Genomic DNA, 55,663 nt, shown 5'->3' with positions numbered 1-55,663 from the left:
CATGACACGTTCACCGTATATGGAAGCCACAGAGATCACTCTGCGTTCGGGTGAACGGAAAACCCGGGAGGCTTACAGATCTCGCCTGACAAATTGCTTGAGTGAATAGTGAGTGGACTATAAGAAAAAACCTCAAGGGTGAGTAAATAAAAGAACCTAATTTAAAGAAGGAAATCTGTATGAAATTATTAATTCTTGGCAACCACACCTGCGGCAACCGCGGTGACAGCGCCATTTTGCGCGGGCTGATTGATGCCATCACCACGATTGATCAATCCGTGGAAGTTGATGTGATGAGCCGTTACCCGGTGAGTTCCGCCTGGCTGCTGGGCCGCCCGGTGATGGGCGACGGCCTGTATAAGCAGATGAAGCAGCATAATAACGCGGTTGGGCTGATGGGGCGGGTTAAGAAGGTGCTGCGCCGTAAATATCAGCACCAGGTTTTGCTGGCAAAAGCCACGGACAACGGGCGGCTGCGCAATATTTCCATCCCGCAGGGCTTTATTGATTTTGTGAAATCGCTGCAAAAATATGATGCGATTATTCAGGTTGGCGGCTCGTTCTTTGTCGATTTATACGGCGTTTCGCAGTTCGAGCATGCGCTGTGCAGCTTTATGGCGAAAAAGCCGGTGTACATGATTGGCCACAGCGTTGGCCCGTTCCAGGACCCGCAGTTTAACCAACTGGCAAGCTACGTGTTTGGCCATGCCGAGTCGCTGATTTTGCGTGAATCCGTCAGCCTCGATTTGATGAAGCAAAGCAATATTGACAGCAGCAAAGTGGAGCAGGGCGTCGACACCGCCTGGCTTGTCGATCATCACAATGACAGCTTTGTGCCGAGCTACGCGGTGCAGCACTGGTTTGACACTATCAAACGCCAGAAAACCGTCGCCATTACGCTGCGTGAGCTGGCACCGTTCGACAAACGCCTCGGCACCACGCAGCAGGCCTATGAACAGGCGTTTGCGGCGGTGGTGAATCGGGTTATTGAACAGGGCTACCAGGTGCTGGCGCTATCCACCTGTACCGGGATCGACAGCTACAACAAAGATGACCGCATGGTGGCGCTTAACCTGCGCCAGTACATCAATAAGCCGGAGCAATATCACGTGGTCATGGATGAACTTAACGACCTGGAGATGGGCAAGATCCTCAGCGAATGCGAGCTGACCATTGGCACGCGCCTGCACTCCGCCATTATCTCTATGAACTTTGGCACGCCTGCGATTGCCATTAACTACGAACACAAATCCGCGGGCATTATGCAGCAGCTGGGGATGCCGGAAATGGCGATAGAAATCCGCCAGTTGCTTAATGGTTCACTTATGGGCGTAGTGGCGGATGTTTTAGGGCAATTGCCTGCCATTAATCAGCGCCTGGCTCATGCGGTGCGCGCCGAACGCGAAGATGGCCTGCGCATGGTGGAATCGGTATTAAAGCGTGTGAAGGGGGAACAATGAAAGTTGGTTTCTTCCTGCTGAAATTCCCCGTGGCGTCGGAAACTTTTGTGCTCAACCAGATAACCGCGTTTATCGATATGGGCTATGAGGTGGAGATTGTTGCCATCCAGAAGGGAGATTTGGCCAATACCCACGCCGCATTCAAAGAGTACCGGCTGGCTGAAAAGACCACCTGGCTGATGGATGAACCGGCGGGTAAAGCGGCGAAGCTGCAATCCAGAGCGTTGAATACCCTGCGTGGTGCACTTCGCCCGCGCACCTGGCGTGCGTTAAATTCGGCCCGTTATGGCGCAGAGGCGCGCAATCTGATCCTTTCTGCTATTTGCGGGCGTCACTCGCAGCCCCTGTGCGCCGATGTGTTTATCGCTCATTTCGGCCCGGCTGGCGTAACGGCGGCAAAGCTGCGTGAGCTGGGGCTGCTTAAAGGTAAAATCGCTACCGTTTTCCACGGCATTGATATTTCAGGGCGCGAGGCGCTGGCGCACTACACGCCTGAATACCAGAAGCTGTTTACGCGTGGTGATTTAATGCTGCCAATAAGCAATTTGTGGGCGGGGCGTTTGCAAAATATGGGCTGCCCGACGGAGAAAATCAGCGTGTCGCGTATGGGTGTTGATATGGAGCGCTTCTCGCTGCGCGCCGTGAAAGCGCCCGCCAAAACGCTGGAAATTATCTCGGTGGCGCGTCTGACCGAGAAGAAAGGGCTGCACGTCGCTATCGACGCCTGTCTGTTGCTCAAAGAGCGCGGCGTGAAATTTCACTACCACATCCTGGGAATTGGCCCGTGGGAAACGCGCCTGCGCACGCTGATCGAACAGTATCAGCTCGATGATGTGGTGTTGATGCCGGGTTTTAAGCCAAACCATGAAGTTAAAGCGATGCTTGATAAAGCCGATCTATTTTTGCTGCCGTCCGTTACCGGCGAAGACGGCGATATGGAAGGCATTCCCGTGGCGCTGATGGAGGCGATGGCGGTGGGCATTCCGGTGCTTTCTACCGTACACAGCGGCATTCCTGAACTGATTGACGCAGGGCGTTCCGGCTGGCTGGTGCCGGAGAACGATGCGGCCGCGCTTGCCGATAGCCTGGAGACGTTTGGCAACATTGACGCAAGCGAGCTGAAACCCATGCTTATGCACGCGCGTGAAAAAGTTGAAAGGGAGTTTAATCAGCAGGTTATCTACCGAGAGCTGGCCCGCAAACTACAGACGCTATAAACCCCGCGAGGACGTATGCGCAAAAGATTTCAATCTACTCTCTCCTTTTCATCCTCCCGCCGCAAATTGCTAAAAGCCAGCTCCGTGCTGGCTGCGGCGCCATTCCTTTTCCCTCGTTACGCGTTAGCCGCAGCTGGCAGCAGCGAGGTCAACGTGCAGACATTCTATCGCGGCGACTGGATTGCCGCTTTCAAACAGGCTTTCTCAGCCGCCGATACCGTGACCGTTCCCGCCGATTTAGTCTGTGACAACATCAACACCGCTATCTTTATGCCCGCAGGCAAAACGTTGCATGTCCTGGGCGGCTTAAAAGGCAACGGCAAAGGGCGTTTTGTGATGCAGGACGGCTGCCAGATTGTGGGCGAAAAGGGCGGGCGCTTTCACAATATCACCCTGGATGTGCGCGGCTCTGACTGCGCCATCAAAGGGATTGATATGAGCGGCTTTGCGCCGGTGACGCAGATTTACATCGGTGGCAAACAGAAGCGCAGCATGCGTAACCTGGTGATAGACCAGATAACGGTGCACGATGCGAACTACGGCATTTTGCGCCAGGGGTTCCATAACCGCATGGAAAACGTGAAGATCACCAACGGCCATTTTAACCGCCTGCAGGGGGATGCCATTGAATGGAACGTGGCGATAAACGACCACGACTTGCTGATCTCCGACCATGTGATTGAGAACATAGACTGCACCAACGGGAAGATAAACTGGGGCATTGGGATTGGGCTTGCGGGCAGCACTTACGACAACGAATATCCCGAAGACCAGGCGGTGAAGAACTTTGTGGTGGCGAATATTACCGGCAGCAACTGCCGCCAGCTGGTTCATGTGGAAAACGGCAAACACTTTATTATCCGTAATATAAAGGCGCACAATATTAACCATACCTTTAGTAAGAAAGCGGGCATTGATAACGCCACCATAGCCATTTATGGCTGTGATAATTTCATTATTGATAATATCAGCATGAAAGATAGTGCAGGCTTTCTGATTGGTTATGGGGTGATCAAAGGTAAATATTTATCTATTCCGCAAAATTTTAAATTGAACAATATTGAACTTGATAATACCCATATGCAGTATAAATCCCGGGGGATTCAGATCTCTTCGGGCAATGCGACCTCGTTTGTTGCCATCACCAATGTGAAAATGAAGCGCGCCACGCTTGAGCTGCATAACAAACCGCAACACTTGTTTCTGCGGAACGTGGATGTGATGCAGTACGCTTACAGCGGCCCGGCATTAAAGCTAAACTTTGACCTGCGCAACGACGTGCGCGGCCGCTTTATGGCAAAAGATGACACGCTGCTCTCGCTCGCCAACGTGCGAGCGGTGAACGAGAAAGGGCGCAGTTCCGTGGATATCGACCGGGTTGACCACCTGCATGTGAACACCAGCAGGTTGAATTTTGCGCTGCCGGAAGGGGTAAAGTAGTTTGTCAAACCAGATTGCGACTTTTCTGAGGGGGCGGGAAGGTTGAATCAATGTTTTTGGTTTTGCGTACTTTATTGTAAACGTTAAGATGAAGGATTAATTCCGGGGATCAATTCATGCTGGCATCAGGGCTTGAATTGACTATAATCCCCCAACCATTTCGAGGTGGGTTTGAATATGATTAATTTGAAAGCAGTTATTCCGGTAGCCGGTTTAGGTATGCACATGTTGCCCGCAACAAAAGCGATTCCTAAAGAGATGCTGCCGATCGTTGACAAGCCGATGATTCAATACATTGTTGACGAAATCGTAGCTGCCGGTATCAAAGAAATCGTGCTGGTGACGCATTCATCAAAAAATGCAGTAGAAAACCACTTCGACACCTCTTACGAACTTGAGGCTCTGCTTGAGCAGCGCGTGAAGCGCCAGTTGCTCGCTGAGGTTCAGTCAATCTGCCCTCCGGGCGTGACGATTATGAACGTACGCCAGGCGCAGCCGCTGGGCCTGGGCCACTCCATCCTGTGCGCGCGCCCGATTGTGGGTGATAATCCTTTTGTGGTTGTGCTTCCTGACGTGATCCTTGATGGTGCCAGCGCCGATCCATTGCGCTACAATCTGGCGGCTATTGTTGAGCGTTTCAAAGAGACCGGGCGCAGCCAGGTACTGGCAAAACGCATGCCAAACGTAGATCTTTCTGAGTACTCGGTGATTACCACCGAGGAACCACTGCGCAATGACGGGCAGATTGGCCGTATTGTTGATTTTGTGGAAAAACCGGACCAGCCGCAAACGCTGGATTCTGACGTTGCGGCAGTAGGGCGCTATGTGTTGTCTGCCGATATCTGGCCAGAGCTTGAGAAAACCGAACCGGGCGCCTGGGGCCGCATTCAGCTGACAGACGCCATTGCGGCACTTAACCAAAAGCAAGCGGTAGAAGCGGCATTGATGACCGGTGAAAGCTACGACTGCGGCAAGAAGATGGGCTATATGCAGGCCTTTGTGCAGTATGGCCTGCGTAACCATAAGGAAGGGCAGAAGTTCAGGGAAGGTATTCAGAAGTTGCTGGCACGCTGAGCGTTGCGGGAATGATGATGGCGAGTATTTGATGCGAAGAACGGCAATCAATAGGAGCGGAAAGGTTGCATTGTTAAGACCTTGCCGAGACTGATTGCCGTTTTTTTTGAGTGGCATGTTACAAAGTGTGTTTGTTAGTTGAATGTATGGCATTCGAATGAGCAAAACAAAGGATGATTATTTAAGTTGCTATTTGCGCAGTAATCTCTTGTTCATTCGCATGCTTTACAAAATTTAGCCAGACATAGAGCAGGGAGTTCGTTCTATGCATAAGCGTTTAGTGTTCTGGTAGCTGTTAAGCCAGGGGCGGTAGCATGGCTGAAATAGATTATCCCCTTATTATCCCGAGTTAATTCAATCATCCGATATTCGTTTATCGTTGAAATCATTACAAGATTAAAGAGAGATTGCTTCCGTGAAAATTCTTGTTACTGGTGGTGCCGGTTTTATTGGCTCTGCGGTCGTTCGTCATATCATTAATAATACTCAAGACAGTGTCGTTAACGTCGATAAATTAACCTATGCAGGCAACCTTGAATCACTGGCTGAGGTCTCTGGCAATGAACGCTACGCTTTTGTGCAGGCAGATATTTGCGACAGAAACGCCATGGATAAAATTTTTGCCGCGCATCAACCCGATGCGGTGATGCACCTGGCGGCGGAAAGCCATGTAGACCGTTCAATTACCGGACCTGCTGAGTTTATCGAAACTAACATTGTGGGTACTTATACACTGCTGGAAGCCACTCGTGCTTATTGGTCACAGTTAAGTGAAGAGCACAAAGCAGGTTTCCGTTTTCACCATATTTCTACAGATGAAGTATACGGTGATTTGCCGCATCTGGATGAATACCCAGAAGGAACGGCTCTACCTTTATTCACTGAAACAACGTCTTACGCACCAAGCAGCCCTTATTCCGCTTCGAAAGCTTCCAGCGATCATTTAGTGCGCGCATGGCAGCGTACATACGGCCTGCCTTGCATCGTAACTAACTGTTCTAACAACTATGGCCCGTATCACTTCCCTGAGAAATTGATTCCGTTAGTGATTCTTAATGCTCTGGAAGGGAAGAACTTGCCGGTATATGGCAAAGGCGACCAGATTCGTGATTGGCTATATGTTGAAGACCATGCGCGTGCTTTATACACAGTAGTGACTCAAGGTTCACTTGGCGAAACCTATAATATCGGTGGTCACAACGAGAAGAAAAACCTTGATGTGGTTCTTACCATCTGCGATTTGCTTGACGAAATGGTGCCAAAGAATACTTCATATCGCGAACAAATTACCTATGTTGCTGACCGTCCTGGCCACGATCGCCGCTATGCGATTGATGCCGCGAAAATTAACCGAGACCTGAACTGGAAACCACAAGAAACATTTGAAAGTGGTATTCGTAAAACGGTTGAATGGTATTTAGCTAATCAGCAGTGGGTCGATAATATTAAAAGCGGTGCTTATAAATCCTGGATTGAGCAAAATTACGGTGAACGTAAATGAATATTTTACTCTTCGGTAAAACAGGGCAGGTAGGCTGGGAACTGCAGCGTTCACTGGCTCTGCTGGGTAATATTATTGCTGTTGATGTGCATTCGGCGGAATATTGCGGTGATTTTAGTAACCCAGAAGGCGTTGCCGAAACAGTTCGCCGGGTAAAACCAGACGTTATCGTTAATGCTGCCGCCCATACTGCGGTGGACAAGGCTGAGAGTGAACGCGATTTTGCACAATTGCTAAATGCAACAAGCGTTGAGGCGATTGCAAAAGAAGCCGAAAAAATCAAAGCTTGGCTTATCCATTATTCCACGGATTATGTTTTTCCTGGTGACGGTGACAAACCTTGGCTTGAGACGGATGCAACAGCACCGTTAAACACTTATGGAGAAACCAAACTTGCCGGAGAAATTGCAGTGCAACAGTATTGCACTCGGCATCTGATTTTCCGCACAAGCTGGGTGTTTGCAGGCAAAGGTAATAACTTTGCGAAGACTATGTTGCGTCTTGCAAAAGATCGCGAAGAGCTTTCCATAATTAACGATCAGTTTGGTGCGCCTACGGGGGCTGAACTTCTTGCAGATTGTACGGCTCACGCAATAAAAACGGCTTTGGGCAAACCTGAAGTTGCCGGTTTATATCACCTCGTTGCGTCCGGTACCACCACCTGGTTTGATTATGCCAACCTGGTATTTGCAGAAGCTAAAAAAGCAGGTTTGGGGCTGGCTGTAAGCAAAACAATTCCAGTTCCTACTAGTGCTTACCCTACGCCTGCACGCCGCCCTCAGAATTCACGTTTGAATACACAGAAATTCCAGGATTCATTTGGACTGATACTCCCTGACTGGGATGTTGGAGTTAAACGTATGTTGGCTGAAATTTTTGCGGCGACTAAAGCATAAAAAAAGATTAATAAGTGATTTGATCACACGGCACTTTGAAAAATGGAAAATTGAAATGACTTCACGTAAAGGTATTATTCTTGCTGGTGGCTCTGGTACGCGTTTATATCCTGTGACAATGGCAGTGAGTAAACAACTGCTGCCAATCTATGACAAGCCAATGATTTATTACCCGCTTAGCACGTTAATGCTGGCTGGTATTCGCGATATATTGATTATCAGTACTCCGCAAGATACACCTCGTTTCGAACAACTACTCGGCGACGGTTCGCAATGGGGCTTGAATCTGCAATATAAAGTTCAGGAAAGCCCTGATGGCTTGGCGCAAGCATTTATCATCGGTGAAGAATTCATTGGTGAAGATGATTGTGCACTGGTTCTTGGCGACAATATTTTCTACGGCCATGACCTTCAGAAACAACTTGAAAATGCCGTTGCCAAAGAATCAGGTGCAACCGTATTTGCATATCACGTTCATGACCCTGAGCGTTACGGTGTGGTTGAGTTTGATAAAGAAGGACAGGCTATATCTCTTGAAGAGAAACCCCTTGAGCCAAAAAGCAATTATGCAGTAACAGGACTTTATTTTTACGATAACAATGTTGTGGAAATGGCAAAAACCTTGAAGCCATCACCTCGTGGTGAATTAGAAATTACTGATATTAACCGCATTTATATGGAACAGGGACGTATGTCAGTCGCCATGATGGGGCGCGGCTATGCTTGGCTAGATACAGGGACCCACCAGAGCTTAATTGAAGCCAGCAACTTTATTCAGACTATTGAATTGCGTCAGGGATTGAAGGTGGCATGTCCAGAAGAGATAGCATTCCGTAAAGGGTTTATAGATGCTGAGCAAGTTAAGAAATTAGCTGCACCTCTTGTGAAGAATGATTATGGCCAGTATTTACTGAAGATGGTTAAGGGTTATTAAAGATGAATGTTATTAAAACCAAAATTCCGGATGTGTTAATTTTTGAACCTAAAGTCTTTGGCGATGACCGCGGCTTCTTCATGGAAAGTTTCAACCAGAAAGTATTTGAAGAAGCCGTAGGACGTAAGGTTGATTTTGTACAAGATAATCATTCAAAGTCGACCAAAGGTGTTTTAAGAGGACTTCATTATCAGCTTCCACCTTTTGCACAAGCAAAGTTGGTGCGTTGTGTTGTAGGTGAAGTTTTTGATGTCGCGGTAGATATTCGTAAAAGCTCAGCCACATTTGGCAAGTGGGTAGGTGTAAATCTTTCAGCAGAAAATAAACAACAGTTATGGATTCCTGAAGGTTTTGCGCATGGTTTTGTGGCGTTAAGTAATGTTGTGGAATTTCTCTATAAAACAACAAATTATTATGATAAAGGATGCGAGCGATCTATTTTATGGAATGATCCAAATATTTCAATTGATTGGCCTGTAGTGCCTGATGTTATTTCATTGAAAGATCTACAAGCGCCATTATTTGATAACATTCAACCGATTGAGTATGAAAATGGAAATTAACTTTATTCCTTTACAAATCCACGGAGATGAAAGAGGCTCTTTAATTGCATTGGAAGAAAGTAACAACATCCCTTTTGCAATCAAAAGAGTATATTATATTTTTAATACAGGGAAGAATATACGAAGAGGTTTGCATGCACATAAAAATTTAAAACAAATTGCTATTGCGATATGTGGGTCTTGTGATTTCCTCTTAGATAATGGGAGCGAGCGTGTGGAAATAAAATTGGATGACCCAACAAAAGGTTTATTAATTGATTCATGTATTTGGCGTGAAATGTATAACTTCTCCGAAGATTGTATTTTAATGGTATTGGCAAATGCAATATATGAGGAGGCCGATTACATTCGAGATTATAATACTTTTCTAAATGAGGTCAAAAATGTCTAATTTTTTAACTGGGAAAACAATAAACTTGAAATTGGTGGGGGAGTCTGATGCGGAATTTATTTATTCATTGCGAAATAATAATAAACTCAATCAATATTTAACTCCAAGCATTGGGACGGTTGAAGATCAAAAGAAATGGATTAAAAAATATAAAAAAAGGGAGAGCGATGGAAAAGAGTATTATTTTTTAATTGCAAAAAATGAACGCAATGAAAATATAGGAACTGTCAGGTTATATGATTTCCGTGATGAAGAAAAGTCTTTTTGCTGGGGAAGTTGGATTTTAACTGAAAATAAAACTGTATCATCGGCACTTGAAACGGCACTATTAGTTTATAATTATGCATTTAATCAGTTAGGCTTTGAAAAGTCACATTTTGATGTAAGGAAAGAAAATAAAAAAGTTGTAGATTTCCATCTAAAGCTTGGTTCTCGTATCATTCAACAAAATGATAGTGATTATTTTTTTGTGTACGAAAAAGAAGTTTTTTTTAGTAAAATGAATACATATAATAAATTCTTGGTGAAATAATGATTAATTTTCTAAATCTTAAAAAAATAAATGAACGGTTTGAAACAGAATTAATGGAGGCTTGCTCTCGTGTTATAAATTCTGGCTGGTTTATAATGGGGGAAGAAGTTAAAGCTTTCGAAAAATGCTTTTCGGAATATTGTGGTGTAAAATATACTATTGGTGTTGCAAATGGATTAGACGCCCTAAATTTGACAATAAGAGCTTGGAAGGAATTAGGCAAGCTAAAGTCTGGGGATGAAGTGATTGTACAAGCAAATACATATATTGCTTCTATTCTTGCCATTACTGAAAATGATTTAGTCCCGGTATTGGTTGAACCAGATGAGATAACATACAATTTATCAATCGAGAACGTATTAAAGGCTATTACAAGCAAAACAAAGATTATTTTACCTGTTCATCTTTATGGACAGATTTCTCCAATGCCAGAACTAGTGAAAATAGCGAAAGAATATGGATTGTTATTACTTGAAGACTCCGCTCAGGCTCATGGAGCAATTATTAAGGGAAAAAAATCTGGTAGTTGGGGAGATGCCGCCGCCTTCAGTTTTTATCCGGGTAAAAATCTCGGCGCAATTGGTGATGCAGGGGCTGTAACAACAAATGATTATGAATTAGCTACGACAATTCGGGCTCTATCAAATTATGGTTCGCTTGAGAAATATAAAAATATCTATCAAGGTGTAAATAGCCGTCTTGATGAAATCCAGGCAGCGATGCTTAATGTTAAATTAAAATATTTAAACATCGACACCCAAAGGCGACAATATATTGCAGATAGATATAATCGTGAAATTAATAATCCACTAGTGCAACGTCCTTATACGAGAAAGGAGGAATACCATGTATGGCACCTTTATGTTCTCCGAACACAGTATAGAGCTGAGTTCCAAAGGTTCTTATCGGAAAGGAATATACAGAGCTTAGTCCATTATCCAATCCCTCCACATAAACAGCTAGCATACAAAAAATGGAATAGTTTGATCTTGCCAGTGACCGAGAGAATACATAATGAAGTTATTTCCATTCCAATTGACCCAACTATGACCGAGTGTAATATTCAGGATGTTATAAATGCAGTAAATGGATTTGAATTATGAGAAGGATCTTGACAGTCACGGGCTTCAGTGCAATGTTGACTGTATTAAGAATGTTACTTGCAATTATTATAGCAAAAGCAATAGCTGTATATACGGGACCTACTGGATTGGCAATGCTTGGTCAATTTCAAAATGTCATCACTAGCTTGAACGGATTAGTAAATGCATCTTCGAGTAATGGAGTCATTAAATTTACTGCTGAATATAGCGCCGAAGGAATAATTAATTGCACTCCTTGGTGGAAGGCTTCAGTTAAGTGGTCATTAGGTATTTTTTTCCTGATCTTTTCATTATTACTATTTTTCGCAGGGGATTTTTCTTATTGGCTGTTTAATGATTTAAGCTATTCTTGGTTAATTATAATCACTGGATGTTCCTTGCCATTTGTAACTATAGGCACGCTGATAACCTCGATCCTAAATGGTAGGCAGCAATATCGAGAGTATATTAAAGCAGGGGTACTATCAACCCTCATTACTGCTACTATAATGATATATATGATTGTTGCCCATGGATTAAAGGGGGCATTAATAGCAGCTGCAATTCAAAATGCAATTGTAGGTGCTGTCATACTCGTTTTTTGTTTCAAACAATCATGGTTTAAATTTGGCAATTTTTTTGGCAGAGTTGAAATAAAACATATTTTAGGTTTAGGGGGGTTTATCTTAATGGCCGTAACCTCAGCATTAACTGTGCCAATTTCATTCATTTTTGTCCGCAATATTATTATTGAGAATGCTGGTTGGGGGAGCGCTGGTGAGTGGCAAGCTGTTTGGCGGATTTCAGAAACTTATCTAGCAGTAATCACTATAGCGCTAAGTAGTTATTATCTACCAAGGTTGTCAGAATTAAAACTACCTGCTGAAATTCAGAGTGAAATGCTGTTCACGTTAAAATTTGTTGTACCTTTCTCTATACTCGCAGCATTAGGGATCTTTGTATTTCGAGATTTTATTATTGCTATATTATTTACCCCTGAATTTAGAGCTGCAAGAGATCTTTTTCTTCTACAACTTTGCGGTGATGTAATTAAAGTTGTTAGCTGGGTTGTTGCATATCCTATGATTTCAGGCGGAAAGATTAAACTTTATGTTTTTTCAGAAATATTTTTTTCATTAACATTTGTTTTACTCACAAGTTTTTTTGTTGAAAAAATGGGAGTTCAAGGTGCGAACCTAGCTTTCCTTGTTAATTATTTAATATACTTGATAGTGATGTTATATTTATTTTTTTATTCAAAAGGGTTCTTGAGTAAAGCAAATTATGGATAAGAAGAGAGTAGTCACAAAAATAAATAAATTTATTTTCAAACAATCAAAATTACAAAACAGTCTCAATAATGCGCAAGCAATAGGTACGTTATTGTGGGTCAATAATATTGGTATCTATAGCCTTTGTGAAATTGAGAAAGATTTATCAAATAAATGCTATGAAATGTATTCAAAAAAAAATGTTGCGTTTGACATACATTTAAATAAAAAACTTTTTGTTGTTAGCGAACCATATTTATCTGGTGGTCATACTCGGTTAATGGAGAAGCTTTCAAGCTTTTATGAAGTTAAACCGGACCTACTAATAACAAGGAATACTGATTCGGTAGTGCTCAAAAGAATGAGTGATTACTTTGATACTATCCTTAGTTTCCCTGATGCCTCGAAGGATGAATTAGATTTTATTTATCAACTTACAGAGAAAATTCAAGGGTATAATAAAGTTATTTTAAATATTCATCCTGATGACATACATACTGTTGTAGCTTGCTTTATTGCAAAGAAAAATAATCCAGAATTAAAGATATTTTTTGTCAACCATGCTGATCATGTTTTCACGTATGGTCAAACTGTAGCAGATGTGTGGTTTGAAATTAGTGAATTTGGCCGAAGAATAGATGTATTGAGGGGCTTAAAAGCAGCTAAATCATTTTTAGGTATTCCACTTGACACATCACATCAGAAGGAAATGCTGGGTTTAGAAAAAAAAATAATCAGAGCTGGTGATATTTTTATTACGGCAGGAGCAGGTTTCAAATACAGGCCAATACGCTCTTTGTCGTTAAATACATTAATTTACCCATTGCTTAATGAAATACCTAAGTCAAAAGTATATGTAATAGGGGCTAGAAAATATTTAGATTATTGGTGGTGGATTAATAAGTTGAAGTTTGGTAGCAGATTGATTTTAATGCCGACGTTAGAATATGACGATTATATAAAATTGACTTCCCAGGCTAAAGGCTATATAGACAGCCATCCATTACCAGGTGGCTCTGCTTTTGCCGAACAGTTTTTTCGAGGGAAAATATGTATTGGATTAACTAGTCCAGTACAAGGTTATAGCCCCGTAGAGATGCTTAAGGTGCATAAGTTTGATTCAAAATCTCTATTTTCTGGAGAGGAGCAAGAAAAAATATACAATGAGAGTTTACTTGTTCATTCTTATTGTAATGTAAAGAAACGTTTATTATTGGCTACTGAATATGGTATATATAGCGAAAATTTATGCGAAAAAATCATGTGCTGGACTGGGAATGAACATTGTTTAGAAAGTAATGTAATTTCAAACATACCATGTTGTTTAGCATTAAAAAATATACCGTATAGAATAATATTCAGTCATGGTGGTATTTTGGGTATTATTAAGTTTTTTTTACTAAAAATGGCACGTAAATTACGTAGAATCAAAATCGCAAAGGCTGTTAAGCTAAAGTGAAATATTAATGTTTATGAAAAATGAAAAATGAAAAATGAAAAATGAAAAATGAAAAATAGAGAAGCTTTGTACTTGTAATTTAGATATGGTTTTGGTTGAGAATTATATGTGTGGAGGAGTGTCTGAAATAAATTAAACATATTTGAGGGAGTCGTAGCATGCTTACTGATATTAAAATTATTGGTGGTTTGCAGCATGAATATTACTTCATTGTGTCCAATCGCTAAATTGCCCGAATCAAATTATGCTATGATGATGAAATTTGCACCACTTAAGTTTTTAATTATCACTAATATACTTGTCTTTATGTCATTTCCTTTAGGGTTTGGGGGGGGGTGAAGTATGTTATCCTGACTACTATGTTTATAGCTTTTCTTTTTAATAAAAAAAACAATATTGAATTGCAAACATTGTTTATATATATCGTATTGGTTTTTATTTTATTTTGTTCATTTTTTCATTTCGTAATGAGTGATAACTTCTACTTTGAGTCCTTTATTTTATTGCAAAGTATAGTTTTATCTATCTTGATTTTTTTTGTACTGACGAGTAGCTTTAAAAACAATGTTATTAAATATGAGGTTCTTTCTAAATATGTGATTATAGGTATATTGCTATATTCAATATTTAAGTTTTCACTGAGTATTGCGATTTTTTTTGGGGTTTTAAGTGTTGATTCTCTTCAATATATATCACCAGACTTTACTTCGTTGGGGTATATAGGAGTTACAGGGTTTAATCGAATAGTTGGAGTCAATGATTTTTTATTGCCATTTTTATATTTTTTTATAAAAGATTCATCCATTAAACATAAAAAAATTGTAGCGTCAATTTTCATATTCTCAATATTTATTTCCTTTACTCGGTCAATTTGGTTTTCATTTTTTTTTTTTTTTTTTCTGGAACAAGTATTTATAAGAAAAAAGCCATATATTCTTTTCTTGTTGGTTATCATTTTAGTGGTTATTATTTATTATTTTTCTTTCTTTACAACTATAGATTTGTTAGGTTCTATTCAAAGCAGATTATTCAATGAAGGTGCACTATCTTCTAGTGTGAAAATAGAACAGGCAGGTCTAATGCTTGAGCAAATATCTAAAGCACCATTCTTTGGTGGAGGGCTCGGAAGTTATATTCCCGATTATATTAGAAATGATCGTTTAAAATATGGGTATGAAGTTATGCTGCTTGCTCTTGTTATGCAAAATGGATTATTTTTTACGTTCCTTATTTTAATCATATTAGGTGCTGCACTGTACAAAGCATATATTATTAATGGTGATGGATTTAGTTTGTTTTCACTTACTTTATTTGTATCTGCTGGGTTTACTAATCCTATAATCATTTCATCTGTTTCAGTATATCTATATGCATTATATGCTATAAAATTCATGAGCAAGTAATTTAAATTGAAAGTGGTAATGATATGGACTCCATCCCGGTAATAGCAGTATTAATGTCAACATATAATGGTCAATTATATTTAGAGCAGCAAATTGATTCATTATTGAAACAGACTCAAAATAACTTCACTTTGTATATTCGAGATGATGGTTCAACAGATGACACTGTTAAGATAATTGAAAATTATGTTGATAAATTTCACAATGTTGTATTTTTGAAAGACTCTATAAATCTTGGTGCAGCAGGTTCTTTTCTTTCTCTTCAAAATGAAGTAGATGCTGATTATTATTTTTTTTGTGATCAGGATGATGTTTGGTTGCCAAATAAAATTGAGGATACTTTGAAGTCTTTTGAAGGGAAAGATGAGTCAAAACCTATCATAGCGCATACAGATTTAATTATCGTCGATGAGAGGTTGAATTATCTTTCAGAATCTTTTTATGATTATTCAAACATTAGCATAAATGAATTTAAGAATAAAAAACAGATTCTCTTGCAGAATTACATTGTTGGTTGCACTAGCTGTATCAATAGAGCTCTAGCAAAAATTTCAAGGATTAATCGGGCCGAAGTTGAAAGCATCGCTATGCATGATTGGTGGTATACTTTAAATGCCACTTACTTCGGTGAGGTTATATACATTGACAAAGCTACAATTATGTACAGGCAGCATAATAATAATACCTTGGGAGCTAATAAAGACAGTTTAGGCCGATATGTGAAACTTTTTATTTCAGGTGAAGGAATTAAAAGAGTGAATAGATATCGAAACAAATTGGTTAAACAAAGCAAGTTTTTTGCTATGAAAAATATAGACCTTATATCGCATGAAGATAGGTTGCCATTCCAAGATATATATCTTCTTGATGACAGAAGTTCCATAATTGATGTGCTAAGATTTTTCGTTTGTAAAAAAAACTCTCTTAAATCTTTCAAAAGAAATTTAGCCTTTATTATCTCATCAATATTCTATTAAAAGTTGCTTGAATAAAAATATGAAAAAAATTGCAGTAATAGGAACAGTTGGTTTACCCGCCTGTTATGGTGGTTTTGAAACGTTAGTTGAGAATTTGACAAACGATTCATCAGACGAATTAGAATATTTCGTGTTTTGTTCACAACAACATTACGATTTAAAAAAAGATACTCACAATGGAGCTGCATTAATTTATTTGCCTTTGAGTGCAAATAACTATCAAAGCATTTTTTATGATATATATTCGCTTATCCAGTGCATCAATTTAAAGCCAGATGTAACTCTGGTTTTAGGTGTGTCAGGATGTATTTTTATTCCGGTATATAAATTATTTTCCAAATCAAAGGTAATCGTTAATATCGATGGGTTGGAATGGAGGCGAAATAAATGGGGGAAAATGGCAAGATTTTTTCTCAAATTATCTGAAAGAATTGCAGTTAGATTTGGTGACGTTATTATAACAGATAACCAAGCTATAACTGACTATGTTAAAAAAGAATATTCTAAACATAGTGAGACAATTGCATACGGTGGCGATCATATAGGAAGTTTTATACCTACTAGGTATGAGGATAATGACTGCTACCTCTCTATTTGTAGAATTGAACCTGAGAATAATGTTCATATTATCCTAGAGGCTTTTTCAATTTGTAATAAAAAAATTGTCTTTATAGGTAATTGGGAAAATAGTTCATATGGACGCGCTCTTAAAAGTAAATATGGGGCTTACAAAAACATAACAATACTTGACCCGATTTATGATATTTTAACACTTCATGATATTAGACAAAACTGCATTGGTTATATTCATGGGCATTCTGCTGGAGGGACTAACCCTTCACTTGTAGAAGCGATGAGTTCAAACAAAGCTGTAATTGCATTTGATTGCATTTTTAACAGATTTACAATGGATAATGAAGGTGCATACTTTGAAAGTGCTGAGCAATTGGTATTAATACTAGAAAGTCAAAATGTTAATTCTCTTGCTAATAATGCAGCAAAAATGAATGAGATTGCTCAAAAGAAATACAAATGGGAGCATATTGTTAGACAATATGAACATTTGTACTATGATTGAATTTCACTAAGTATTAGGTTTCAATATGTTTATTCTAAAGGCTGAGTAATATTGCTGGAGTGTTTTTTTTACCACTTGTATCTCGTGCATTTTTATTTATCTTGTTGCTATATTAATGATGTAGTGTCTATAAATATAAAATCATAAGGTAAAGATAAACGTAATATACGCGAGAACAGCTGTAATGACTTGGAACGTTCATTGACACTCCAGAAATTAAAAACTATGTCATTGAGTTATAATTGGGTAATATCTAAGCCTCACTTCAAACCGCTCACTACTAGCGGTGACCACACCTGACAGGAGTATGTAATGTCCAAACAGCAGATCGGCGTCGTTGGTATGGCAGTGATGGGGCGCAACCTGGCGCTCAATATCGAAAGCCGTGGCTATACCGTTTCCGTGTTCAACCGCTCTGGCGATAAGACTGAAGAAGTTATTGCAGAGAACCCGGGCAAGAAGCTGGTTCCTTACTTTACGGTGCAAGAGTTTGTGGAATCCCTTGAAACTCCTCGTCGTATCCTGTTAATGGTTAAGGCCGGTGAGGCCACGGACAAGACCATTGATTCGCTCAAGCCGTATCTTGAGAAGGGCGATATCCTGATTGACGGTGGCAACACCTTCTTCCTGGATACTATTCGTCGTAATCGTGAACTCTCCGCTGAAGGTTTTAACTTTATCGGTACCGGCGTTTCTGGTGGTGAAGAGGGCGCATTGAAAGGGCCTTCCATCATGCCAGGCGGCCAGAAAGAAGCTTACGAACTGGTCGCGCCGATCTTGAAGCAGATTGCAGCAGTGGCAGAAGATGGCGAACCATGCGTTACCTACATTGGTGCTGATGGTGCGGGTCACTATGTGAAGATGGTTCACAACGGTATCGAATATGGCGATATGCAGCTAATCGCTGAAGCCTATTCACTGCTGAAAGGCGGCCTTAACCTGTCCAATGAAGAGCTGGCTACAACCTTCACCGAGTGGAATAAAGGTGAGCTTAGCAGCTACCTGATTGATATCACCAAAGATATCTTCACTAAAAAAGATGAAGAGGGTAACTATCTGGTTGATGTGATTCTTGATGAAGCCGCGAACAAAGGCACTGGCAAGTGGACTAGCCAGAGCTCGCTGGATCTCGGCGAACCGCTGTCACTGATCACCGAGTCTGTTTTCGCACGTTATATCTCTTCCTTGAAAGAGCAGCGCGTTGCAGCATCTAAAGTGTTGACTGGCCCACAGGCTAAGCCATTCACTGGCGACAAAACTGAGTTTGCTGAGAAAGTTCGCCGTGCGTTGTATCTGGGTAAAATCGTTTCTTATGCTCAGGGCTTCTCCCAGCTGCGTGCCGCTTCTGAAGAGAACAACTGGGATTTAAACTACGGTGAAATCGCGAAGATCTTCCGTGCGGGCTGCATTATTCGCGCTCAGTTCCTGCAGAAAATCACTGATGCCTATGCAGAAAACCCAGCTATTGCAAACCTGCTGTTAGCACCTTACTTCAAGCAAATTGCTGATGAATACCAGCAGGCGCTGCGTGATGTGGTGTCTTATGCGGTGCAGAATGGTATTCCAACGCCAACCTTCTCTGCGGCTATCTCTTACTACGACAGCTACCGTTCAGCGGTACTGCCTGCGAACCTGATTCAGGCGCAGCGCGACTACTTCGGTGCGCATACCTATAAGCGTACCGATAAAGAAGGCGTGTTCCATACCGAGTGGCTGGATTAATTTTTAAGCAATATGGTGATTAATTAAGCGGCCCTTTAAAAGGGCCGTTTTTTTAAGATTACCCCGATAGTTCAGCGTTATTAAATTAATTTAATGTATGGCTATTCAGAAATCAGCACGGGCATTAAATACCTGTGTTCCTGATTATTTATTTTATTTTCAACTAAATACTGTATTTACGCTTTGGCCAGACTAATCTAAGATCGGTAGTGAAAATTCGCTGAACAACTTTTCCAGGGTAATCATGAATCAAGATAAAAATGTGGTAAGCAACCACATTGGTGAACCAACAGAAACAATTGATTTAATTGATCTTTTAATGCAGTTGTGGAAAGGTAAAGTCACCATCATCGCTTTTGCCGTTGTCGCTGTAATCCTTGCAGTTATCTATCTCTCTGTGGCTAAAGAGAAATGGACCTCAGAGGCGATTATTACGCTACCGGATTCTGGTCAAATAGCGAACTACAATAACTCAATGAACGTTCTGTATGGTGCCAGCGCCCCTTCAATTGTAGAAATACAGCAGCGTTTTTTTGGGCGCTTCAATTCAACCCTGGCCGCCTTGTCTGAACAGTTAGACAATCAGGAAAAACCTGAAAAACTGACTATCACAGAGTCTGTTAAAGGCCAGCCTGTGCCTCTTAAAGTGACTTATGTAGCCACCAACGCCAGTGAAGCACAAAAAACGCTCACCGCTTACATTCAGCAAATTAATAAACGTATCGTCACCGAGCTGGATGATGACTTAAAAACCAGCATCAATGCTAAAGTTGACGATCTGAAAGCCGATTTAGCCACCAAAGAAAAGATTGCTCAGGAGCGCAAAAACAAGCGTCTGGAAATTCTGAACCAGGCATTGATCGTCTCTCAGCAATCCAACATCAAAAATACTCTGGTTCAGCAGGCTGAAACCCTGTCGGAAGATACCTTATTCGTTCTGGGGAGTGATGCGCTTTCTTCCATCATTAAAAACGAAGCGACTCGTCCTCTGCCGCTGGATGATAGCTACTTCAATGCTCGCCAGTCTTTACTGGCGATTAACGCGCTGAAATCTAAACCTGATACCACCTACGCATTTCGTTATGTGATGAAACCAAGTTTACCCGTCCGCCGTGACAGCCCGAAGAAGAGCCTGACTTTGGTTCTCGGAGCGCTGGTTGGCCTGATGCTGGGTTCTGGTGTGGTTCTTGGTCGTAATGCACTGCGCAACTACAAGCCAGTTGTGTAAGCACTAGTCTAAGATACAGAAAAGGCCGCATCAGCGGCCTTTTCTGTATCCGGGGAAAATTATTTATGCCGCTCCCGCAAATTCTCAATCACCGCGCTTAAATCCAGCTCCTGATCCTGTAACAGCACCAGCAAGTGATACACCAAATCCGATGCCTCATTCTTCAGCTCAAAGCGGTCGTTAACCGTTGCCGCAAGCGCCGTTTCCACGCCTTCTTCACCCACTTTCTGCGCAATGCGCTTGGTGCCGCTGGCATACAACTTGGCGGTGTATGAGCTTTCCGGGTCGGCGCTTTTGCGCGCGGCCAGCAGTTCTTCCAGTTGATATAAGAAATGCCAGTCGTGGTGGGTGTCGCCAAAGCAGCTTGAGGTGCCGAGGTGGCAGGTTGGGCCGATAGGGTTGACCAGCACCAGCAATGTGTCGTTATCGCAATCAGCGGTAATATTAACCACGTTCAGGAAGTTGCCGGAGGTTTCACCTTTGGTCCATAATCGTTGCTTAGTGCGTGAGAAGAAGGTGACTTTTCCGCTATCAATCGTTTTTGCCAGCGCTTCGGGGTTCATATAGCCCAGCATCAGCACTTCACCAGATTTTGCGTGCTGGACGATAACCGGCATCAGCCCGTCGGTTTTTTCCCAGTCCAGCTGGTCCTGCTGTTCTTGTGTTAGCACACTCTTATCTCCACGCCTTGCTGAGCTAAATAAAGTTTCAGCTCGCCAATATTAATAATTTGTTTATGGAACACGGATGCCGCCAGCGCGCCGTCCACGTCCACATCACGGAAGGCTTCAAGGAAGTGTTCCATGGTGCCCGCGCCGCCGGAGGCAATCAGCGGCACGCGGCAAACTTCACGCACTTTCTTTAACTGTTCCAGGTCGTAGCCGTTACGTACGCCGTCCTGGTTCATCATATTCAGCACGATTTCCCCGGCACCGCGCTTTTGCACCTCTTTCACCCAGTCCACGGTTTCCCATGTGGTCACACGCGTGCGGCTTTCATCGCCGGTATACTGATTGACGTGGTATTTCCCTGTTTCACTATCAAACCAGGTATCAATGCCTACCACAATACACTGCACGCCAAAACGCTCAGCCAGGCGAGTGATCAACTCAGGGTCAGCGAGAGCAGGGGAGTTGATGGAGATTTTATCTGCGCCAAAGGAAAGAATTTGTGCGGCATCTTCAATCGACTTAATGCCGCCCGCCACGCAGAAAGGAATGTCGATAACCTCCGCCACGCGTGACACCCAGCTTTTATCCACCACGCGGCCATCGCTGGAGGCGGTGATATCATAAAACACCAGTTCATCTGCGCCTTCTGCGGCGTAACGCTGGGCCAGCGGCACGATGTCGCCAATGATTTCATGGTTGCGGAACTGCACACCTTTTACCACTTGCCCGTCGCGCACGTCCAGGCAAGGAATTATCCGTTTTGCCAGCATGAGATCGCCTCCGTTACGTTGAATTTCCCTTCCAGCAGTGCCCGCCCAACAATCACGCCCTGCACGCCCGTTCCACGCAGCGCGGCGATATCATCAAGTCCGCCAATACCCCCGGAAGACTGGAATGCCACCTGCGGGAAACGTGCGCAAACTTCTTCATAAAGTGAAACGTTTGAACCCGCCAGCGTGCCATCGCGCGAAATATCGGTGCACAGTACGTGTTTGAGTCCGACGGGGAGATACATCTCCACCAATTCTTCGAGCGATACGCCAGAGTTCTCTTGCCAGCCGCTCACCGCGACCTGTTTATTGCCTTGTTCGTCGATGCGTACATCGAGCGCCAGGACCAGCGCATCGGCACCAAAACGTTCAAACCAGCCTTTCACAACCTCCGGTGATTTCACCGCGGTTGAGCCAACCACAACGCGGGCCACACCCGCTTCAAGCAACGCCGCAACATCTTCCTCAGTGCGCACGCCACCGCCAACCTGTACCGGAACATTCACCCCGGCTACCAGCGTTTTAATCAGCGGGATCTGGCGTTTTGCCGGGTCTTTCGCTCCGGTTAAATCCACCAGATGCAGCACTTGCGCACCTTGTGCGGCGTAATCCTGCAGGCGCGGGAGCGGGTCATTGCCGTAATCGCGCTGTTGGCCGTAATCCCCCTGGTGGAGGCGCACCACTGTGCCGTCAATTAAATCGAGAGCCGGAATAATCATGGTGCTTACATCTCCAGGAAGTTTTTCAGTAATTTTGCGCCTGCGGCACCCGAGCGCTCCGGATGGAACTGCACGCCGAAGAAATTATCTTTTTGTACAGCGGCGGTGAACGCTTCACCGTAACTGGCCTGCGCGATGGTATTCGCACAAACAGGCATCGCGTAGCTGTGCACAAAGTAAAAATAATCGCCGTCGTCAATGCCACGGAACAGGCGGTCGCCCGCTTTGGGGTAGACGCGGTTCCAGCCCATATGTGGCAAAGGCAAACCGTGGTCGGTCATTTTCAGCACCGGTTCGTCGATGATGCCGAGCATGTCGATGCCATTGCTTTCATCACTGCGAGAGGCCAAAAGCTGCATCCCGAGGCAGATGCCCAGCACCGGCTGGGTACAGGCTTTGATCAGTTCAATCAGTTCGCGCTCGCGGATCTGGTTCATCGCCGCCTGCGCGGTTCCCACTCCGGGTAAAAACAGCTTATCGGCGCGCAGCACCACGTCCGGGTCACGGCTTACCTGCGGCTCATAGCCGTGGCGTCCAATGGCCGCTTTTACCGAGTGCAGGTTGGCGCATCCCGTGTCCAGAATCACCACGTTCATTACAACACTCCTTTAGAGGAGGGCAGCGTGTCGCCTTCCACGCGGATCGCCTGGCGCAGCGTGCGGCCAAACACTTTAAACAGGCTTTCGACGCGGTGATGGTCGTTTTTGCCTTTGGTTTTCAGGTGCAGCGTCACGCCCATGGTGTAAGAGAGCGAACGGAAGAAGTGTTCAACCATTTCGGTGCTGAGATCGCCCACGCGCTGGAAGTTGTACTCGGCTTTGTATTCGAGGTGCGGGCGGCCAGAAATATCCAGCGCGCAGCGGGCCAGGCATTCGTCCATCGGCAGTGTGAAGCCAAAGCGTGTAATGCCGCGTTTGTCACCCAATGCGATTTTCAGCGCTTCGCCCAGCGCCAGGCCGGTGTCTTCCACGGTGTGGTGATCGTCAATATACAGATCGCCTTTCACGCTGATATCCATACGCAAGCCGCCGTGGGTGGCAATCTGGTCCAGCATGTGGTCGAAGAAACCCACGCCGGTGTTAATTTTGCTGCCGCCTTCGCGATCCAGCCAGACCTGCACGTCGATTTGCGTCTCTTTGGTGGCGCGTTCCACGTGGGCGTAACGGTCACGTTTGGTCAGCCGCTCGCTAATCATCGGCCAGTTCAGCGTTTCAGCGTGGTAACGCAGCCCCTGAATACCCATGTTCTCGGCCAGTTCAATGTCGGTTGCCCGGTCGCCAATCACGTAGCTGTTGGCTTTATCCAGCACGCCTTCTTCCAGGTAGCCTTTTACCATTGCCAGTTTGGGTTTGCGGCAGTCGCAGTTGTCGGCTGGCAGGTGCGGGCAAATCAGCACTTCAGCAAAGTTCACGCCCTGCGAGGTAAACACCTGCATCATCAGGTTATGGGGGCCGTCGAAGTCCGCCTGCGGGAAACTCTCCGTTCCCAGACCGTCCTGATTGGTGATCATCACCAGCTTGTATCCTGCTGTTTGTAATTGCAGCAGGGCGGGGATCGCCGCAGGCTCAAAGGCCAGTTTCTCCATACGGTCCACCTGAAAATCAGCAGGCGGCTCGGAAATTAAAGTGCCGTCACGGTCGATAAAAAGAATTTTCTGGCTCACACGCCCTCCGTGGCCGTCAGGCCGGGTTGTTCACGCAGCGCAGCAACGGTGCGCTCGCACTCGGAGCGGGTGCCGACGGTGATCCGCAGGCAGCCGCTTAACGATGGTTGTTTATTCTGGTCACGCAGGATAATGCCCCGATCCCACAAAGATTTAAATACCGCGCTTGAAGCGGTGATGCGTGCCAGAACATAGTTGGTTTCAGAATCAAAGACCTGCTCTACGCACTCCACTTCCTGCAATGCGCTGATTAAGTACTGGCGATTTGCCAGCACTTGCGCCACGCGATCGCGCATCGCATTTATCCCCTGCGGGCTTAATGCCTGGGCGGCGATATCGGCAACCGGCGTTGAAAGCGGGTAAGGGGCGATCACTTTCATCAGCAGGTTAATCACTTCTTCATTGGCCAGCGTAAAGCCACAGCGCAGGCCAGCCAGCGCAAAGGCTTTGGAAAGGGTACGCAGCACCACCAGATGCGGATATTCAGTTAACCAGCCAGCCAGCGTCGCCTGTGGGCAAAACTCGATATAGGCTTCATCGGCCACCACCAGCGCTTTGCCGCGCGCCATTTCCAGCAGCTCACGCAAATCCTGCGGGTTAATCAGTTGCCCGGTTGGGTTGTTCGGGCTGCAAACATAAATGACTTTGACGCCTTCCAGATTCTCCGCAATCCCTGCTAAATCAAGCTGCCAGTCGGCAAGCGTGGGCACCGTGCGGCACTCTACGTTGAAGGCTTCGCTACTCACGCTGTACATGCCGTAAGTCGGCGGGCAGTAGAGAACCGCATCTTTGCCCGGCTCGCAGAACGCGCGAATCAGCAGTTCAATACCTTCATCCGCGCCACGGCTGACCAGCACTTGCTCAGGTTTCACACCAGCGTATTCGGCGTAACGTTCAATCACCAGTTTGGGCTGGCATTCCGGGTAGCGGTTCAGCGTCTGTTGCGTGAGTTCAAACTCCACCGCGGTTGGGTATTCGTTGGCGTTCAGCCACACGTCGCCATTGCCGCCCAGGCGGCGAGCCGACTGGTAAGGGGTCAGGGCGCGAACGTTCTCACGGGCTAACTCTTCAATGCTCATTGCATCTCCTTCAGCGCAGCAACGCGCAGGGTCACGGCGTTTTTGTGGGCGTCCAGCAGCTCGGCGGCAGCCAGCGTTTCAATGGTTTTAGCCAGGCTGGCGAAGCCCTGCGGCGAGAGTTCCTGCACCGTCATGCGCTTCTGGAAATCTGCCAGGCCCAGGCTTGAACAAGTCGAGGTATAACCGTAAGTCGGCAGCACGTGGTTAGTTCCTGAGGCGTAGTCGCCTGCGGATTCCGGCGACCAGTCGCCGAGGAACACCGAACCGGCGCTGGTAATGCTGTCCACTAACTCACGGGCGTTGCGCGTCTGAATAATCAGGTGCTCCGGGCCGTACTGGTTAGAAATCTCAATACATTGTTGCAGATCGCGGGCCACAATCAGGCGGCTGCTTTCCAGCGCCTGGCGCGCGGTTTCAGCACGCGGCAGCGCGGCAAGCTGGCGTTCCACCGCTTCGGCCACTCGCTGCGCTATCTGTGCATCGGGAGTCAGCAAAATCACCTGCGAGTCCGGGCCGTGCTCAGCCTGCGAGAGCAGGTCGGATGCCACAAAATCAGGCGTTGCGCCGCTATCGGCAATCACTAAAACTTCCGACGGGCCTGCGGGCATGTCGATTGCCGCGCCATCAAGGCGCTGGCTGACCTGGCGTTTCGCTTCGGTGACAAAAGCGTTGCCCGGCCCAAAAATTTTATCCACTTTCGGAATGCTTTCAGTGCCGAGTGCTAATGCGGCAATCGCCTGCGCGCCGCCAACCTGAAACACTTCCTGCACCCCGCAAAGCTGCGCGGCATACAGAATTTCATCCGCAATCGGCGGTGGCGAACACAGCACCACTTTTTTACAGCCCGCAATACGCGCGGGCGTGGCAAGCATCAATACGGTTGAAAACAGCGGCGCTGAACCGCCCGGGATATAAAGGCCAACGGAGGCCACCGGGCGAGTCACCTGCTGGCAGCGCACGCCCGGCATGGTTTCGATATCCACCGGCGCGAGCTGTTGCGCGACGTGGAATGTCTCGATATTCGCCACGGCTACGGCCATCGCGTCTTTAATTTCTGAACCCAGGCGCGCTACCGCTGCGGAAATTTCCTGCTCGCTGACTTTCAGCCGTTGCACTTCGGTTTTGTCGAACTTTGCGCTGTACTCACGCAGAGCCGCATCACCGTTAGCTTTCACATTATTCAGGATCTCCGCCACCGTGCGGGTAATGCTTTCCGAGGCGGAAATTGCCGGGCGGGTCAGCAGCGCTTTTTGTGCCGCCGCATCGCATTCATTCCAGTTAATCAAGGTAGTGAAGTTTGCCATCGGTTACTCCATCATCTTCTCAATTGGCAGCACCAGAATGGAACTGGCGCCCAGCGCTTTCAGCTTTTCCATGGTTTCCCAGAACAGGGTTTCACTGCTTACCATATGCATCGCCACGCGCTGCTGGTCGCCTGCCAGCGGCAGAATAGTAGGGCGTTCAGCGCCCGGCAGCAGAGCAATAATTTCGTCCAGCCGCTCGCTTGGCGCATGCAGCATGATGTATTTCGACTCACGCGCCTGAATCACGCCCTGAATACGGGTCATCAGTTTGTCGATCAGCTGCTGCTTGGCTTCCGGCATTTCGCCGTCGCGCTGGATCAGGCACGCTTTGGAGCGGTAAATCACCTCAACTTCACGCAGGCCGTTGGCTTCGAGAGTTGCGCCAGTGGAAACCAGGTCACAGATTGCATCCGCCAGGCCCGCGCGGGGGGCAACTTCCACCGAACCGTTCAGCAAACAAGATTTGAACTGCACGCCTTTGCCATCAAGGTAGCGTTTTAACAGGTGCGGGTAAGAGGTCGCGATGCGTTTATTATTCAGGCTAGCCGGGCCGTCCCACTGCTCATCAACGGAGATCGCCAGCGAGAAGCGGCAGCCGCCGAAATCTAAACGGCGCAGCGTGTAATAACGCGGGTCTTCACCTTGTGCGCGGCGGGTGAGCAGCTCTTCTTCCAGCACGTTTTCGCCAATAATGCCGAGGTCAACAACACCGTCCATCACCAGCCCCGGGATATCGTCATCGCGCACGCGCAGAATATCGATGGGCATGTTTTCAGCTAATGCAATCAGGCGCTGAGTGTGCAAATTGATTTTTATGCCGCAGCGCGCCAGTAATTCGCGTGAGTCATCGCTCAGACGCCCGGATTTTTGAATAGCTATGCGTAAACGGTTGTTGTCTAACATTGGTGAATCCCCTTATTAATGCTTGTCTGACGTCCAAAAAAAAGCCCCCGGAAGAAATCTTCCGGGGGCTTATTGACTCGTTCATGCACCACTGGAAGATCTTTTCGTCTCCCAGCACACATCGCCTGAAAGACTAGTCAGGATGATGGTGATGATGGTGGTTAGCAGTTTGAACGCGTGTCATAAAATTCTCGTATGAATGACTATTCATGGTGTGCAGCTAAGCTAAACCAGATACGGCGTTGAGCGCAAGGGCTTTTTTCACCTGAGATTAATATTCTGTTTAGCGCCGTTGATTGTCAGTTGTCGTAACCTGGCGTAGCCTTAATGACGGGCTAAACAGCACAGCAGAGAGATAGGCTGCAATCCAGGAGAGAAGGCATGAAAAAGGTTGCGATTGTCGGGTTAGGGTGGCTGGGAATGCCGCTGGCGCTCTCTTTATCGGCGCGGGGCTGGCAGGTGACAGGGAGTAAAACGACCCTCGATGGTGTTGAAGCCGCACGAATGTGTGGTATTGACGGTTATCAGCTGCAACTGACGCCTGAGCTGGTTTGTGACAGCGACGATCTTGATGCCTTGCTCGATGCCGATGCGCTGGTCATCACGCTGCCCGCGCGCCGTACTGGTGAAGGTGATGATTTTTACCTGCAGGCGGTGCAGGAAATTGTCGACAGCGCTTTGGCCCACAGTATTCCACGCATTATTTTTACCAGTTCCACCTCGGTATACGGCGAAACAGAAGGCACGGTGAGAGAAACCTCGCCGCTTGAGCCTGTTACTGCCAGCGGCCGCGTGCTTAAAGAGCTGGAAACCTGGCTGCATGATTTACCGGGAACGTCGGTCGATATTCTGCGACTGGCAGGCCTGGTCGGGCCGGAACGCCACCCCGGGCGCTTTCTGGCCGGGAAAGTGGATGTGGCTAACGGCGCGCACGGCGTTAACCTGGTGCATCTCGAAGATGTTATTTCAGCTATTACGCTGTTGTTGCAGGCTCCAAAGGGCGGACACATCTATAATTTATGTGCGCCAGATCACCCGACGCGCGCCGAGTTCTACTCTTTAATGGCGCGCCAGATGAATCTCGAGGCGCCAGCGTTCCGAACACAAGCGCAAACGGGCCGCGGTAAGCTGGTGGATGGCAACCGTATCTGCAACGAACTTGGGTTTGAATACCGGTATCCAAACCCGCTGGTAATGCCCATGCAGTAACCGCAGCGGGGTGTTACTTGTCAGCGACGGGAACGAGTATGAAACCACTGCTGGACGTGCTGATAATTCTCGATACCCTCGATAAAGAAGGGAGCTTTGCTGCGGCGGCATCAAAGCTCTTTAAAACCCCCTCCGCGCTCAGTTACACCGTACAGAAACTCGAAAACGATCTCAATATTCAAATACTTGATCGTTCCGGTCACCGCGCGCGCTTTACGCGAACGGGCCAGCTGCTGCTGGAAAAAGGGCGCGAAGTGCTGCATACGGTGCGCGAGCTGGAACAGCAGGCGATCAAACTGCATCAGGGCTGGGAAAACGAACTGGTGATTGGCGTTGACGATTCGTTTCCGTTCTCTCTGCTGACGCCGCTGATTGAAGCTTTCTACAACAGCCACAGCGTGACGCGCCTGAAATTTATTAACGGCGTGCTGGGCGGCTCCTGGGAAGCGCTCACCGAAGGACGAGCCGATATTATCGTCGGTGCGATGAGCGACCCGCCCTCGCAAAGCGGCTTTGGCTTTACCCTGCTGGGGCAGCTGGAAAGCGTGTTTGTTGTCGCTCCGCATCACCCGCTGGCCGAAGTTCAGGAGCCGCTAACGCGCCGCGTTGTCAAACGCAGCCGCGCGGTGATCGTTGGCGATACTTCGCGTCTGGAACCTTCACGCTCGATGCATCTGCTTGAGGAGCAGGAGGCGATCACCGTGTTTGATTTCAAAACCAAACTTGAGCTGCAAATCAGCGGTATTGGCTGCGGCTACGTTCCGCGCTATATGGCGCAGCGCTTTATTGAAAGCGGGGTGCTGGTGGAAAAACAGGTCGTTTCCCATGTGCCCTTTGTGCCGGTGTGGATTGGCTGGAATGAGCAAACCGCCGGGCTTGCAAGCGAGTGGTGGCGCGAGCAAATCGTCAACAGTTCTGAGGTTGCTATGGTGTATGGCACGGCAAAAAATAATGCCAATGGGTGAGTGGCGCACCCCTGCCGTCACATCTATGGTTAACGGTGGATCGCTATTTCTTCTGAAAGTGTCTTCGCGTTTGAATTTTCTTCTCTGCGTGGTTGTGCAGAGGTTTTTGTGCGCAAGGAGTCGGTATGAAGCAAACGAATCAGCAGTGGCAGTCACGGCGTGAGCAGGCGGTTCCCCACGGAGTCGGCAATGCGCTGCCGGTGTATATCGAAAAAGCGAAAAACGCGGAAATCTGGGATGTTGAAGGTAAACGCTATATTGATTTTGCCTCTGGTATTGCGGTGCTCAATACCGGGCATAATCATCCGGCGGTGATTGACGCGGTACGTCAACAGCTTGAAAAGTTTACCCACCCCTGTTTCCAGGTCACCCCTTATGGCAACTATATCGAGCTTGCCGAACGCCTGAATAAGCTGGTGCCGATAAGCGAACCGTGCCAGACGCTGTTTCTTACTACCGGTGCCGAAGCGGTTGAAAATGCGATTAAAGTGGCGCGAATTGCCACCGGGCGTTCGGCGATTATTGCCTTTCGCGGCGCCTTTCATGGGCGAACTTTATTGGGCATGGCGTTAACCGGCAAAGTTCAGCCGTATAAAAAAGGTTACGGGCCTTTCCCGGCGGGGATCTACCACGCTCCCTATCCGGCGGCTTATCTTGGGGTGAGTGACACGCAGGCGCTGGCTTCGCTGGCGGGGATTTTTGCCGCCGATGTCTCGCCCGATGAAGTCGCCGCCATCATTATTGAACCGGTGCAGGGGGAAGGGGGCTTTTATGCGGCCTCGCCTTCCTTTATGAAGCAGCTGCGTGCGCTATGCGATAAGCACGGCATTGTGCTGATTGTCGATGAGATCCAGAGCGGCTTTTGCCGCACCGGCAAAACGTTTGCGATTGAGCACAGCGACGTGGAACCCGATCTGGTCACCATGGCGAAAAGTCTGGCGGGAGGTTTCCCCCTCTCTGCTCTGGTCGGCAAGAAATCCCTGTTTGATAAAGCGATGCCTGGCGGGCTTGGCGGCACCTATGCCGGTTCACCGGTGGCGATTGCCGCCGCCCTTGCGGTTACCGACATTATTGAGCAGGAAAATCTCAACCAACGCGCACGGGCCATTGGCGAGCAGATTACCCAACGTTTACAGGAGCTGGCAGAGCGATTTGACTGCATTGGCGACGTGCGTGGCTACGGCGCAATGATGGCGATGGAGCTGGTCGAAGATCGCGACAGCCACCGGCCAAATAAAGAGTTAACTCAGGCGCTTGTAAAGGAAGCCGGCAGGCAAGGGCTGGTATTATTGTCGTGCGGCGTACGGGCCAATGTCATCCGTTTTTTAGTGCCGTTAACCGCTGAAAAAGAAATTGTTAATCAAGGTCTCAATATCTTGTCATCGTGCCTCGAATTGGTGCAAAATACGCGCCTCACTAAATGAGATAAAAAAACCGACGTTAAACGCGTCGGTTATTTTTTTGCATTAAGTTCAGGTAGTCAAACAGGCATTAGCCAAAAAACCAAGAGGCCGGGCTTCGTACCGGATAGATATTAGCTTTTAAAAAACGACAGTCGTGTCGCCGAGGAAAACAAGATGGGGCAATTTTTTGCTTTTGCGCAGGTGCCATTCGCCGTTTGGGAGAATGACCATGTCGCTTAACGTCACCGCAGGTGCAAATTCAAATTCACGTGTTGAACTCCGTAAGAGCCTGACGCTCATTCCGGTTGTGATGATGGGCCTGGCTTATATGCAGCCGATGACCCTGTTCGATACATTTGGCATTGTATCTGGCCTTACCGACGGACATGTCGCGACGGCTTACGCGTTTGCCCTGGTGGCAATTTTGTTCACCGCGTTAAGTTACGGAAAGCTGGTACGCCGTTTCCCGTCAGCGGGTTCCGCCTATACCTACGCACAAAAATCTATCCACCCGGTGGTGGGCTTTATGGTGGGCTGGTCCTCACTGCTTGATTATCTGTTTATGCCGATGATCAACATCCTGCTGGCTAAAATCTATTTCGAAGCCCTGGTGCCGTCGATCCCGTCGTGGATTTTCGTGGTGCTGCTGGTGGGCTTTATGACCATCTCCAATCTGCGCGGCATTAAAACCGTGGCCAACTTCAACAGCCTTATTGTTGCGTTGCAGATGATCGTGATGGTGGTCATTACCGGCCTGGTGATTTACGGCGTGGCAAACGGCGAAGGCGCAGGGACATTGACCAGCACTCGTCCGTTCTGGTCGGAACATGCCAACGTGGTGCCGATGATTACCGGCGCAACCATTCTGTGCTTCTCATTCCTCGGATTTGACGGTATTAGCTCGCTGTCCGAAGAGACCAAAGATGCCGGCCGCGTGATCCCGAAAGCGATTTTCCTGACCGCCCTGATTGGCGGCGCGATCTTCGTGGTGGTGTCTTACTTCCTGCAGCTCTACTTCCCGGATATCTCGCGCTTTAAAGATCCGGACGCTTCGCAGCCTGAAATCATGCTGTTCGTGGCGGGCAAAGCCTTCCAGTTCGGTATTCTGATTTTCTCCTGCGTCACCGTTCTGGCTTCCGGTATGGCGGCACATGCGGGCGTTTCGCGCCTGATGTATGTGATGGGCCGTGACGGCGTGTTCCCGGAGCGTTTCTTCGGTTACATTCACCCGACATGGCGCACCCCGGCTCTGAACGTGGTGCTGGTGGGTATCATTGCGCTGTTTGCGGTGAAATTTGACCTGGTGACGGCAACGGCGCTGATTAACTTCGGCGCGCTGGTGGCCTTTACCTTCGTTAACCTGTCGGTAATTTCCCAGTTCTGGATCCGTGAAGGGCGTAATAAGTCGTTCAAAGATCACTTCAATTACTTAGTGCTACCAAGCTGTGGCGCGCTGACGGTTGGCGCATTGTGGATTAACCTGGAAGAAAGCTCGATGATTCTGGGGCTGATTTGGGCGGCTATCGGCCTGACGTATCTGGCTTTTGTCACTCGCCGCTTCCGTAACCCGGTGCCGCAGTTCAATGAAGATTTAGCGTAACGTTAAACAGGGGGCTGCTCTCACGAGCGGCCTTCTTTGATTAGCTCTGCCGTAGTCATGTCGTCTCAAATCTCGCATCAGGCTGTTTGCGCGAACCTAAATGATATCAGGCAAGCGGAGGAAAAGCGTTTTTTCCTGGGTGGCTGATGGTATAAATCCATGGTGCAGATAAAACTGTTTTGCCGCATTAGATAGGGCATGAACCACGATGGCCCGCACACCGATATTCTCAGCCACGCGACAGATGCGTAACACTGCATCCTGAAGTAAATCAGCGCCAAGCCCTTTCCCGTGGTAACCGGTATCGACAGCAAGTCTTGCCAGAATGATAACAGGGATAGGATCAGGCATATTTCGTCGAAGACCACCCGAGGCTATGGCATGAGCGACGCTACCAGTAGCAAGAGAATAAAAACCGACTACCTGCGAAGAGTTTTCCCTGCATACCACGAACGTTCTTGCTGCACCGGTGGATTGATTTTTTAATCCCCGGTTTTTAATCCATTCATCCAGAGCAGCCTCTCCACAGTGAAACTCTGACAGGATATGTGTTGTATCCAGCGGTGCCGGAGCCGTTACTTTTCCCACTGCGGTTTTCTCGCCATCAGCGTATCAAGTGCCGGATTCGCGGTGACCGGGGCATCCAGCATATCGATAAACTCGGCGTATTGTTCGTCATTGAGATTAAACATCCGGCGATCCAGAATCACGTTTTCAGCAGCCTGGCAGGCTACCTCGAGGATAAAATCAGTGCGTGATTTATGGAGAATCTCTGCTGCGGCATCGATAAGCGTCCGCTGAGCTTCTTTAGCCCGAATGTTGAGCTGAACATCAGACTTCATGATGTGCTCCTTGTATAGCAAATGGTATACATAGCTTACATCCAATGCATAGAAAACGCTATACGTTCGCAGGTGAAAACTTTGTGGGGAGGGAAGATATGAATCGCGTTATTTACCCTCATTCTCAAGCCAGAGAGCGAACACTTCTGTTGCACAGAAGTGCCCTGAGCATTACCCCACCAAAAACTGTGCATACTCAAACAGCGCTTTAAGTAACGCCGTTTTTTCTTTATCGCTTTCATGCAGGTTGTACAGCGCTTCCAGTTCCTGCGCGTAGGCCTGCAGTGCTTCCTGAGACAAAACATCCCGGCGATGCTGCAACCAGCGCTGCTGCTCTGCTTCATCCAGCGTGCCGGGGAAGTTACGGGCGCGATAGTTAAACAGCAGTTTTTCAATGCGTTTGTCGGCGAAGGTAATATCCAGCGCCGGCAGGTTTTGCGGATCGGTTTGCAGCACGATACGCATTGCCGCGCGGTCTGCATCGCTAAAGAAGCCGTTATACAGCTGGGCATCAACGTTATCAGACGGCACAAAAGGCTCGGCTTCGGCAAAAATCGCCACCGCTTTCTCGCGCACCGCCGGGTGCTCACGCAGCAGTTTTAAATTATCAAGGCAGCGCTTACGGTCAATTCCCAGCCGCTGTGCATCTTCCGGGCGCAGCGTGTTCGCTACCGCCAGCACCGGGCATTTATTCAAATGGACCAGCTTAATGGGCACGGCCGCGGCATCGCCCAGCGCCGCTTTTGGCGTGTATAAACGCTCGCGTAATGCGCTGGCATCCAGTTCCAGCAGCGGGGAAACGTCGCCCGCCAAATCCACCATAATCACCGCATTGCGGTTATCCGGATGCCAGGCCAGCGGCGCAATCCAACTGGTGTTGCCACGCCACGCGCCAAACATCCCCGAAACATGCACCAGCGGTTTCATCTGCGGGATATCAATCAGGGTGGTGAGCTTGTGTTTGGAGCGGTGGCTATAGAGGTAATCAAACAGGCGTGGCTGGCGGGTTTTCACCAGTTGCGCCATGGCGATAGTGGCGTACACATCAGACATCGCGTCGTGGGCGTTAGCGTGCTCAATGCCGTTGGCTTGGGTCAGATGCTCAAGGCGGAAACTCGGTAGCCCGTCTTCATTCTCCGGCCAGACAATCCCCTCCGGGCGCAGCGCATAGCAGGCGCGCATCACGTCGAGCAGATCCCAGCGCGAATTATCGTGCTGCCAGCTCCAGCCATAGGGATCGTAAAAGTTACGATAGAAAATATTGCGCGTCACTTCATCGTCGAAGCGCACGTTGTTGTAGCCCACCACGCAGGTTTTTGGCTGCGTGAAAATGCTATGAATGCGTTTCGCAAAATCAGCTTCATTCACCCCGTGCGCCAGCGCGTGCTGCGGGGTGATGCCGGTAATCATGACCGCTTCTGGCTGCGGCAGATAGTCATCCGCCGGTTTGCAGTAAAAGACTTCCGGCTCACCGATTACATTAAACTGGTCATCGGTACGAATGGCCGCAAACTGCGCCGGTCGGTCAAGGGAGGGGCTTTTACCGAACGTTTCATAGTCATGAAAGAGAAAAGTGGGGTGCTGTGTTGAATTTTCCACGGTTTACTCCCGCCCTTGGGTGTTGATTAATCTGCTGTTATTAAAGCGAAATCCCACTAAAACGCTCTCCGTGTTCTTTTGTTGTCTGGCTCATGTTGCATTAGTGCATGGTAAACCATTCGCCCGCCGCCTGCACCACTGTGAAATTCTTCCGCCAGGGCAGATAACCCTTTCTATTCATAACTTTTTGCAATTTAAGCGCGAAAAAAATCGTAAACTCCAGTAAAAGAGGCGGCTGAATTTATCGTTACTGAGGGTATATCGTTGAAGATCCGTCTGTTTGCTGTCTGTTCGCTGCTGTCTTTATCTGCTCACTACGCTTTTGCCGCTGATTCCTTTATTAATGCTCCGCCTCCGCCAGCAATCCAGGCTGCCTCATGGGTATTAATGGATTACACCACCGGGCAAATTCTGACGGCGCAAAATGAGCATCTGCGACGCAACCCGGCGAGTCTGACCAAACTGATGACCGGCTATGTTGTCGATCGCGCTATTGATAGCGGGCGCATCACCGCAGACGATATGGTCACCGTGGGTAAAGATGCGTGGGCGCAGGGCAACCCGGTGTTTGAAGGCTCTTCGCTGATGTTTTTAAAAGCGGGCGAGCGCCTGACGGTTCATGATCTGAGCCGCGGCCTGATTATCGACTCCGGTAACGATGCCTGCGTGGCGCTGGCCGATTACGTGGCAGGCGGCCAGCCGCAGTTCGTGGCGTTGATGAACAAATACGTACAGCAGCTGCGCCTGCGCGATACCCATTTTGAAACGGTTCACGGCCTTGATGCGCCGGGGCAGCACAGTTCGGCCTACGATCTGGCGGTACTTTCCCGCGCCATTATTCATGGCGAGCCTGGTTTCTATCATATGTATAGCGAGCGCAGCCTGACCTGGAATGGTATTACGCAGCAGAACCGTAATGGTCTGCTATGGGACAAAGAGCTGAATGTTGACGGGCTTAAAACCGGCCACACCGCCAGCGCAGGTTTTAACCTTATCGCCTCAAGCGTTGATGGTGAACGCCGCTTAATTGCGGTAGTGATGGGAGCCGATAGCCCGAAAGGCCGCGAAGAGCAGGCGCGTAAATTATTGCACTGGGGCCAGGATAATTTCGCTACCGTACAGGTGCTGCATAAAGGCAAAAAAATTGGCAGCGAAACTATCTGGTACGGTGATAAAAAGAACGTTGAAGTTGGCACCATGCAGGATGTCTACCTGGCGCTGCCAAAATTGGAAATACCCAATATTAAAGCCAAATATGTGCTTGATAACCCTGAGATGGAAGCGCCAGTCGCCGCCAATCAGCATGTGGGTGAAATTGAGTTGTTCGATCGTGACAAGCTGATTGCCCACTGGCCGCTGGTGACCTTAAGCGCCGTTAACAAGGGCAGTAGATGGTCACGTTTTAGCGATTACCTGAGCCACAAACTGTAATCTGGCGGCCCTTTTTGGTGCCTGTACTAAGCTCTACTGGCACAAGAGTGGTGAAAAGCGAACCTTGCTCGCAAAGTCATCACGTCACCCTGATGTAGCCTTGTTTCCCGGCAATCCAGAGTTGTATAAATATACAGCTTTTTAACCGAATCAGGAGGTCATATGGAATTTAACGTACGGCAGGTACCCGAGCGTAGAGTCGCTGGCTTTCATATGGTGGGGCCGTGGGAAAAAACGGTTCATCAGGGCTTTGAGCAGCTATCCCTTTGGGTGAAAACACATAACATTGTTGGCGAAGAGTGGCTGGCCGTTTATTACGATAACCCGGATGTGGTGCCTGCGGAAAAGCTGCGCTGCGATACCGTTGTCTCGGTTGCGGAAAACTTCACGGTGCCGGATAACAGCGAAGGCGTTATCACCACCAGAATAGAAGCCGGGCAGTATGCGGTGGCGCGCGCCCGTGTCGATGACGGTGATTTTGCCAGACCGTGGAACCTCTTTTTTAATAGCCTGCTGGCTGACAGCCGCTATCAGATGGCCCCGAAACCCTGTTTTGAACACTATCTGAATGACGGTTCAGAAAGCGGAGTCTGGGAAATTGATATGTATATACCCGTCATCCTATAAGTTGCAGGGGTGTTGGCTGCACTCACTTACCCGAGTCACTGACTTGAGTAAACTCATCGGGATAAGTTCCCTGGCCGCCTACCTGCAACTCAAATGCTAACGGGTCAATTCCGGTAGCAGATCAAGTCTGATGCTAAAGGGGGCGCAGGCCCCCTAACTTTGTGATGCCCACATAAAAAAAACAGGTACAATCCCATTTTTGTTTTCAGGAGAGTCGGGTGTGCGCCCTGACAAATCACTAAGCCCGTTTGAGCTGCGCGTTTATCGCAACTACCGCACCGTACATGGCGTGCGTATCGCGCTGGCGTTTGTTCTCACTTTTCTTATCGTCCATCTGCTGAAAGTGCCGGAAGGGACCTGGCCATTAATCACCTTAGTGGTGGTAATGGGGCCTATCTCCTTCTGGGGGAACGTGGTGCCGCGCGCTTTTGAGCGCATTGGCGGTACCATTTGCGGCGCGGCCATGGGGCTGATTGCCCTGCGTCTCGAGCTGCTTTCACTGCCGCTGATGCTGCTGTGGTGCGCTTTCGCCATGTTTATTTGCGGCTATCTGGCGCTGGGTAAACGCCCGTATCAGGCCCTGCTGATTGGCATTACCCTTGCGGTGGTGGTCGGTGCGCCGGCGGGCGATATGGAAATTGCGCTGTGGCGCAGCGGTGATGTTATCTTCGGCTCATTGCTGGCAATGCTGTTTACCAGCATTTACCCGCAGCGCGCGTTTATCCACTGGCGGATTCAAATGGCGAATTTTGTCACCGCCTTTGGCCGGGTCTATCACGCCGGTTTTTCACCCAACCTGGTGGAGCGCCCCCGGCTGGAAAAACATCTGCATCAGGTGTTGAGCGACGTGGTGAAAATGCGCGCTTTGATTGGGCCGGCCAGTAAAGAAACCCCTATTCAGAAACCTATTTTTGAAGCGATACAGACGGTGAGCCGCAACCTGGTGTGCACGCTTGAGCTGCAAATTAACGCCTGGTGGGCATCCCGCGAGAGCCATTTCCTGATGATTAACGCGCACACCCTGCGTGACGCTCAGCAGATGACACAACACACGCTGGCCGCCATCGCGCTGGCGTTACACGACGGTAATCCATCGCCGATTTCTGCGAATAACGAAAAGCTGACGGAAATTGTTAGCGAGTTACGCCTGCTAATGCAGGAAGGTGAAAACGGGAAGTTTCAGGAAACCCCGATCCATGGTTACGTGTGGTTGAGCCTGGAGCTTGCCCGTCAACTGGAATTGCTTTCACAGTTGATCTGCCGCGCGTTACGCAAATAATTTCCGGCTGGGGAGAGCATCACTGGTTTCGATTCAGCACCAATTGAGGTTAAGATAGCGAAACAGCCCCATCGCCTGTACTGTTTGAGCTATAGCGCCGGGAACGGGCGGGGATAAAAGAATTGTCAGCGGCCGCCGCTACCATTAAGGTAATCTTATGGCGGCCGTCTTAACGCATCCGAGTATGAAATTAGCAGGGGTATAAAAATGGAACCAACTAAACCTTCTTTCCAGGACGTGCTTGAGTTTGTGCGTCTGTTCCGTCGTAAAAACAAGCTGCAGCGTGAAATTGTAGACGTGCAGAAAAAGATCCGTGATAACTCAAAGCGTGTTCTGCTGCTTGATAACCTGAGCGACTACATTAAGCCGGGTATGAGCATTGAAGCTATTCAGGGCATTATCGCCAGCATGAAAACCGACTATGAAGACCGCGTTGATGACTACATCATCAAGAATGCGGAACTGTCTAAAGAGCGTCGTGAAATTTCCAAAAAGCTGAAAATGATGGGCGAAATTAAAGCTGAATAATTTCGGCTGCTGCCGCCGCCGCCAGGCAGGCCAAACCGCATTTTTCCGTCTTTATCAGCAATCTTAACCGCCATCACGGCGGTTTTTTTGTCGTCTAATTCAGCGCACGCCTCCTGCAACCCTCTTCACCAGATGCTGCTGCGGGTAAGGGATATCAATAGCCGAGCGCTTTAACCGCCACAAAACTTTCTCAACATCATGCTGGCGACTATCCAGCATTAACCCCACCACGCTGCCGCTGTGCGCCACATTCAGCCCATATAAATCAAACTCTTCAACCAGTTCAAGCAGCTGGGAAAACATCGGTTTTACTAACAGCTGCTGGTTGGCTATCGCGCTTAGCGTTGCGGCTTCCCCCAGCAAAAGGGGATCCTGCTGTTGGCAGGCGCGTTGTAATTTCAGCCAGGCGCAATCCATCATTTCTGCCTGACGCCTTAACGCAGGTTCGCGCCAAAGCCGACGATAATCCTCCGTCAGCAGCGTGGCATGGCTTTCCAGCAGTAGGATCTCAAAAGCGGGTAACGGCTGGCAGCCGATCTGCACCCGGGCATTGAGATGGTCAAACAGAGTGGGTCTGTGGAAAATCGTGCTGTCGGTCGGCTCAATCTGCACGCATATTGCGGCGAGTGTTGATTCATCCAGCGTTTCACCTAAATAGTGCGCTGTGGCAACCGCGGTGGCGGCAATATCTGCTGTACTACTTGCCAGACCTTTACCCACCGGAAGCGTGGATTCGAGCGCGATACTCAGGCTATGGGCAAGCGCAAGCGGGTGGCCAAAATAAGTGACGACCCGCTCGAGGATTTGCCGCATACGCGGACGCTCGCCGCGTGATGTCACACCTTCATGAACCTCAACGGTGCTGAACCAGTCAATCGGGCAGGAGACCAGCTTTTCACCGCCGCCAATCCAGCCCTGAATCAATTCGCCGCAAGAGGCCGGGCAGCTTGCTTCAGCCATGGTGGTGGCCGCTTTTTATCTGGCTGGCATTCATTTTTTCTTCTTCATCAGCGGGCAAAAAAAATCAGCAAAAATTGTTATAGCGCAACACTCAAGATCTATTAGCTTTTACACTGTGTCAGCTTTTATATTCACGCGCATGATAGTTTGAGTGTCATGCGCGATACAACTGACTCGTTTATGCCATGTGTAAAACATGGCTGGGAAGGAGGTGTAATTCCTCCGCAGCCCCCGCTGCTGTGATGCCGACGAACCCGCGTAACCACTGATCTGACGATTGGGAAGGGCGGGCGAGAGTGACGCTAAGCCAGAAGACCGACCTGTCAGCCCGTTCTTAACAACTCCTTCGGTGGGAAGCCAGTTGTCATCAGATGCGTACAGCCTCCGGCTGTGCTTGCGCAATTGCTGACAGCCTTTTTTGCCGAAAAAGTCATAAGGCAACTATGGTCAGGGCGGCAAAACACGCATTCGTTATTGCAGGAACCAGCAGCGGCTGTGGTAAAACCACCGTCACCCTCGGGCTGCTGCGCGCGCTAATGCTGCGTGGGCTGCGGGTTCAACCTTTCAAAATCGGCCCCGACTATCTCGACAGCGGCTGGCATAGCGCGGTGAGCGGCATCGCCTCGCGCAATCTCGACGCATTTATGCTGCCCACGCCCACCCTCAATGGCCTGTTCGCTAAACAGATGCAGCATGCAGACGTGGCGGTTATCGAAGGCGTGATGGGGCTGTATGACGGTTACGGCACCGACCCCAGCTATTGCAGCAGCGCCGCGATGGCAAAACAGCTCGGCTGCCCGGTCATTTTGCTGGTGGATGGCAAAGCCGTTTCCACCTCGATTGCCGCCACGGTGATGGGCTTCCAGCGCTTTGACCCGACGCTCAATATTGCCGGGGTTATCGTCAACCGCGTCAACAGCGACAGCCATTATCAGCTGCTTGCCGATGCGATTACCCGTTATTGCGGCCTCCCCGTGCTGGGCCGCCTGCCGGTGATGGCCGATGTGGCTTTGCCATCACGCCATCTCGGGCTGGTTCCCGCGCGGGAAAACAGCCCGCAGGATGAACGCTGGCAGCAGCTGGCGCAGCAGCTTGAACAAACTGTCGATATCGATAGGCTACTGGCGCTTTCTCACCTGCAAGCTTTACCGCCCGGCGATGCGCCCGCAATCCCCGATGCCGCATTAGCTGACGGGTTAACGCTGGCCCTTGCCGAAGATGAAGCCTTCAACTTCTACTACCCGGATAACCTCGAGATGCTCGAGCAGGCCGGGGTGAAAATTCAGCGTTTCAGCCCGCTGCATGACAATAAACTCCCCGACTGCCAGCTGATCTGGCTTGGCGGCGGCTACCCGGAAGTCCACGGCGCAAAACTTGCTGCCAATAGCAACATGCGTGGATCCATTCGTGCCGCTCATGAGCGGCGCATTCCGCTGTATGCCGAATGTGGTGGGCTGATGTACCTGGGCGACTCCCTGACCGATAGCCACGGTGCAACCCATGCCATGTGCGGGGTGCTGCCCGGCCACAGCCAGATGGGTAAACGGCTGATGCGTTTTGGCTACTGTGAAGCCACGGCGCTACACGACACGCTGCTTGCCAGAAAAGGCGAAACTTTGCGCGGCCACGAGTTTCACTACTCCGATTTCAGCGGCACCCTGCCTGCCGCGCTCGAGTGTTGCAAATGGCGTGACGGCATTGCCGTTTCGCGCTGGCAGGGCGGCATTCAGCATCACGCCACCTTCGCCAGCTACCTGCATGTTCATTTCGCACAGCGCCCCGGCTTGCTCAACCGCTGGCTCACTCAGGCGAGGGATCATCTATGACATTGCTTGCCTGGGCCGTGGCCTGGCTACTGGATTACTGGCTGGGCGACCCGCAGAGCTGGCCGCATCCGGTACGCTGGATTGGCAACCTTATTAACTTTGTGCAGCGCCAGGTGCGTAGGGTTTGCCACAGCGATCGCGCATTAAAAATCGGCGGCGGCGTGCTGTGGCTGGTGGTGGTGGGAATGGCCTGGGGCGCGAGCTGGGGAGTCCTGCATCTCGCCACTCTGGTGCATCCATGGCTTGGCTGGCTGGTGGAAGTGTGGATGATTTACACCGTGCTGGCAGCCCGCAGCCTGAGTGACACCGCCCTTGAGGTTTACCGCGCCCTGCAGAACGGCACACTCGATGAAAGCCGCGAAAAACTGTCGTGGATTGTCGGGCGTGATACCTCGCAATTAGAGCGCCCGCAAATCACCCGTGCGGTGGTCGAAACCGTGGCGGAAAACAGCGTGGATGGCGTGATTGCTCCGCTGTTTTTCCTGGCGCTCGGCGGCGCTCCGCTGGCCATGGCCTACAAGGCTATCAACACCCTCGATTCGATGGTCGGTTACAAAACCGAAAAATACCGTGCCATCGGTTACGTCAGCGCCCGTCTTGATGACGCAGCTAACTTTATTCCCGCCCGCCTGAGCTGGCTGCTGCTCGCTCTTGCGGCTTTTTGCCTGCGAGCCAATCCACGCCAGGCGCTGTGCATCGGCTGGCGCGACCGTCACCAGCACAGCAGCCCAAACTGTGCCTGGCCCGAAGCCACGGTTGCGGGCGCGCTGGGGATCCGCCTCGGCGGGCCGAACACCTATTTTGGCGAACGGGTAGAGAAACCCTGGATGGGGGATGAGCAGCGCGGCATCGCCCTCGAAGACATTACCCGCACCATTCAACTGATGATGCTGGCTTCGCTGTTTGCACTGCTGCTGTTTGCCGCCCTGCGCTGGCTGATGTCCGGCATAGTTTAAGGACTCCTGATGAACTACCTGCAACAACCCCAGCTTATTGAGCAACACAGTTTTGAAATCATCAGCGGGATTATTGCCGCTGAGCACCCGGAATATCGTTTCAACGATGCTATCCAGGAGGCGATGATCAAACGCGTTATTCACACCACCGCCGATTTCGAGTGGCTGGATATTCTCTGGTTCTCCCCGGATGTTATCGAAAAACTCAGCGCCAGCCTGCAGCGGGGCTGCACGTTATATACCGATACCACTATGGCGTTATCCGGGATTAACAAAACGCTGCTGGCGCAATTTGGCTGCAGCTGTCGCTGCTTTATTAGCGATCCACGCGTCGTGGCCCATGCCAAAGAGCAGGGGATTACGCGTTCGATGGCGGCGGTGGATCTTGCGTTGCTGGAAGAGGGGGAAAAGATCTTTGTCTTTGGTAATGCGCCGACCGCGCTGTTTCGCCTGCTGGAAAAAGGGGCGACGCCTGCCGCGGTTATCGGCGTGCCGGTGGGATTTGTCGGTGCCGAAGAGTCTAAAGAAGCCTTGGTTGAAAGCGGATTACCGGCGATTGCCGCACGCGGGCGCAAAGGCGGCAGCAACGTGGCAGCTGCGATTGTTAACGCGCTGCTTTACCGCCTGCGGGAGGCTGAGTGAGCGAGCAGCAGGTCGATTGCGTCTGGCATAAAGGCAAAGCCTACCGCAAAGGGTACACCACCGGCTCCTGTGCCACCGCTGCGGCGAAAGTCGCCGCGCTGATGGTATTGCGCCAGCACGTTATCGACCAGGTTTCGATCGTCACGCCGTCTGGCGTCACCCTGCATCTCAACGTTGAAATGCCGATTATCGCAGGGCAGCAGGCGACGGCCGCCATCCGTAAAGATGGGGGGGATGACGTTGACGCCACCCACGGGATGCTGATTTTCGCCCGCGTAGAACTTAACGACAGCGGCACCATCACGCTGCGTGGTGGCGATGGCATTGGCGTGGTCACGCGCAAAGGCATTGGTTTGCCCATTGGCGACTCTGCGATTAACCGCACGCCGCGCCAGACCATTGAGGCAGCGGTGCGCGAAGTCATTGGCGCGGAACGCGGCGCCGCAGTTGAAATTTTTGCCCCCGAAGGCGAAGAGCGGGCGAAGAAAACCTACAACCACCGCCTTGGCATCCTGGGCGGCATTTCCATCATCGGCACCACCGGTATCGTGATGCCGATGTCCGAAGAGAGCTGGAAGCGCTCGCTGGCGCTGGAGCTGGAAATGAAACGCGCTGCAGGTCTCGATAAGGTCATTCTGGTGCCGGGCAACCACGGCGAACGCTTTGTGCGCGAACAGCTGCAGCTGGATGGCGAATGTGTGGTGACGATGAGCAATTTCGTCGGCTACATGATTCAGGAAGCGGTGCGCCTTGAATATCGCCATATCGTGCTGATTGGCCACCCTGGCAAACTGGTAAAAGTTGCCGCCGGGATTTTCCACACCCATAGCCACATCGCCGACGGGCGCATGGAAACGCTGGTGGCGCACCTGGCCTTAATGGGCGCGCCTTTTGCGCTGCTTGAAGCCGTAAGCCAGTGCGATACCACCGAGGCCGCGCTGGAAATAATTAGTGAACAGGGCTGGACGGGGGTATTCGAGCGCCTGGCGATACGCATTTGCGAACGCGTCGCTGAAATGCTGCGCTTCACCCAGTCGCCGCCGAAGTGCGACACCATTTTATTCTCCTTTGATAACCAGGTCTTAGGCAGTAGCCGCCCGCTGGAGCAGATTGCCGGGGAGTTGCGATGCTGACGGTGGTAGGCATTGGGCCAGGGGCTACGGAATACCTGACCCTACAGGCGCAGCGCGCCATTAACGCCGCGGAAATTCTGGTTGGCGGCGCCCGGCAGCTGGCGTTATTTACCGAATTTAGTGGCGAAACGCGGCTGCTGGATAGCGATCTCGATGGGTTAATGAGCTGGCTTGCGCAGCGCTGTGAAACGCAGCGCATTGTGGTGCTGGCCTCCGGCGACCCGCTGGTATACGGCATTGGCAAGCGGCTGGCCGCCCATTTTCCCCCTGAGCAATTGCGCATTATTCCGGGCATCAGCTCCATTCAGTATCTGTGCGCCAGAGCGGCGGTGGATATGAACGACCTGTGGATCACCAGCAGCCACGGGCGCGAGCCTGATTTTGACGCCATTGCTGCGCAGCGCAAAGTGGCGATGGTGACCGACGCTATTATCGGCCCTTATGCCATCGCCCGGGCGATGCTGGCGCGCGGGCTTAACCCCACCTTAATTATTGGCGAGAAGCTGTCGTCAGCGGATGAACGAATCCATCGCCTTGCGGCCTGCGAGGTTGCGCAAAGCTATGGGATGAACGTGGTGCTTATTCTCAATGAAAGATGATCTGTTTTTACGCGGCGCACGCGTGCCGATGACCAAAGAAGTGGTGCGCACCCAGGCGCTGGAGCGTTTGCAGCTTGAGGGCGCGCAGCGGTTTATCGACGTCGGTGCCGGTACCGGCAGCGTGTCGCTGGAGGCGGCAATGCGTTACCCGCAGCTGCGCGTGACGGCAATTGAACGCAACCCTGACGCGCTGGCGCTGATGGCGGAAAACCGCGAACTGTTTGCCTGCCCCAACGTGGAGATTATCAGCGGGTATGCGCCGATAGAGCTGGAGACGATGGCCGATGCGGTATTTATCGGCGGCAGCGGCGGGCAGCTTACCGGGCTTATCGACTGGTCGCTTGCGCATCTTTACCCCGGCGGGCGCCTGGTGATGACCTTTATTCTGCTGGAAAACTTAACCTGCGCGTTAAGCCATCTTGAACAGTGCGCGGTGCAGGATTTTGACTGCCTGCAGCTGCAGGTGTCGCAGCTTGCCACATTGGGCCGCGGGCACTATTTCAAACCGAACAATCCCACTTATTTGATCTCTTGCCGCAAGGAAGGTCGCCATGACTGAGTTATTTGATCCCCGTAAAGTCTGGTTCGTTGGCGCAGGTCCCGGCGACAAAGAGCTGATCACGCTAAAAGGCTACCGCATCCTGCAACAGGCGCAAGTGGTGATTTATGCCGGATCGCTGATTAACCCGGAGCTGCTGGATGACTGCCAGCCGGGGGCCGAATGCCACGACAGCGCGGCGCTGAATCTTGAGCAAATTATCGCGCTGATGGAAAGCGGCGTGAAGGCGGGCAAGCTGGTAGTGCGCCTGCAAACCGGCGATCTCTCGCTGTATGGCTCGATTCGCGAGCAGGGTGAAATGCTGACTGAGCGCGGAATTGGCTACGTTTCGGTGCCGGGAGTCAGTGCGTTTCTGGGGGCCGCCGCGCAGCTTGGCGTGGAATACACGGTGCCGGAAGTGTCGCAAAGCCTGATTATCACGCGCATTGAAGGCCGCACGCCGATGCCGCCGTTAGAACAGCTTGAATCATTTGCGCAGCATCAAACCTCGATGGCGATCTTCCTCTCGGTGCAGCGTATTCATCGCGTGGCAGAACGCCTGATTGAGGGCGGTTACCCGCCAGATACGCCGGCTGCGGTGGTCTACAAAGCAACCTGGCCGGACTGTCAGGAATTACGCGGCACGCTTTCCGACATCGCAGAAAAAGTACGCGAGGCGGGGATACGTAAAACCGCGCTGATTATGGTCGGGGCATTTCTTGGCGAGGAGTATCACTACTCTAAACTTTACGATGCAGGGTTTAGCCATGAATACCGCAAAGCCTGAAGCCATTGCGCTATTTTGCCTGACGCCCGGCGGCGTGGCGCTGGCACAGCGCCTGCGCGCCGCGTTACCGCTGGTCTGCTTTACCAGCGAAAAGCTGCTGCAACCGGGATTTATTCCGTTTGGCGGCAGTTTTGCCCGGACGGTGGCGCAGGCGTTTAGCCAGTATCCGGCGCTGGTGTTTATTGCCGCCACCGGCATTGTGGTGCGTGTGATTGCGCCGCTGCTAAATGACAAGCTGCACGACCCGGCGGTAGTGGTAATGGATGAGCGCGCAGAGCATGTGATCAGCCTGCTTTCCGGGCACCTCGGTGGCGCGAACGATCTGACCCGCCAACTGGCGGCGCTGCTGGGCGCCGATCCGGTTATCACCACCGCCACGGATGTTAATCAACTGGCGGCACTCGATACGCTGGCGGCAAAGCTTGACGCCAGCATGCAGGATTTCCGGCAGGCGGTGAAAACCGTCAACCAGATGCTGGTGAGCCAGCAGCGCGTCGGCCTGTGGTGGGATGGCGATTTTGCGCCGCAGGCCCACGAATACGATACCCGTGGTTTTATCCCGGTCGCCAGCCTTGATGCGCTGCCAGAGCTTGATGCGCTGGTCTGCGTCACGCTGCGTGATGCGCTACCCGCTCAGGCTATTCCGCTGTTTAAGCTGGTGCCTAAGCGCGTGGTGGCCGGCATTGGCTGCCGCCGCAATACCTCACTACAAATCGTTGCCGAGCTACTAGACCAGCAGCTGGCGGAAAATCATTTTGACCCACTGGCGCTGCGCGCCATCGGCAGCGTCACCCTTAAACAGGATGAAGCGGCATTGCTGGCGCTGGCAAAAGAGCGCCAGGTTCCCTTCAGACTATTTAGCGTTGACCAACTGAGCGAACACGAACAGCGCTTTCCGGTATCGGCCTTCGTGCGCGAAACCCTCGGCGTTGGCAGCGTTTCGCAACCGGCGGCGTGGCTGCTGAGCCACGGCAGGCTGGTTGGTCACACCCTGAAAACCCAGGGCGTCACTATAACTTTAGGAGTTTCAGACAGATGTTAACGGTAATTGGCATAGGCCCCGGCAGCGAAGCCATGATGACGCAGGAAGCCATTGCGGCCCTGCAGGAAGCGGAAATTGTCGTCGGTTATAAAACCTATACCCACCTGGTCAAGCCGCTGACCGGCGACAAACAGGTGATTAAAACCGGCATGTGCAAAGAGATTGAGCGCTGCCAGACCGCGATTGATCTGGCGCAGGCCGGGCACAGGGTGGCGCTGATCAGCAGCGGCGATGCCGGAATCTACGGCATGGCAGGCCTGGTGCTGGAGCTGGTGACCGCCCAGAATCTGGATATTGAAGTGCGGCTGGTGGCGGGCATCACGGCCAGTATTGCCGCCGCGTCGCTGCTCGGCGCGCCGCTGATGCACGATTTCTGCCATATCAGCCTGAGTGATTTGCTGACGCCGTGGCCGGTTATCGAAAAACGCATTCTTGCCGCCGCCGCCGCTGACTTTGTTATCTGCTTCTACAACCCGCGCAGCCGTGGCCGCGAAGGGCATCTGGCGCGCGCGTTTGCGCTGATGAGCGAGTTTACCCGCCCGCAAACGCCGGTCGGCGTGGTGAAAGCCGCCGGGCGTAAGAAAGAGCAAAAATGGCTGACCACCTTTGGCGAGATGGATTTCGCACCGGTGGATATGACCAGTCTGGTGATCGTCGGCAACAAAACCACCTTTGTGCGCAACGGCTTAATGATTACCCCGCGAGGCTATGAGCTGTGAGTGAGCCTCAGGTACTGGTGTTTGGCGGAACCAGCGATGCCCGCTTTATCTGCCAGATCCTCGATCAACACCGCATTTCATACACCCTTTCGGTCGCGACAGCGGTGGGCAAGGCGCTGGCGGGGGATATCGGCGGGCAAATTCGCGTTGGGCGCATCGATAGCGATGAAATAGCTCAGTGGCTGGCGAGCCACGCGGTGAGCTGGGTGATTGATGCCTCGCACCCCTATGCCGAACTGCTCAGCCACAATATTACCCGCGCCTGTGAAACTGCAGGCGCCACGCTCAGCCGCTACCAGCGCCATAGCGAACTGGATGTGCTGGAACACCCGCTGCTGCATAAAGTTGCCAGTTTGCAGCAGGCCTGCGCCGTGGCAAACCAGTTCGGCCCGCGCGTGTTGTTGACCACCGGCAGCAAAGAGCTGGCGGCGTACCTTCAGGGGTTGCCGGGCAAAACGCTGTTAGCGCGGGTGCTGCCCACTCGAGAAGTGATTGCGCAGTGCGAAGAGCTGGGGCTGGGCGTCGACAATATTATTGCGCTGCGCGGCCCGTTTAGTGCCGAATTTAACGCCGCAATGTATGACTTTTGCGCGCCCGACGTGCTGATCACCAAAGAGTCAGGTGCGGAAGGCGGCTATCTCGACAAAATTAACCCCGCCCTGGCGCGAAACATTCCCTGTGTGGTGGTGACTCGCCCACAGCCCCTTGTTAATGGCCCGGAATTGCTGGAAAGCCGTGAAGATGTGAGCCGCCGCGTGCTGCGCTGGCTGCAAGAGAGAAAATAATGAACAAAGCCCTGTTAGTCATCAGTTTTGGCACCAGTTACCACGATACCTGTGCGAAAAATATTGTGGCCTGCGAAGAGCAGCTGGCGCGCACTTTTGCCGACCGCGATCTGTTCCGCGCCTTTACCTCCGGCATGATTATCCGCAAGTTAAAAAGCCGCGATAACCTGGAGATCGACTCCCCGGCGCAGGCATTGCAGCGCCTGGCCGCACTTGGCTATCAGGATGTGGCGGTGCAGTCGCTGCATGTGATTAACGGTGACGAATACGAAAAAATCGCCCGCGAAGTGCAGGCGCACAGCCATTTGTTCCAGCGCCTGGCGTTAGGCACGGCGCTGCTGAGTGATTTCAACGACTATGAGCTGCTGCTGGACGCGCTGCAAAGCCAGATGCCTGTGATGGAGGCCGACGAGCGCGTGGTGTTTATGGGCCACGGGGCCAGCCACCATGCGTTTTCTGCCTATGCCTGCCTCGACCATCTGATGGCGGCGCGTAACATTCCGGCCCGCGTTGGCGCGGTAGAAAGCTACCCGGAGATCGACCTGATCGTGCGCGGCCTGCTGCAGGAAAAGGTGCGCAAAGTCCACCTGATGCCGCTGATGCTGGTGGCCGGAGATCACGCGATTAACGACATGGCGTCGGATGAAGAAGATTCCTGGAAAACGCAGCTGCAGGAAGCGGGTATTGAGGCGCAGCCGTGGCTGCAAGGGCTGGGCGAAAACCCGAAAATTCGCGCCATGTTCGTCAACCATCTGCAGAGTGCGCTGGAAAAATTACCGGCGGAGGCGACGGCATGAGCGGACGTTTATATGCCCTTGGCACCGGCCCTGGCGCCAGTGACCTGATCACCGTGCGCGCAGCACGGATCATCGGCAAGCTGGATGTGCTCTACGCCCCGGCCGGGCGCAAAGGCGGCGACAGCCTGGCGCTCTCTATTGTGCGCGAGTATTTAAGCGACGCCACCGAAGTGCGCACCTGCCACTTCCCGATGAGCGCCGATAACGACGAAAAAGCGCTGGTGTGGGATGAAACCGCCGCCGCGCTAATCCACGAAGTGGAGCAGGGCAAGCAGGTGGGATTTATCACGCTCGGCGATGCAATGTTATTCAGTACCTGGGTCTATTTACTGGCGCGGATTGGCCACCCTGAGTGGCTGGAAATTGTGCCCGGCGTCACCTCTTTTGCCGCTATCGCATCGCGTGCGCAGCTGCCGCTGGCGATGGAGCAGCAGTCGCTGGCGGTGATGTCCTGTACCGTATCGCATCAGGCGTTGGCCGAGGCGCTGCGCGCCCACGAGTGCGTGGTGCTGATGAAGGTTTACGGGCGTTTCGCGCAAATTAAAGCGCTGTTGCAGCACCTTGATCTTATCGATAGCGCGGTGTTAATGGCGGAGGCGACGCTGCCGGGCGAGCAGTGCTGGCGGGATCTGAAGTCTGTGCCGGGGGATCAACCGCTGCCGTATTTTTCCACCATTCTGGTGAATAAACAGTGGCGTCGTCAGGGGTAAATCATGGAGCAACTTGTTAAAAAACTCTCGCTAAGCGGGCTGGGTATGGGGATGTTATTGCTTATCGTGCCGCAGGAAGCCTTCGCCATGCACATTATGGAAGGCTTCCTGCCGCCGATGTGGGCGCTGGCGTGGTGGATTTTATTCCTGCCTTGCCTGTACGTCGGGCTGGTGCGCCTGCGCCAGATAGTGGCCCATGACAGCAACCAGAAAGTGCTGCTGGCATTATGCGGCGCGTTTATTTTTGTGCTCTCGGCGTTAAAAATTCCCTCGGTAACCGGAAGCTGTTCACACCCAACCGGCGCAGGACTTGCGGTGATCCTGTTTGGACCGGGCGTGGTCGCGGTTCTGGGGGCGATTGTGCTGCTGTTCCAGGCGCTGTTGCTGGCCCACGGCGGCCTGACGACGCTGGGTGCCAACGGCATGTCGATGGCGGTGATTGGCCCGGTTGTCGGCTATCTGGTGTGGAAACTGGCGTGCAGAGCGGGTTTTCGCCGCGACGTAGCCGTGTTCCTGTGCGCGATGCTGGCTGACTTAACCACCTACTTTGTCACCTCTATTCAACTGGGCGCGGCATTCCCCGATCCGCATTTCGGCATCACCGGCTCTGCGCTGAAATTTATGGGCATCTTCTGCCTGACGCAGATCCCGATTGCTATTGCCGAAGGTCTGCTGACCGTGATGATTTACGAGCAGCTCACCAGACGACAGCTGCTTCCAGCAAGGAGCCACTAAGATGAAAAAGACCCTGATTCTGCTCGCCCTGGTGGTGGGATTAATGATTGTGCCGTTTTTTATCCCGCACGGCGGCGAATACGGCGGCTCTGACGAGCAGGCCGAAAGCCAGATTTTAGCTGTCGCCCCGCATTACCAACCGTGGTTTGAGCCGCTGTATGAACCGGCAAGCAGCGAAATTGAAAGCCTGCTGTTTACCCTGCAAGGCTCAATCGGCACGGCGGTGATTTTTTATATTCTGGGATTCTACCGGGGCAGACGCGGCGACCATGCTGGGGATTGATAAGCTCAGCTATCAAAGCCGCTGGTGCCGCGTTTCACCGCTGCGCAAATTCGCCCTGTATCTGCTGATGCTGGCGCTGGCGTTTGCGCTGCCGCCGCTCGGGCAGGGGATTTTGCTGCTGGTAATTGCGGCATTCACCTGCTGGCTGCTGCGCGTGGGCCCGGTGCGCTATCTGCGCTGGCTGGCGGTGCCGCTGGGCTTTTTACTGCTGGGCGTGGTGACGATTATTTTCAGCGCGTCACACCAGACGCAGGCGCTGTTATGGAGCGTACCGCTCGGCACGTGGCATATCGGTATTGATGCGCAAGGGCTGCAGGTGGCAAACCAGACGTTCTGGCGCAGCCTTGCGGCACTCGCTGCGACCTACTGGCTGGTGCTCAATCTGCCGTTTCCGCAGCTGATTATTCTGCTACAGCGCTTACGCGTGCCGCGCCTGCTGATCGAGCAGATCCTGCTGACCTGGCGTTTTATTTTTATCCTGCTGGACGAAGCGCAGGCTATTCATCGTGCTCAGTCATTACGTTTCGGTTATCGTACCTTGCCCGGCGGCTACCGCTCGCTTGCCATGTTAATCAGCATGTTGTTTTCACGCGTGCTGCTGCGTTACCAACAAATGGTCACCACGCTTGAGGTCAAACTTTACCAGGGTGATTTCCACCTGTGAGAACCGCACCGATGCTCGCAACCCTTAATTTATCTTTCCGCTACCAGGACGAAACCGTTCTGCACGATTTAAGCTTCGATTTTGGCGCGTTTCCGGTAACGGGCATTGTCGGGGCGAACGGCTGTGGAAAATCCACGCTGTTTATGAACCTCAACGGCGTGCTGCGCCCGCAGCAGGGGGCCGTGTTATGGCAGGGGAAAGCGCTTAATTACAGCAAAGCCGGGTTAATGGAGCATCGCCAGCGCGTCACTACGGTGTTTCAGGACCCGGAACAGCAAATTTTCTATACCGATATTGATAGCGATATCGCGTTTAGCCTGCATAACCTTGGCGTTGACGAAAGGGAAATTGCCCGCCGAGTGGAACAGACTATTGAGCTGGTCGACGCGGGCTCTTTTCGCCATAAACCGATACAGTATTTAAGCCACGGGCAAAAGAAACGCGTCGCGATTGCCGGGGCGCTGGTGATGGAAGCCGACTATCTGCTGCTTGATGAACCCACCGCCGGGCTTGACCCGAGCGGCCGCCAGCAGATGATTGAGATAATCGCCCGCATCGCAGCCCGGGGTAAACATGTGGTTATCTCAAGCCATGATATTGATTTGATTTATGAAGTTTGTGATGGCGTTTATGTGCTTAACGGCGGCAAAATCATGGCGCAGGGCAAACCCGGTGAGGTCTTTCGCCAGGCATCCCTGCTGCGTGAAGCAGGCCTGGTACAGCCGTGGCTAGTCAAGCTGCACAGCGAGCTTGGTTTCCCGCTGTGCAAAACCGAAACTCAACTATTTAACGCGTTACGCGAACCAAAGGAAGCATGATGAGCCTCGCAATAATGGTTCAGGGCACCGCTTCGGATGTCGGGAAAAGTATGCTGGTGGCGGGCCTGTGCCGCATCTTTGCCCAGGACGGCCAGCGCACCGCGCCGTTTAAATCGCAAAATATGGCGCTGAACTCCGGCATTACCCCGGACGGTAAAGAGATGGGCCGCGCGCAGATTTTCCAGGCCGAAGCGGCGGGTATCGCCCCGGATGTGCGTATGAACCCGGTACTGCTCAAGCCGACCAGCGACCGTAAAGCGCAGGTGGTATTGATGGGTAAAGTCGCCACTAATATGGATGCGGTGACCTATCACAATTACAAACCACAGCTGAAAGCGCAGATCCGTGAGGTGTACCAGAGCCTTGCGGCAGAACACGACGTCATGGTGCTGGAAGGCGCGGGTAGCCCGGCTGAGATCAATTTGCGCGATCGCGATATCGTCAATATGGGGATGGCGGAACTGGCGCAATGCCCGGTGATTCTGGTGGCCGATATTGACCGTGGCGGCGTATTCGCCGCGATTTACGGCACCATTGCGCTGCTGCTGGAGCACGAAAAGTGGCGCGTAAAGGGGGTTATCATCAATAAATTTCGCGGCGACGTGGCGCTGCTCTATTCCGGCATCGAACAGATTGAAGCATTAACCGGCGTGCCGGTATTAGGGGTGATGCCGTGGCTGAACGTTGACCTGGAAGATGAGGACAGCGTGGTGCTGGAGCGCGGGAAATATGATTCCGCAGCGGTAAAAGATCTGGATATTGCGGTGCTACAGCTGCCGTATATGTCGAACTTCACCGATTTCAACGCGCTGGCCGCACAGCCCGACGTGCGCCTGCGCTACGTCAGCAAGCCTGATGAGCTGAATAACCACGACCTGGTGATTGTGCCTGGCAGTAAAAATACCCTCGGTGATTTACGCTGGCTGCGGGAAAACGGTTTAGAGCAGGCGCTGCTGGCACATCATCGCAATCACGGCGCGGTGCTGGGGATCTGCGGCGGCTATCAGATGCTCGGGCAGCATATTTACGACGAAGTGGAGTCGGGCCTGGGGGAAATGCCGGGCCTCGGTCTGCTGGATGTCGTCACGCATTTCGCCAGTGAGAAGACCACGACCCGCGTGTCCGGGCAGGTGCAGAGCGCGTTGCCCGGCCTGTTTGCCGCAAGCTCAGGGGCGGCGTTACAGGGCTATGAAATTCATCTGGGCGAGACGCGGCGCGGTGAAAATACCGCTCCGTTTGCCACCTTCACCAGCTGTAATATGCGGCCCTGCCATCATATTGATGGGGCAATCAGCGCCGACGGGCGCGTGCTCGGCACCTACCTGCACGGCCTGTTTGATAGCGGTGAATTTACCCGCAGCCTGCTGAACGCCCTGCGCCTGCGCAAAGGGCTGCGCCCCTGGGAAGGGGAAAACTTCGACTACCGGCAGCATAAAGAGGCGCAGTTTACTATTCTGGCCGATTCAATGCGTGAACATATTGATATTGAAAGGATTTATCAGATAATGCGCGAGCATCAGGAGCAAAGGGTATGAAACTCGTCACCGGCGGCGCGCGCAGCGGCAAGAGCCGCCATGCTGAACAGCTGGCGGCAAATTTTGAGCGCGTGCTGTATATCGCCACCTCGAAAATTTTCGACGTTGAGATGGCGCAGCGAATTGCGCACCACCGCGACAGCCGCCCGGCTCACTGGCGCACCGTTGAGCAGTATCGTGAATTAAACGCCGTGATTAATGAACGCAACTGCGCGCAGGAAGCCGTGCTGCTGGAGTGCATTACGACGCTTATCACCAATGTAATGTACGATGCCGCGGGCGAGAAACCCGAGGAGGAGTGGGATTTTGAGTTAATCGAAGAGGCGGTGGCGCGGCAAATCGATATTTTGCTGGCGGCCTGTAAGGCCTGCCCGGCGGAAGTGATTCTGGTCACTAACGAAGTGGGAATGGGGATTGTGCCGGAAAACCGCCTGGCGCGGCATTTCCGCGATATTGCCGGGCGGGTAAATCAGCGCCTGGCACAATGCGCCGATGAAGTCTGGCTGGTTGTTTCAGGGATTGGAGTCAAAATTAAATGAATGTTCGCCTGTTTTTTGCCACCCTGCAGTTTATGAGCCGCATTCCGGTGCGCGCGCGTTGGTCGGACGGCATTGAAAGCCACCAGTATGTGCGCGGTATTGTGACCTTCCCGTTTGTCGGGCTGGTATTAGGCGCGTTAGCCGCAGCGGTGTTTACGCTGCTGCAGCCCTGGGCGGGCCTGCCGCTGGCGGCAATGGGTTACGTGCTGGCGCTGGCCTTACTGACCGGCGGCTTCCATCTTGATGGGCTTGCCGATACCTGCGACGGAATATTCTCCGCGCGTACCCGCGACCGTATGTTAGAAATTATGCGCGACAGCCGCCTCGGGACTCACGGCGGGCTGGCGCTGATCTTTGTGATTGTGACGAAAGTGCTGGTAGTCAGCGAACTGGCTATGCGCGGCAACAATATGCTGATGGTGTTAGCCGCGGCATCCGTCGCCGGACGTGCCGCCTGCGTGCTGCTGATGTACAACCATAAATATGCCCGCGAGCAGGGGCTGGGTAACCTGTTTATCGGCAAGGTGACCGGTACGCAAACGCTGCTGACGCTGGCGGGTGGCGCGGTGTTATGCACCGTGCTGTTGCCGATGGCGGGTCTGCTGGCGCTGGGGGTAACGGTGTTTGCCGTGTGGGGTTTAGGCCTGATGTTACGTCGCACGCTCGGCGGGCAAACCGGCGACACCCTGGGGGCCGCCATCGAATTAGGCGAAGTGGTTTTCCTGCTGGCGTTACTGCGCTAAACCGCCCGTAACAATTGATTTTCCTTGTTTTT

Annotated in this window: 59 protein-coding genes, 1 riboswitch and 1 other annotated feature; of the genes, 46 read left to right on the top strand and 13 right to left on the bottom strand. The window is 50.8% G+C overall.

Going from position 1 to position 55,663, the window contains the following annotated elements; genetic code table 11:
* Positions 1–179 precede the first annotated feature (179 nt).
* From wcaK to wzzB, 18 genes are all read left to right on the top strand, one after another.
* Positions 180–1,460 (top strand): colanic acid biosynthesis pyruvyl transferase WcaK, encoded by a 1,281-nt coding sequence (gene wcaK, locus EHN07_RS10125; protein WP_124024028.1) that lies wholly within the window; start codon positions 180–182, stop codon positions 1,458–1,460.
* Positions 1,457–2,677 (top strand): colanic acid biosynthesis glycosyltransferase WcaL, encoded by a 1,221-nt coding sequence (gene wcaL / locus EHN07_RS10120; RefSeq protein WP_124024027.1) that lies wholly within the window; start codon positions 1,457–1,459, stop codon positions 2,675–2,677. Before wcaK ends, wcaL begins: the two co-directional genes overlap by 4 nt.
* A 15-nt stretch (positions 2,678–2,692) precedes the next feature.
* Positions 2,693–4,117, top strand: a complete 1,425-nt coding sequence (gene wcaM, locus EHN07_RS10115) for a colanic acid biosynthesis protein WcaM (protein ID WP_124024026.1) — start codon at positions 2,693–2,695, stop codon at positions 4,115–4,117.
* 177 nt (positions 4,118–4,294) lie between these two features.
* Positions 4,295–5,191, top strand: a complete 897-nt coding sequence (gene galF / locus EHN07_RS10110; RefSeq protein ID WP_124024025.1) for a UTP--glucose-1-phosphate uridylyltransferase GalF — start codon at positions 4,295–4,297, stop codon at positions 5,189–5,191.
* A gap of 415 nt (positions 5,192–5,606) precedes the next feature.
* A complete protein-coding gene (gene rfbB, locus EHN07_RS10105; RefSeq protein WP_124024024.1) occupies positions 5,607–6,692 on the top strand; it encodes a dTDP-glucose 4,6-dehydratase in 1,086 nt (361 codons plus the stop codon).
* Entirely contained in the window at positions 6,689–7,588 is a 900-nt protein-coding gene (gene rfbD, locus EHN07_RS10100) for a dTDP-4-dehydrorhamnose reductase (RefSeq protein ID WP_124024023.1), read from the top strand. Before rfbB ends, rfbD begins: the two co-directional genes overlap by 4 nt.
* 55 nt (positions 7,589–7,643) lie before the next feature.
* The gene (rfbA, locus tag EHN07_RS10095) at positions 7,644–8,522 is read left to right on the top strand and encodes a glucose-1-phosphate thymidylyltransferase RfbA (RefSeq protein WP_124024022.1); all 879 of its coding nucleotides are present in this window, start codon (positions 7,644–7,646) and stop codon (positions 8,520–8,522) included.
* Positions 8,523–8,524: 2 nt separating this feature from the next.
* On the top strand, positions 8,525–9,085 hold the full coding sequence (gene rfbC, locus EHN07_RS10090) for a dTDP-4-dehydrorhamnose 3,5-epimerase (RefSeq protein WP_124024021.1): 561 nt from the start codon (positions 8,525–8,527) through the stop codon (positions 9,083–9,085).
* The gene (locus EHN07_RS10085) at positions 9,075–9,476 is read left to right on the top strand and encodes a sugar 3,4-ketoisomerase (RefSeq protein WP_124024020.1); all 402 of its coding nucleotides are present in this window, start codon (positions 9,075–9,077) and stop codon (positions 9,474–9,476) included. The genes rfbC and EHN07_RS10085 overlap by 11 nt, the downstream gene beginning before the upstream one ends.
* Entirely contained in the window at positions 9,469–10,008 is a 540-nt protein-coding gene (locus EHN07_RS10080; protein ID WP_124024019.1) for a GNAT family N-acetyltransferase, read from the top strand. The genes EHN07_RS10085 and EHN07_RS10080 overlap by 8 nt, the downstream gene beginning before the upstream one ends.
* Positions 10,008–11,111: a DegT/DnrJ/EryC1/StrS family aminotransferase gene (locus EHN07_RS10075; RefSeq protein WP_124024018.1), complete on the top strand. Its 1,104-nt coding sequence runs from the start codon at positions 10,008–10,010 to the stop codon at positions 11,109–11,111. Before EHN07_RS10080 ends, EHN07_RS10075 begins: the two co-directional genes overlap by 1 nt.
* Positions 11,112–11,143: 32 nt before the next feature.
* Positions 11,144–12,382, top strand: a complete 1,239-nt coding sequence (locus EHN07_RS10070; protein ID WP_244202382.1) for an O-antigen translocase — start codon at positions 11,144–11,146, stop codon at positions 12,380–12,382.
* Complete coding sequence (locus EHN07_RS10065; RefSeq protein ID WP_124024016.1) at positions 12,375–13,820, top strand: hypothetical protein; 1,446 nt, start codon at positions 12,375–12,377, stop codon at positions 13,818–13,820. The genes EHN07_RS10070 and EHN07_RS10065 overlap by 8 nt, the downstream gene beginning before the upstream one ends.
* A 335-nt stretch (positions 13,821–14,155) precedes the next feature.
* Positions 14,156–15,223: a hypothetical protein gene (locus tag EHN07_RS10060; protein WP_124024015.1), complete on the top strand. Its 1,068-nt coding sequence runs from the start codon at positions 14,156–14,158 to the stop codon at positions 15,221–15,223.
* Positions 15,224–15,246: 23 nt separating this feature from the next.
* The gene (locus EHN07_RS10055) at positions 15,247–16,200 is read left to right on the top strand and encodes a glycosyltransferase family 2 protein (protein ID WP_124024014.1); all 954 of its coding nucleotides are present in this window, start codon (positions 15,247–15,249) and stop codon (positions 16,198–16,200) included.
* A 19-nt stretch (positions 16,201–16,219) separates the two neighbouring features.
* Positions 16,220–17,278, top strand: a complete 1,059-nt coding sequence (locus EHN07_RS10050) for a DUF1972 domain-containing protein (protein WP_124024013.1) — start codon at positions 16,220–16,222, stop codon at positions 17,276–17,278.
* 312 nt (positions 17,279–17,590) lie between these two features.
* On the top strand, positions 17,591–19,000 hold the full coding sequence (gene gndA / locus EHN07_RS10045) for an NADP-dependent phosphogluconate dehydrogenase (RefSeq protein WP_124024012.1): 1,410 nt from the start codon (positions 17,591–17,593) through the stop codon (positions 18,998–19,000).
* Positions 19,001–19,244: 244 nt separating this feature from the next.
* Positions 19,245–20,228: an LPS O-antigen chain length determinant protein WzzB gene (gene wzzB, locus EHN07_RS10040; protein WP_124024011.1), complete on the top strand. Its 984-nt coding sequence runs from the start codon at positions 19,245–19,247 to the stop codon at positions 20,226–20,228.
* A gap of 59 nt (positions 20,229–20,287) precedes the next feature.
* On the opposite strand, the gene hisIE is transcribed toward wzzB, so the two are convergent.
* The 9 genes from hisIE to hisL form a co-directional block, all read right to left on the bottom strand.
* Positions 20,288–20,899, bottom strand: coding sequence for a bifunctional phosphoribosyl-AMP cyclohydrolase/phosphoribosyl-ATP diphosphatase HisIE (gene hisIE, locus EHN07_RS10035; RefSeq protein WP_124024010.1), 612 nt, complete (start codon positions 20,897–20,899; stop codon positions 20,288–20,290).
* Positions 20,893–21,669, bottom strand: a complete 777-nt coding sequence (hisF, locus tag EHN07_RS10030; RefSeq protein WP_124024009.1) for an imidazole glycerol phosphate synthase subunit HisF — start codon at positions 21,667–21,669, stop codon at positions 20,893–20,895. Before hisF ends, hisIE begins: the two co-directional genes overlap by 7 nt.
* Positions 21,651–22,388 carry a 1-(5-phosphoribosyl)-5-[(5-phosphoribosylamino)methylideneamino]imidazole-4-carboxamide isomerase gene (gene hisA / locus EHN07_RS10025; protein ID WP_124024008.1) on the bottom strand — a complete coding sequence of 246 codons (738 nt, stop codon included), beginning with the start codon at positions 22,386–22,388 and terminating at the stop codon, positions 21,651–21,653. The genes hisF and hisA overlap by 19 nt, the downstream gene beginning before the upstream one ends.
* 5 nt (positions 22,389–22,393) lie before the next feature.
* The gene (gene hisH / locus EHN07_RS10020) at positions 22,394–22,984 is read right to left on the bottom strand and encodes an imidazole glycerol phosphate synthase subunit HisH (protein ID WP_124024007.1); all 591 of its coding nucleotides are present in this window, start codon (positions 22,982–22,984) and stop codon (positions 22,394–22,396) included.
* Entirely contained in the window at positions 22,984–24,051 is a 1,068-nt protein-coding gene (hisB, locus tag EHN07_RS10015) for a bifunctional histidinol-phosphatase/imidazoleglycerol-phosphate dehydratase HisB (RefSeq protein WP_124024006.1), read from the bottom strand. The genes hisH and hisB overlap by 1 nt, the downstream gene beginning before the upstream one ends.
* Complete coding sequence (gene hisC / locus EHN07_RS10010) at positions 24,048–25,130, bottom strand: histidinol-phosphate transaminase (RefSeq protein WP_124024005.1); 1,083 nt, start codon at positions 25,128–25,130, stop codon at positions 24,048–24,050. The genes hisB and hisC overlap by 4 nt, the downstream gene beginning before the upstream one ends.
* Positions 25,127–26,434, bottom strand: coding sequence for a histidinol dehydrogenase (gene hisD / locus EHN07_RS10005; protein ID WP_124024004.1), 1,308 nt, complete (start codon positions 26,432–26,434; stop codon positions 25,127–25,129). Before hisD ends, hisC begins: the two co-directional genes overlap by 4 nt.
* Before the next feature lie 3 nt (positions 26,435–26,437).
* Positions 26,438–27,337 carry an ATP phosphoribosyltransferase gene (gene hisG, locus EHN07_RS10000; protein ID WP_124024003.1) on the bottom strand — a complete coding sequence of 300 codons (900 nt, stop codon included), beginning with the start codon at positions 27,335–27,337 and terminating at the stop codon, positions 26,438–26,440.
* Positions 27,338–27,372: 35 nt separating this feature from the next.
* Positions 27,373–27,495: a sequence feature (His leader region), on the bottom strand.
* Positions 27,471–27,521, bottom strand: coding sequence for a his operon leader peptide (gene hisL, locus EHN07_RS09995; RefSeq protein ID WP_208646986.1), 51 nt, complete (start codon positions 27,519–27,521; stop codon positions 27,471–27,473). Its footprint overlaps the feature before it by 25 nt.
* 197 nt (positions 27,522–27,718) lie before the next feature.
* Here hisL and EHN07_RS09990 point away from each other — a divergent pair, with 197 nt between their 5' ends.
* The 5 genes from EHN07_RS09990 (at position 27,719) to EHN07_RS09970 (ending at position 32,514) form a co-directional block, all read left to right on the top strand.
* Positions 27,719–28,546, top strand: a complete 828-nt coding sequence (locus EHN07_RS09990; RefSeq protein WP_124024002.1) for an SDR family oxidoreductase — start codon at positions 27,719–27,721, stop codon at positions 28,544–28,546.
* Positions 28,547–28,584: 38 nt separating this feature from the next.
* Positions 28,585–29,511, top strand: a complete 927-nt coding sequence (locus tag EHN07_RS09985; RefSeq protein ID WP_124024001.1) for a LysR substrate-binding domain-containing protein — start codon at positions 28,585–28,587, stop codon at positions 29,509–29,511.
* Positions 29,512–29,636: 125 nt separating this feature from the next.
* Positions 29,637–30,935, top strand: a complete 1,299-nt coding sequence (gabT, locus tag EHN07_RS09980; RefSeq protein WP_124024000.1) for a 4-aminobutyrate--2-oxoglutarate transaminase — start codon at positions 29,637–29,639, stop codon at positions 30,933–30,935.
* A 153-nt stretch (positions 30,936–31,088) separates the two neighbouring features.
* Positions 31,089–31,154 (top strand): membrane protein YoeI, encoded by a 66-nt coding sequence (gene yoeI / locus EHN07_RS20855; RefSeq protein ID WP_124024029.1) that lies wholly within the window; start codon positions 31,089–31,091, stop codon positions 31,152–31,154.
* On the top strand, positions 31,144–32,514 hold the full coding sequence (locus tag EHN07_RS09970; protein ID WP_124023999.1) for an APC family permease: 1,371 nt from the start codon (positions 31,144–31,146) through the stop codon (positions 32,512–32,514). The genes yoeI and EHN07_RS09970 overlap by 11 nt, the downstream gene beginning before the upstream one ends.
* Before the next feature lie 96 nt (positions 32,515–32,610).
* Here EHN07_RS09970 and EHN07_RS09965 read toward each other — a convergent pair whose 3' ends face one another.
* From EHN07_RS09965 to sbcB, 3 genes are all read right to left on the bottom strand, one after another.
* Positions 32,611–33,102 carry a GNAT family N-acetyltransferase gene (locus EHN07_RS09965; protein WP_124023998.1) on the bottom strand — a complete coding sequence of 164 codons (492 nt, stop codon included), beginning with the start codon at positions 33,100–33,102 and terminating at the stop codon, positions 32,611–32,613.
* Positions 33,090–33,356 carry a type II toxin-antitoxin system TacA family antitoxin gene (locus tag EHN07_RS09960; protein ID WP_124023997.1) on the bottom strand — a complete coding sequence of 89 codons (267 nt, stop codon included), beginning with the start codon at positions 33,354–33,356 and terminating at the stop codon, positions 33,090–33,092. The genes EHN07_RS09965 and EHN07_RS09960 overlap by 13 nt, the downstream gene beginning before the upstream one ends.
* A 171-nt stretch (positions 33,357–33,527) precedes the next feature.
* Positions 33,528–34,955 carry an exodeoxyribonuclease I gene (gene sbcB, locus EHN07_RS09955; protein ID WP_124023996.1) on the bottom strand — a complete coding sequence of 476 codons (1,428 nt, stop codon included), beginning with the start codon at positions 34,953–34,955 and terminating at the stop codon, positions 33,528–33,530.
* Between the two features lie 264 nt (positions 34,956–35,219).
* Here sbcB and dacD point away from each other — a divergent pair, with 264 nt between their 5' ends.
* The 4 genes from dacD (at position 35,220) to EHN07_RS09935 (ending at position 38,820) form a co-directional block, all read left to right on the top strand.
* Positions 35,220–36,386: a serine-type D-Ala-D-Ala carboxypeptidase DacD gene (gene dacD / locus EHN07_RS09950; RefSeq protein ID WP_124023995.1), complete on the top strand. Its 1,167-nt coding sequence runs from the start codon at positions 35,220–35,222 to the stop codon at positions 36,384–36,386.
* A 162-nt stretch (positions 36,387–36,548) separates the two neighbouring features.
* Complete coding sequence (gene sbmC, locus EHN07_RS09945) at positions 36,549–37,013, top strand: DNA gyrase inhibitor SbmC (protein ID WP_124023994.1); 465 nt, start codon at positions 36,549–36,551, stop codon at positions 37,011–37,013.
* A 220-nt stretch (positions 37,014–37,233) separates the two neighbouring features.
* The gene (locus EHN07_RS09940) at positions 37,234–38,292 is read left to right on the top strand and encodes an FUSC family protein (protein WP_124023993.1); all 1,059 of its coding nucleotides are present in this window, start codon (positions 37,234–37,236) and stop codon (positions 38,290–38,292) included.
* 207 nt (positions 38,293–38,499) lie between these two features.
* Positions 38,500–38,820 carry a DUF496 family protein gene (locus EHN07_RS09935; RefSeq protein WP_124023992.1) on the top strand — a complete coding sequence of 107 codons (321 nt, stop codon included), beginning with the start codon at positions 38,500–38,502 and terminating at the stop codon, positions 38,818–38,820.
* 99 nt (positions 38,821–38,919) lie between these two features.
* On the opposite strand, the gene EHN07_RS09930 is transcribed toward EHN07_RS09935, so the two are convergent.
* Positions 38,920–39,780: a GHMP family kinase ATP-binding protein gene (locus EHN07_RS09930; protein ID WP_124023991.1), complete on the bottom strand. Its 861-nt coding sequence runs from the start codon at positions 39,778–39,780 to the stop codon at positions 38,920–38,922.
* Positions 39,781–39,941: 161 nt separating this feature from the next.
* Positions 39,942–40,114, top strand: a riboswitch (cobalamin riboswitch).
* Between the two features lie 109 nt (positions 40,115–40,223).
* Between EHN07_RS09930 and EHN07_RS09925 the strand changes: the two genes are divergently transcribed.
* From EHN07_RS09925 to cobS, 19 genes are read left to right on the top strand one after another with little or no spacing between them, the layout of a single operon-like run.
* On the top strand, positions 40,224–41,606 hold the full coding sequence (locus EHN07_RS09925) for a cobyrinic acid a,c-diamide synthase CobB (RefSeq protein ID WP_124023990.1): 1,383 nt from the start codon (positions 40,224–40,226) through the stop codon (positions 41,604–41,606).
* Entirely contained in the window at positions 41,603–42,562 is a 960-nt protein-coding gene (gene cbiB / locus EHN07_RS09920) for an adenosylcobinamide-phosphate synthase CbiB (RefSeq protein ID WP_124023989.1), read from the top strand. The genes EHN07_RS09925 and cbiB overlap by 4 nt, the downstream gene beginning before the upstream one ends.
* Positions 42,563–42,571: 9 nt before the next feature.
* Positions 42,572–43,204, top strand: coding sequence for a cobalt-precorrin-8 methylmutase (locus EHN07_RS09915; protein WP_124023988.1), 633 nt, complete (start codon positions 42,572–42,574; stop codon positions 43,202–43,204).
* Positions 43,201–44,337 carry a cobalt-precorrin-5B (C(1))-methyltransferase CbiD gene (gene cbiD, locus EHN07_RS09910; protein WP_124023987.1) on the top strand — a complete coding sequence of 379 codons (1,137 nt, stop codon included), beginning with the start codon at positions 43,201–43,203 and terminating at the stop codon, positions 44,335–44,337. The genes EHN07_RS09915 and cbiD overlap by 4 nt, the downstream gene beginning before the upstream one ends.
* Entirely contained in the window at positions 44,331–44,936 is a 606-nt protein-coding gene (locus tag EHN07_RS09905; protein ID WP_124023986.1) for a cobalt-precorrin-7 (C(5))-methyltransferase, read from the top strand. The genes cbiD and EHN07_RS09905 overlap by 7 nt, the downstream gene beginning before the upstream one ends.
* Positions 44,926–45,495, top strand: a complete 570-nt coding sequence (locus EHN07_RS09900) for a decarboxylating cobalt-precorrin-6B (C(15))-methyltransferase (RefSeq protein ID WP_124023985.1) — start codon at positions 44,926–44,928, stop codon at positions 45,493–45,495. The genes EHN07_RS09905 and EHN07_RS09900 overlap by 11 nt, the downstream gene beginning before the upstream one ends.
* Entirely contained in the window at positions 45,488–46,261 is a 774-nt protein-coding gene (locus tag EHN07_RS09895; protein WP_124023984.1) for a cobalt-precorrin-4 methyltransferase, read from the top strand. The genes EHN07_RS09900 and EHN07_RS09895 overlap by 8 nt, the downstream gene beginning before the upstream one ends.
* Positions 46,242–47,303: a cobalt-precorrin 5A hydrolase gene (gene cbiG / locus EHN07_RS09890; RefSeq protein ID WP_124023983.1), complete on the top strand. Its 1,062-nt coding sequence runs from the start codon at positions 46,242–46,244 to the stop codon at positions 47,301–47,303. The genes EHN07_RS09895 and cbiG overlap by 20 nt, the downstream gene beginning before the upstream one ends.
* Entirely contained in the window at positions 47,297–48,022 is a 726-nt protein-coding gene (locus EHN07_RS09885; RefSeq protein WP_124023982.1) for a precorrin-3B C(17)-methyltransferase, read from the top strand. Before cbiG ends, EHN07_RS09885 begins: the two co-directional genes overlap by 7 nt.
* On the top strand, positions 48,019–48,807 hold the full coding sequence (locus EHN07_RS09880) for a cobalt-precorrin-6A reductase (RefSeq protein WP_124023981.1): 789 nt from the start codon (positions 48,019–48,021) through the stop codon (positions 48,805–48,807). The genes EHN07_RS09885 and EHN07_RS09880 overlap by 4 nt, the downstream gene beginning before the upstream one ends.
* Entirely contained in the window at positions 48,807–49,604 is a 798-nt protein-coding gene (gene cbiK / locus EHN07_RS09875; RefSeq protein WP_124023980.1) for a sirohydrochlorin cobaltochelatase, read from the top strand. Before EHN07_RS09880 ends, cbiK begins: the two co-directional genes overlap by 1 nt.
* A complete protein-coding gene (locus tag EHN07_RS09870) occupies positions 49,601–50,314 on the top strand; it encodes a cobalt-factor II C(20)-methyltransferase (protein ID WP_124023979.1) in 714 nt (237 codons plus the stop codon). Before cbiK ends, EHN07_RS09870 begins: the two co-directional genes overlap by 4 nt.
* Before the next feature lie 3 nt (positions 50,315–50,317).
* Positions 50,318–51,049, top strand: a complete 732-nt coding sequence (cbiM, locus tag EHN07_RS09865) for a cobalt ECF transporter S component CbiM (protein ID WP_124023978.1) — start codon at positions 50,318–50,320, stop codon at positions 51,047–51,049.
* A gap of 1 nt (position 51,050) precedes the next feature.
* A complete protein-coding gene (locus tag EHN07_RS09860; RefSeq protein ID WP_124023977.1) occupies positions 51,051–51,332 on the top strand; it encodes an energy-coupling factor ABC transporter substrate-binding protein in 282 nt (93 codons plus the stop codon).
* Positions 51,319–51,996, top strand: a complete 678-nt coding sequence (locus EHN07_RS09855; RefSeq protein ID WP_124023976.1) for an energy-coupling factor ABC transporter transmembrane protein — start codon at positions 51,319–51,321, stop codon at positions 51,994–51,996. Before EHN07_RS09860 ends, EHN07_RS09855 begins: the two co-directional genes overlap by 14 nt.
* A gap of 11 nt (positions 51,997–52,007) precedes the next feature.
* Positions 52,008–52,814: an ATP-binding cassette domain-containing protein gene (locus tag EHN07_RS09850; protein ID WP_124023975.1), complete on the top strand. Its 807-nt coding sequence runs from the start codon at positions 52,008–52,010 to the stop codon at positions 52,812–52,814.
* Entirely contained in the window at positions 52,814–54,349 is a 1,536-nt protein-coding gene (locus tag EHN07_RS09845; protein ID WP_124023974.1) for a cobyric acid synthase, read from the top strand. The genes EHN07_RS09850 and EHN07_RS09845 overlap by 1 nt, the downstream gene beginning before the upstream one ends.
* Positions 54,346–54,888: a bifunctional adenosylcobinamide kinase/adenosylcobinamide-phosphate guanylyltransferase gene (gene cobU / locus EHN07_RS09840; RefSeq protein ID WP_124023973.1), complete on the top strand. Its 543-nt coding sequence runs from the start codon at positions 54,346–54,348 to the stop codon at positions 54,886–54,888. The genes EHN07_RS09845 and cobU overlap by 4 nt, the downstream gene beginning before the upstream one ends.
* Complete coding sequence (gene cobS, locus EHN07_RS09835) at positions 54,885–55,631, top strand: adenosylcobinamide-GDP ribazoletransferase (RefSeq protein ID WP_124023972.1); 747 nt, start codon at positions 54,885–54,887, stop codon at positions 55,629–55,631. Before cobU ends, cobS begins: the two co-directional genes overlap by 4 nt.
* The last annotated feature ends 32 nt before the right edge of the window (positions 55,632–55,663 follow it).

This window comes from Buttiauxella warmboldiae (assembly GCF_003818135.1).
Taxonomy (GTDB): Bacteria; Pseudomonadota; Gammaproteobacteria; order Enterobacterales; family Enterobacteriaceae; genus Buttiauxella; species Buttiauxella warmboldiae.
The sequence above is the reverse complement of the archived record's forward strand: the minus strand, read 5'-3'. Positions and strand labels throughout refer to the sequence as shown.

What these genes read in the sequence shown, in the direction of transcription:
- cbiK (WP_124023980.1), top strand. Translation starts at nt 48,807, where the DNA reads ATGAACAAAGCCCTGTTAGTCATCAGTTTTGGCACCAGTTACCACGAT.
- gndA (WP_124024012.1), top strand. Translation starts at nt 17,591, where the DNA reads ATGTCCAAACAGCAGATCGGCGTCGTTGGTATGGCAGTGATGGGGCGC.
- hisF (WP_124024009.1), bottom strand. Translation starts at nt 21,669, where the DNA reads ATGCTGGCAAAACGGATAATTCCTTGCCTGGACGTGCGCGACGGGCAA.
- EHN07_RS09915 (WP_124023988.1), top strand. Translation starts at nt 42,572, where the DNA reads ATGAACTACCTGCAACAACCCCAGCTTATTGAGCAACACAGTTTTGAA.
- EHN07_RS10075 (WP_124024018.1), top strand. Translation starts at nt 10,008, where the DNA reads ATGATTAATTTTCTAAATCTTAAAAAAATAAATGAACGGTTTGAAACA.
- EHN07_RS09925 (WP_124023990.1), top strand. Translation starts at nt 40,224, where the DNA reads ATGGTCAGGGCGGCAAAACACGCATTCGTTATTGCAGGAACCAGCAGC.
- wzzB (WP_124024011.1), top strand. Translation starts at nt 19,245, where the DNA reads ATGAATCAAGATAAAAATGTGGTAAGCAACCACATTGGTGAACCAACA.
- EHN07_RS09885 (WP_124023982.1), top strand. Translation starts at nt 47,297, where the DNA reads ATGTTAACGGTAATTGGCATAGGCCCCGGCAGCGAAGCCATGATGACG.
- cobS (WP_124023972.1), top strand. Translation starts at nt 54,885, where the DNA reads ATGAATGTTCGCCTGTTTTTTGCCACCCTGCAGTTTATGAGCCGCATT.
- wcaK (WP_124024028.1), top strand. Translation starts at nt 180, where the DNA reads ATGAAATTATTAATTCTTGGCAACCACACCTGCGGCAACCGCGGTGAC.
- hisH (WP_124024007.1), bottom strand. Translation starts at nt 22,984, where the DNA reads ATGAACGTGGTGATTCTGGACACGGGATGCGCCAACCTGCACTCGGTA.
- EHN07_RS10065 (WP_124024016.1), top strand. Translation starts at nt 12,375, where the DNA reads ATGGATAAGAAGAGAGTAGTCACAAAAATAAATAAATTTATTTTCAAA.
- rfbA (WP_124024022.1), top strand. Translation starts at nt 7,644, where the DNA reads ATGACTTCACGTAAAGGTATTATTCTTGCTGGTGGCTCTGGTACGCGT.
- EHN07_RS09900 (WP_124023985.1), top strand. Translation starts at nt 44,926, where the DNA reads ATGAAAGATGATCTGTTTTTACGCGGCGCACGCGTGCCGATGACCAAA.
- EHN07_RS09935 (WP_124023992.1), top strand. Translation starts at nt 38,500, where the DNA reads ATGGAACCAACTAAACCTTCTTTCCAGGACGTGCTTGAGTTTGTGCGT.
- EHN07_RS09860 (WP_124023977.1), top strand. Translation starts at nt 51,051, where the DNA reads ATGAAAAAGACCCTGATTCTGCTCGCCCTGGTGGTGGGATTAATGATT.
- EHN07_RS09895 (WP_124023984.1), top strand. Translation starts at nt 45,488, where the DNA reads ATGACTGAGTTATTTGATCCCCGTAAAGTCTGGTTCGTTGGCGCAGGT.
- rfbD (WP_124024023.1), top strand. Translation starts at nt 6,689, where the DNA reads ATGAATATTTTACTCTTCGGTAAAACAGGGCAGGTAGGCTGGGAACTG.
- EHN07_RS10050 (WP_124024013.1), top strand. Translation starts at nt 16,220, where the DNA reads ATGAAAAAAATTGCAGTAATAGGAACAGTTGGTTTACCCGCCTGTTAT.
- EHN07_RS10080 (WP_124024019.1), top strand. Translation starts at nt 9,469, where the DNA reads ATGTCTAATTTTTTAACTGGGAAAACAATAAACTTGAAATTGGTGGGG.
- gabT (WP_124024000.1), top strand. Translation starts at nt 29,637, where the DNA reads ATGAAGCAAACGAATCAGCAGTGGCAGTCACGGCGTGAGCAGGCGGTT.
- EHN07_RS10055 (WP_124024014.1), top strand. Translation starts at nt 15,247, where the DNA reads ATGGACTCCATCCCGGTAATAGCAGTATTAATGTCAACATATAATGGT.
- EHN07_RS09985 (WP_124024001.1), top strand. Translation starts at nt 28,585, where the DNA reads ATGAAACCACTGCTGGACGTGCTGATAATTCTCGATACCCTCGATAAA.
- EHN07_RS09905 (WP_124023986.1), top strand. Translation starts at nt 44,331, where the DNA reads ATGCTGACGGTGGTAGGCATTGGGCCAGGGGCTACGGAATACCTGACC.
- cbiM (WP_124023978.1), top strand. Translation starts at nt 50,318, where the DNA reads ATGGAGCAACTTGTTAAAAAACTCTCGCTAAGCGGGCTGGGTATGGGG.
- EHN07_RS09855 (WP_124023976.1), top strand. Translation starts at nt 51,319, where the DNA reads ATGCTGGGGATTGATAAGCTCAGCTATCAAAGCCGCTGGTGCCGCGTT.
- rfbC (WP_124024021.1), top strand. Translation starts at nt 8,525, where the DNA reads ATGAATGTTATTAAAACCAAAATTCCGGATGTGTTAATTTTTGAACCT.
- wcaM (WP_124024026.1), top strand. Translation starts at nt 2,693, where the DNA reads ATGCGCAAAAGATTTCAATCTACTCTCTCCTTTTCATCCTCCCGCCGC.
- EHN07_RS09930 (WP_124023991.1), bottom strand. Translation starts at nt 39,780, where the DNA reads ATGGCTGAAGCAAGCTGCCCGGCCTCTTGCGGCGAATTGATTCAGGGC.
- cbiB (WP_124023989.1), top strand. Translation starts at nt 41,603, where the DNA reads ATGACATTGCTTGCCTGGGCCGTGGCCTGGCTACTGGATTACTGGCTG.
- hisA (WP_124024008.1), bottom strand. Translation starts at nt 22,388, where the DNA reads ATGATTATTCCGGCTCTCGATTTAATTGACGGCACAGTGGTGCGCCTC.
- wcaL (WP_124024027.1), top strand. Translation starts at nt 1,457, where the DNA reads ATGAAAGTTGGTTTCTTCCTGCTGAAATTCCCCGTGGCGTCGGAAACT.
- EHN07_RS09850 (WP_124023975.1), top strand. Translation starts at nt 52,008, where the DNA reads ATGCTCGCAACCCTTAATTTATCTTTCCGCTACCAGGACGAAACCGTT.
- galF (WP_124024025.1), top strand. Translation starts at nt 4,295, where the DNA reads ATGATTAATTTGAAAGCAGTTATTCCGGTAGCCGGTTTAGGTATGCAC.
- hisD (WP_124024004.1), bottom strand. Translation starts at nt 26,434, where the DNA reads ATGGCAAACTTCACTACCTTGATTAACTGGAATGAATGCGATGCGGCG.
- EHN07_RS10085 (WP_124024020.1), top strand. Translation starts at nt 9,075, where the DNA reads ATGGAAATTAACTTTATTCCTTTACAAATCCACGGAGATGAAAGAGGC.
- EHN07_RS09970 (WP_124023999.1), top strand. Translation starts at nt 31,144, where the DNA reads ATGTCGCTTAACGTCACCGCAGGTGCAAATTCAAATTCACGTGTTGAA.
- hisC (WP_124024005.1), bottom strand. Translation starts at nt 25,130, where the DNA reads ATGAGCATTGAAGAGTTAGCCCGTGAGAACGTTCGCGCCCTGACCCCT.
- cbiG (WP_124023983.1), top strand. Translation starts at nt 46,242, where the DNA reads ATGAATACCGCAAAGCCTGAAGCCATTGCGCTATTTTGCCTGACGCCC.
- cobU (WP_124023973.1), top strand. Translation starts at nt 54,346, where the DNA reads ATGAAACTCGTCACCGGCGGCGCGCGCAGCGGCAAGAGCCGCCATGCT.
- EHN07_RS09845 (WP_124023974.1), top strand. Translation starts at nt 52,814, where the DNA reads ATGAGCCTCGCAATAATGGTTCAGGGCACCGCTTCGGATGTCGGGAAA.
- sbmC (WP_124023994.1), top strand. Translation starts at nt 36,549, where the DNA reads ATGGAATTTAACGTACGGCAGGTACCCGAGCGTAGAGTCGCTGGCTTT.
- EHN07_RS10070 (WP_244202382.1), top strand. Translation starts at nt 11,144, where the DNA reads ATGTTGACTGTATTAAGAATGTTACTTGCAATTATTATAGCAAAAGCA.
- EHN07_RS09870 (WP_124023979.1), top strand. Translation starts at nt 49,601, where the DNA reads ATGAGCGGACGTTTATATGCCCTTGGCACCGGCCCTGGCGCCAGTGAC.
- EHN07_RS09960 (WP_124023997.1), bottom strand. Translation starts at nt 33,356, where the DNA reads ATGAAGTCTGATGTTCAGCTCAACATTCGGGCTAAAGAAGCTCAGCGG.
- EHN07_RS09990 (WP_124024002.1), top strand. Translation starts at nt 27,719, where the DNA reads ATGAAAAAGGTTGCGATTGTCGGGTTAGGGTGGCTGGGAATGCCGCTG.
- hisG (WP_124024003.1), bottom strand. Translation starts at nt 27,337, where the DNA reads ATGTTAGACAACAACCGTTTACGCATAGCTATTCAAAAATCCGGGCGT.